The sequence below is a fragment of the Bradyrhizobium sp. AUGA SZCCT0431 genome, assembly GCF_018131065.1.
Lineage (GTDB): Bacteria > Pseudomonadota > Alphaproteobacteria > Rhizobiales > Xanthobacteraceae > Bradyrhizobium.
Genome location: NZ_JAFCLR010000049.1, coordinates 1 through 56,532 on the forward strand (window position 1 = coordinate 1; position 56,532 = coordinate 56,532).

Sequence of the window (56,532 nt, forward strand, 5' to 3'; positions counted from 1 at the left end):
AGCCACTGCGCAGGGAATGTCGGATGTTCTCCGCTGCCCTGTATGCTCGTGTGCACTTTGTTTTGTGCAAACCGCACGCGAGACCGCGGGTGCAGCGCGCATCCGGCATTCCCTGCGCCCTTTGTTTGAGGGCAGGAAGTTTCCAGCAAGACTCGGGCGCAATGCGTCGCGGGATCGCGAACACACATTCAGCTGTCATCACCCGCGCATGCGGGTGACCCAGTATCCCAGAGACGGCAATGATTCAACCGAGACGCCCCCGGCGTACTGGGTCCCCCGCTTTCGCGGAGGACGACAGCCTTGTGCGGAACGACCCTATCGACGTTCATTGCGGGCAGAACTCACTATTTCCATCATTCTAGAAATACAGTTGACATCCCTCATTTCGAATAACATGATGGCGTCATGAAACTCGACGACGCCGCCGCACACCTCGAAGCGCTGGGTAACCCGACCCGGCTCAAAATCTATCGCGCGCTGGTTCGCGCCGGCGACGCCGGAATGTCGGTCGGTCGCCTGCAGGACAAACTGAAGATCGCGCCGTCCACCCTGTCCCACCACATCAAGACGCTGATGGTGGTCGGCTTGATCAACCAGGTGCGGGACGCAACCACGCTGGTGTGCCACGCCAATTACGACGTGATGCGAGGGCTGGTCGAGTTCCTGGTTGCGGAATGCTGCACCGGCAACGCCGAAAGCAAGGATACCAAGACCGCGGCGTGAATTTGCGCCGCCATCAATTTCGATATTTCTAGTTTGATGGGAGAACAGTATGAGCGAGGCAAAGTCCGTTGCGATCATCGGCGCCGGCCCGGTTGGCCTTGCCGCCGCCGCCCACGTGCTGGAGCGCGGGCATCGGCCGATCGTGCTGGAAGCAGGCAGCAGCGTCGGGCATTCCGTTCGCCAATGGAGCCATGTCCAGCTGTTCTCGCCGTGGGAATACAACATCGACCGCGCCGCGGAGCGCCTGCTCGCGGCAACGGGGTGGAATTCGCCGGACCCGCAACACTATCCGACCGGCGCGGAATTGCTGGAAAGCTACCTTGAACCGCTCGCGGCCAAGACCGCCCTCGCCGACCACGTCCACACATCGAGCCGCGTCACCGACATCAGCCGCGCCGGTTTTGACAAGCTCAAGACCAAAGGACGCGAACTGGCGCCGTTTGAAATTCGCTATCAGAACGGGCAAGGCCCGAAGGTCGTGAAGGCAGACGCCGTGATCGACGCGTCAGGCACCTGGCATTCACCCAATCCGGCGGGCGCCAACGGCCTCCCCGCCATCGGCGAGACGCAGGCGGCGAGCAGGATCGCCTATGGCATGCCCGATGTTCTGGGACAAGATCGCGCGCGCTACGCCGGCAAGACCGTCGCCGTGCTGGGCGCCGGTCATTCGGCGATCGGCACACTGACCGATCTCGCAGCCGAGGTGCCGGAAACACAGCCTGTCTGGCTGTTGCGCGGCAATGATCCCGCCAAGGCCTTTGGCGGCGGCGCCAACGACAAGCTGGTTGCGCGCGGCGAGCTTGGCGCCGCTTTTGCCTCGCTGGTCGCCGCTGGCCGCATCAGGGTCGAGAGCGAGTTTCGCGTATCGCACATCACGGCGGACGGCCCTCGCCTCACCGTCGCGACTGGTGCGGGCAGTTGCTGCCGCCAGATCGTCGTCGACGAACTGATCGTTGCCACGGGCTTCCGGCCGGACCTGAATTTCGTGCGCGAGCTTCGCATCCAGCTGGATCCGGCGATCGAATGCCCGGTGGCGCTGGCACCGCTGATCGATCCGAACGAGCATAGCTGCGGCACGGTGCGGCCCCACGGCGCGCGCGAACTGGCGCAGGCCGAACCCAGCTTCTATTTCGCCGGCATCAAGTCCTACGGCCGTGCACCCACGTTCCTGATGCTGACGGGCTATGAACAGGTCCGTTCAATTGCCGCCGACATCGCCGGCGATCACGAAGCCGCGGAGCGTGTCGAACTGGTGCTGCCTGAAACCGGCGTTTGTAGCCGCGCGGCCGCGCCAGATGCCAGCAACTGCTGCGGTGGACCCGCGCCATCAACCGTTGACGCCTGTTGCGTAGAGGATGCAAATGCCAAGCAACAAGGCAAAACAGGATGCGGCTGCGCATCTTGAACGAACCGGGGTGAAACGCATTTCCTTGAACGGCCGATCCGTCATCGTCGCGATGTGTGTGGGGCAGCTCGGCAGCCTGCTCCCCCATGTCGTGGTGCCGTCCATTCTCGCCGCGTTCCTGATTCCGGAATGGCAGCTGAGCGGCGCGCAGGCGGGGCTGCTGGCGGGCTCGGGCGCTGCCGGTTACATGCTGACCGTGCCGGTGCTGGCGACGCTGACCGACCGGATCGACGCGCGGAAGATCCTGATCGCGGGCTCGGCGGTCAGTGCACTCGGTACATTGCTGTTCGGCCTGTTTGCCACCGGCCTCTGGTCCGGGGCGTTGTTCAACGCCATCGCAGGCATCGGATTTGCGGGCGCTTACATGCCCGGCCTCAAGGCATTGACCGACCGCCTTGCACCGGGCGATTCATCGCGCGCGGTCACGTTCTACACGTCAAGCTTCTCGTTCGGCGTCGGACTGTCGTTCCTCGTCTCGCAGCTCGTCGCGGACGCCTGGGGCTGGCGCGCCGCCTTCCTGGTGACGGCGCTGGGTCCATTGGTGATGCTTTCGGTCTGTTTCCTGCTGCAACCGGTGACGCCGAAGCCCGCGCAAGGCCGTTTGCTGGATTTTGCGCCGGTGTTCCGCAACACCAGCGCGATGGGTTTCGTTCTCGGCTATGGCGCGCACTGCTTTGAACTTTACGGCATCCGAACCTGGCTGGTGGCGTTCTGGACGTTCGTGGCGGCGAGGAGCTCGGACGGCTCGATCCTGACCCCCGTCGTGGTCAGCGTGCTGTTCTCCGTGCTCGCAATGCCCGCTAGCATTCTCGGCAACGAATGCGCGATCCGGTTCGGCCGCCATCGTGCCATCACCGCCGTGATGTTGAGTTCTGCCGTCGTGGCGCTCTTGATCGGCGCGTTCGCCGACAAATCGCCATGGCTGTTGCTGCCGCTGATCCTGGCCTACGCCATCACCGTGCCCGCCGATTCCGGCGCGCTGACATCGGGGATGACGATGGCGGCGGACCCGAAATACCGCGGGGCGACGATGGCCGTGCATTCGACCGTCGGCTTCAGCCTCTCGGCTTTGGGCGCCTGGGCCCTTGGCGTCGCGCTGGATGCGGCCGGAGGACCGTCGAGCGCCTCGGCCTGGACGGCGGCGTTTACCGTGCTGGCGGTGGGCATTCTGCTTGGGCCACTGGCACTCTACTGGTCGCGACGGACGACAGTCCAGGCATGAGCGCGCGACGACCTCATCCCAAAAAAGCAAGGCTGCTGCCACCAACGCTCATGGCGTTTAGTTTCTAAGTTGTCTATTATCATAGACAACTTGATTCCAGCACGGTGGATATGACGGCAACGAGAACGACAAGCAGGCGCAACGAAAAAGACGGATTCGGGAGCGGATGACGCCGGCACGACATCAAGCGGCAGACGGGCCATGAGCACGCGCCCCCTTCCCATCATCATCGCGCTCGGCACCACGCAGACGCTGGCCTGGGCGTCGAGTTATTATTTGCCGGCCATTCTGGCCGACCCGATCTCACGCGATCTCGGCGTCTCCTCGAACTGGATATTTGCCGCCTTCTCCGCAGCATTAGTGCTCTCGGCTTTGCTCGGCCCGCGTGTCGGCCGGCAGATCGACCTGGTCGGCGGCCGGCCGGTCCTGTCGATGTCCAACGTGGTATTCGCGGCAGGACTGACGCTGCTTGGGTTCAGCACTTCCGTTCCGGTGATGGCCATCGCATGGCTCCTGCTCGGTATCGGCATGGGCGCGGGCCTCTACGATGCGGCGTTCGCCGCGCTCGGGCGCATCTACGGCAATGAAGCGCGGCGCTCGATCACCGGCATCACGTTGCTCGCGGGTTTTGCGTCGACGGTTGGATGGCCGCTGTCGGCCTGGGGGCTGGAGACCATCGGCTGGCGCAACACCTGCTTTGCCTGGGCGGCCGCGCATATCCTGATTGGGCTGCCCATCAACTTGCTGATGCTGCCCTCGGTCCAGGGCGCCAAGGCGGCGGTGGCTAACGCCGTCAAGCCGCACATCGCGATCGACCGCACCATGATCCTGCTGGCCTTCGTGTTCGCCGCCGCCTGGACCGTCACCGGTGCGATGGCCGCGCATTTGCCGCGCATCATGGAAGCGGCCGGCGCCACCACCGCGCAGGCCGTGTTCGCCGGCGCCCTGCTCGGCCCGGCGCAGGTGGCGGCGCGTATTTTCGAGGCTAGCTTCCTCAGCCGCTTTCATCCGCTGGTCTCGACCAAGCTCGCATGTGTCACCAATCCGATCGGCGCGGCGATACTCGGATTGGTCGGTGGCGGCACGGCCAGCGTGTTCGCGATCTTCTACGGCGCCGGCAACGGCATCCTCACCATCGCGCGCGGCACGCTGCCGCTGGCGATCTTCGGCCCCCAGAATTACGGCTATCGCCTCGGCATCATCGGCGCGCCGGCGCGGATGGCGCAGGCTGCCGCTCCATTGCTGTTCAGCCTCCTGATCGACATCATGGGCAGCCGCGTTCTCATCGTCTCCTCCGCGCTCAGCCTCGCGGCGCTTCTCGCGCTGTTTTTGGTACGCAGCCATCCGCCCATCAAGACGCCATCATGAGGACTCCCAATGGTAGATGACCCGACGCCGTCGATCCGGCACATCAACCCGCCCGAACTCGGCACCCCACCCGGCTATTCGCAGATCGTTGACGTCAGCCCCGGACGTCTTGTTTTCATCGCGGGCCAGACCGCGCTCGATCGCGACGGCAATGTGGTCGGGAAGAATGATTTTGCCGCACAAGCGGACCAGGTGTTCGAGAACCTCACCATCGCGCTGCGGGCAAGCGGATGCACGGCCGCCAACCTGGTCAAGCTCACGGTGTTCCTCACCGCCATGGACAATCTCGGCCGCTACCGGGAAGCCAGAAACCGCTTCTTCGCCTCCGTCACGCCGCCGGCGGCGCCCGCGGTGACGCTGGTCGAGGTGTCGAAACTATATGGACCCGATTTCCTGATCGAGATCGAGGCCATCGCCGCGGCGTGAACGTCACGCCTTCAACGGCTTGTTGGCCGCCGACGTCGCGATCCAGATACCGGCGAACACAGCGACCAGCCCGAGCACGAGGTTCGGCGTGATCGGCTCGCCGACCAGCTGCGTGGCGAGCAATCCTGCCGCCAGCGGGTTGACGGTCATGGTGTTGGCCACCCTTGTCGGCGACGCCCGCTCCAGCGCCAGCACCCACAGGATGAACGCCAGCGCGCCGCCGGCGATCCCGAGATAGAGGCCTGCGATCCATTGCGCCGTTCCGAACTGGCTCAAGATCGCGACGCTCCCGGTGAGGGAGCCCACCAGGATCAGCGCGGCGGCACCCGTGCCCATGCCGACGGTGAGGAAGCCTAGCGCGCTCGACCGCTGGATGAACGGACGGGACCACACATTGTAGAACGCCATGCACAAGACGGCAGCCGTCATGATCAGCTCGCCACGCCACGCGCCCGCCGGCGCGCTCGAAAGTCCCGATGCCAGGGCTGCGAAGACGCCGAGCACGGCAATGCCGACGCCGATCGACTTCCGTTTCGTCAGCGGCTCGATGCCGAGCAAGGCGCCGACCACCATGGTGTGCAGCGGCAGTGTCGCGAGCGCGAGGCTGGCGCGCGCCGCGGTCGTATAGGACATTGCGATGTTGTAGAGGACGAAGAACACGCCGAAGAAGCAAAAGCCCAGTGCCGCGACGGCAGGCCAATCCCGGCGCTGCGGCCAGCGCGCCTTCAGCAACAGCGCGACCGGCAACACGCAGCAAAAGCCGATGCCCCAGCGCAGGATCGCCATCGTGATCGGATCGGTATTGCCGGCGAGATAGCGCGTGATCGCCGCCGCGGTCCCGCCGAGAGAGCTCGAGACCAATGCGATTGCAACTCCGACCCATTCGCCCACGCGGCCCCCCAACCTTGATGTAAATGCCTTGATGTACCAGCCTTGATTTGCTGGTCTTGATTTGCTGGTCTTGATTTGCTGGCTTGTGCCATCTTGCCGGTCGGCAAGGTTTCGGCAACTACCTGGCAGGTACTCATGGCGCTCCAGCAGGATTTCGCGGCAAACCTCCGCTGGTGGCGGCGGAAGCGAGGCCTGTCGCAACTCGAACTCGCCGGGCGCACCGAGATTTCGCAGCGGCATCTGAGTTTCCTTGAACTGGGCCGCGCAGCGCCGAGCCGGGACATGGTGATACGGCTTGCGATCGCCCTCGACGTGCCGCTGCGCCAGCATAATTCGCTGCTGATCGCGGCGGGCTTTGCGCCGGTGTGGCGGCAGACCAACCTCGCCGCGCCCGAACTCGGCCAAATCCGCACTGCGCTCGATTTCATGTTGGCCCAGCAGGAGCCGTTTCCTGCCGTTGCGGTCGATCGGCACTGGAATCTGCTGCAAAGCAATTCCGGCACCGTTCGGCTGGTCGAATTCCTGGTCGGGCCATTGGCGCCGGACACGCCGATCAATCTCGCCGACGCGCTGGTTGCTCCGGACGTGCTGCGGCCGCATTTGGTGAACTGGGTCGAGGTCGTCGGCTATTTCATCCGGAGCGTGGAAGCCGACGCTGCCGCTGACGGATCAACCGAAACCGCAGCGCTTCTCAAACGATTGCTCGCTTATGACGGCGTGCAGGCGGCGGTCCATGCGCCCCCTGCCGAACTGGCTATTTCGCCAGTGCTTCCCATGCATTTCCGCAAAGACGGGATCGATCTGCGGCTGTTTACGACCATCGCCACGCTGGGCATTCCGCAGGATATTACGCTGCAGGAACTTCGCATCGAAAATTTCTTCCCCCTGGATGACACCACCGCCCGCATCCTGCGTGGCTGGACCGAAGACGCATCGCGCACAACGCTTCGCAGGGACTGAACGAGAGTGAACCATGTCTGCTGATCTGCTCATTCGTTCCATTGAGCAAGCCGATCTTCCGGCGCTGCTGGAATTGTACCGCGACCTGAATCCCTCCGATCCGCGCCTCGCGCCGGAGGATGCGACATCGGTCTGGCGCCAGCTCTCAGCTTACCCGGGAAGCGCCGTTTTCGTCGGGGTCCGGCAGGGCGTGCTCGTCACTTCCTGCACGCTGGTCGTTGTGCCGAACCTGACCCGCGGCGGCCTGCCCTATGCGCTGATCGAGAACGTGGTCACCGGCGCAAACCATCGCAAGCAGGGACACGGCGGCGCCGTTCTCAAACACGCGATCGCCGAGGCCTGGAAACACAACTGTTACAAAGTCATGCTGTTGACGGGATCGAAAAGCCCGGTGACGTTGAAATTCTACTCTGGCGTCGGCTTTGAACAGAACAAGACCGGATTCCAGATCCGGCGGTTGCCGGTGCGCGAAGACTGATCGGTGCACCTCCCCGCCGCATCAGGACGACTCCTCGGGCGGCTTGATGTGGCGGAACGAAAACAGCAGTGCGAGGTCGTAGCCGATCTTCAGCGCGCCGCAGACCACCAGCGGCAGGCCGGAAAACGCCGTCATCAGCAGCGCGCCTGAGATCGCCGGGCTGATCGCGGACGCAAGGCTGCGCGGCACCGCGGTGACGCTGGCGGCGGCGGGCCGCTCCGCGGGTGTCACGACTGCCATCACATAGGAAGTGCGGGTCGGCACGTCCATTTGCGAAAGCGCCGAGCGCAGCAACAACAGCCCCAGCGCCAGATAGAGATTGGGCGAGAACGCCGCCAGGATCAGGAACACGCTGGAGGGGATGTGCGTGAACACCATGGTGTTGACGAGGCCGATGCGCCTGGCGAGCCAGGCGGCGACCGGATAGGAGAAGGCGCTCAGCGTGCTCGACCAGAAGAAGAACAATCCCGCCGCAGACAACGAAAGATCGAAGCGCTCGAACAGCCACAGCACCAGCAACGACTGCGCGACGAAACCGCCCGCGAAAGCATCGATGCTGAACAGCGCGGCGAGCTTGTAGACGGTGCCGCGCGACGGCCCGAGCGGCGTCTGCGGCGCCCGCTCCTCGCCGCGCGTGTGCGGGACGCGACGATAGAGCGCGGCGCAGAGAATACCGAGCGCGGCGTAGGCATAGAACATCAGGCGGAACGCACCGAGCTGGGTGCTGCCGCTGGCAACGAGAAAATCAGGCAGCGACGCCGCCAACGATCCCGCCGCGGTGGCCAGCGCGCCGATCAGGCTGTAGCGGGCAAATATCTGCGTGCGGCGCTCGTCGGTCGTGCTGTGCGCGAGCACCGCATGTTCGAGCGGCACCAGCACGCCGAGGTCGCCGCCGGACGGATTGATGGTGCCGATAAAGGCGACCAGCACGATCAGGACGAAGTGCTCGACGCCCGGGAACGCAATCCCGGTGGCCGCCATCAGGCCGGCGCCGAAGATCAATAACGGGCGCAGATCATGGCGGGGCGCGATCCAGCCGACAATCAAGGTCAGCAGCGCGGTTCCCAGCAGCGACGCAGTAGCGACGATGCCGACCGCGATGGCGTCATAACCCAGCAAAGTCATGTAGGCCGGCAGGATAATGATCGCAAAACCGTCGCCGAATCCACGCAAGCCCCGCGCGACATAGAGCAGCCTTATCAGCGAATTTGCCGACGAGACGTTCGATTCCGAGGGGATGCTGGCCATCGATCCATGCTTTCATGCGCAACTCGACACGTCGAGCGGTGCGCAGAGCTTGGACGGCGGACCGTCTGACGGGGAGCCTGCTTTGTCCCCGATAGGATGGAGGCTAGGCCGGAATTTGTGCCGCCGCAAGATTGCGAGGTTGACAGCCATAGCTCCAAGCGGCTATTTCGGACGCATGGGGACCTTGCGATCTCCCCACGAGGCGTCAAGCCCAAGTATCGCGTCCCGTTTTCTCTTACGAGGGCGCAATCATGTCATCCTACACCACGATATCTCCAGATAAACTTGCACGGTTGATCGGCACGGCGAATACGCCTGTCCTGATCGACGTCCGTACCGAGGCGGATTTCGCCGCCGACCCGCGGCTGATTCCCGGCGCCGTCAGGCGCAGCCACGAGGACGCCGCCCAATGGGGCGAGGAGTTCGCCGGCCATTCCGCCATTGTGGTCTGCCTGCGCGGCGCGAAACTCGCGCAAGGCACCGCCGCATGGCTGCGGCATCTCGACATTTCGGCCGAGACACTTGAAGGCGGCTTTGAAGGCTGGAAGGAGGCAAAACTCCCGCTCACGCCCACCGCAAAGGTTCCCGCGCGCGATGCCAAGGGTCGCACCGTCTGGGTGACCCGGGCGCGGCCGAAGATCGACCGCATCGCCTGCCCCTGGCTGATACGAAGGTTCATCGATCCGAACGCGGTGTTCCTGTTCGTCGCGCCGTCCGAAGTGCTTGCTGTCGGCGAGCGTTTCAGCGCGACCCCGTTCGATGTCGAGAACGTGTTCTGGAGCCATCGCGGCGAACTCTGCACCTTCGACGTGATGATTGAAGAATTTGGTCTGGCGACGCCACCGCTGTTGCGGCTGGCGATGATGGTTCGCGCCGCCGATACCGGCCGGCTCGACCTTTCGCCGGAGGCACCGGGGCTGCTCGCGGCTTCGCTCGGCCTGTCGCGGATGTTCGACGACGATCTCGAACAGCTGGAGGCCGGCCTGTTGCTGTACGACGCCTTCTATCGCTGGTGCCGCGATGCCACCGGCGAAACCCATAATTGGCCGACCAACAAGGCGAAACCGTAATGGACGCCACGATCGACAAATCAGCCGAAGCCGGCGCCAACAGCGAATACGCTCACGGCATCAGCTTCGGCGAGGCATTCCGGGTCTGGCTGCGGGTGGCGTGCTTAAGTTTCGGCGGGCCCGCAGGCCAGATCGCGGTGATGCATCGCATCCTGGTCGAGGAAAAGAACTGGATCTCCGAGAGCCGGTTCCTGCATGCGCTGAATTACTGCATGCTGCTGCCGGGGCCGGAGGCGCAACAGCTCGCCACCTATATCGGCTGGCTGCTGCACCGGACCGCCGGCGGCATCATGGCCGGCGGCCTGTTCATCCTGCCCGGCATCATCGCCATCATGGGGCTGAGCTATATCTACGCGGCCTATGGCAATGTCGGCTTCGTCGAGGCGGTGTTCTTCGGGCTGAAAGCCGCAGTGCTTGCCATCGTCGTGCAGGCGGTGGTGCGGGTCGGCAAACGCGCGTTGCGCAACCGGGTCATGATCGCGCTGGCGGGCATCGCCTTTGTCGCGATCTTTTTCTTCAACGTCCCCTTCCCGGTCATCATCATCGCCGCCGGCGTGATCGGCTATCTCGGCGCGCGGAGCGGCCGGCCGGAATTTGCCGCGGTCGAACATGGCGGCGGCGGCAAGAAACCAGCCGTCGTCGACAGCCTGCTCGGTGAGGAGTTGCCCGAGCATGTCCGCCCGAGTGTCGCCAAGGCGCTGAAAGTCAGTTCGGTCTGGCTGCTGCTATGGCTGGTGCCGGTGGCCGCGCTGCTGATCGCATTCGGCCAGGACAATGTGTTCAGCCAGATCGCGCTGTTCTTCTCGAAGATGGCGATGGTGACGTTCGGCGGCGCCTATGCCGTGCTGGCCTATGTCGCCCAGCAGGCAGTCGAGCACTATCACTGGGTGCAGCCGCGCGAGATGCTGGACGGTCTCGGCATGGCCGAGACCACGCCGGGCCCATTGATTATGGTATTGCAGTTCGTCGGCTTCATGGCCGCCTTTCGCGATCCGGGCACGCTGTCGCCGATGATGGCGGCAACCCTCGGCGGATTGCTGGCGACCTGGGTCACCTTCATGCCCTGCTTCCTCTGGATCTTCCTCGGCGCGCCCTTCATCGAGACCCTGCGCGGCAACAAGGGGCTTGCAGGCGCGCTAACCGCAATCACCGCTGCCGTAGTCGGCGTGATCCTCAATCTGTCGATCTGGTTCGCGCTGCATACGCTGTTCCGGCAGACCACGCCGGTCCGATCGTTCGGACTGTCGTTCGACATGCCCGTGCTGTCGAGCATCGATATCGCCGCGTTCGTGTTGGCGGCGGCCGCCGCCACCGCGATCTTCCGCCTCAATATCGGCATGCTCTGGGTGCTGGCGGGGTCCTGCGTAGCAGGCGTGGCGTTGCGTCTGACGGGGATGATTTGAGCGGCGGCGGCGCCGTCGCCTACACCCGTCTTAACCACGAAACAGGCCTTCGATCCCGTCGCGCGACGTCTGAAGTTAGCCTGACTCCCGACCGATTCTGTTTTGCAGTTCCGCAATGTCGATGAATCCGTCGGCCTGACGACGCAATTCTTCGGCGACGATCGGCGGCTGGCTCGAAATCGTCGAGGCTACGGTGACGCGGACGCCCCGGCGCTGCAGCGATTCAACCAGCGGGCGGAAAGCGCCATTGCCAGAGAACAGCACGATTTCGTCAAGATGCACGGCGAGCTGCATCGCATCGACCGCGAGTTCGATATCAATGCTGCTCTTGAACTTGCGGCGACCGCCGGCGTCGGAAAACTCCTTCGATGCCTTGGTAATGACGGTGTAGCCGTTGTAACCAAGCCAGTCGATCAAGGGACGGATCGAGGAGAATTCCTGATCCTCGCTGACAGGCGTGTAGTACAACGCCCGCAACAACGAACCGCGGTTCTCAAATTCCATGAGCAGACGCTTGAAGTCGATGTCAAAGCCGAGCGCCCTGCCGGTTGCGTGAAGATTGGGGCCATCGATGAAGATCGCCATTCTGCCGGGCTCTGATCGCAACATATGACCGTCCTTGAACCGAGAAAAAAATGAGCGTCGTTCAGGCCGGTGCGTCACCGGCTTCCGGCTCACCAGCTTCATTCAAACGTTCCGCTTGCGAAACCATGTCGTCGAATGCAGCGATCGCCGCGTCGATCTCGCGGAAGCTGCAACAATCGACCGACACCTTTGTGTCGTGGTCGAACAACTCGATCCACAACGGCGGCTCGTCGCCCACGGGCGATGAAACATTGAACATTCGGATTTCGTGTATTCCGATCCTCACGATCGAGATAACGCTCGGCACAGAGGCACTCTCCGGAATGCCGGACAGCGCTATGAACGCCTGCGTTACTCGCAATCTGCCGGACGTATGGCCGGATTTCGTGCACATCTTGCAATCCCTGAATGGCGGTAGCGTTCGGCGCCCTACACACCTTCATCCGCTCGCTGTGAAACCTGGGAGATACCGCCGCAAAAATCGCGCAACCGAAACCGGCCGGCTCGAAGCGGTAATTCATATCTAGCAGACACCCCGCATCCGGCTTGCTATCCTGCGCCAATTATTTGATCTTCTGCGCCAAGATGCCCCCTCGCGGCGAACAGACCGCAAACGGATGTCGCATTAGAGGATGATGTCTCGTGCCTGCTACCAAACCGGGGCGCATCGATTCGATTCCGAGTGCCTCAGGCGGTATCGCCCGGATGGTTTGCGCTGAGCTGCGCGAACGAGGTATTCCGCTGGCGCCACTTTTGTCGAAGGCCGGATTGAGCGTTGAGCAGATTGATGATCGCGCCGCCCGCGTCGAGGTCCAGAGCCAAATCAAGATTCTGAAACTCGCTGCCGACGTGCTGCAGGATGGCCTTTTGGGCTTTCATCTGTCGCGGGAGTACGATCTTCGCGAGATCGGCCTGTTTTATTACGTCCTGGCATCCTCCGAAGTCTTGAGTGACGCCTTGCAAAAGGCAGCACGCTACAGCCGGATCACCAACGAGGGCGTTTCACTGACATATCGCGCCAACAAGGAAGTCGCGATCTCCTTGGATTACGTCGGCGTCGAACGACGCTCGGACTACCATCAAATCGAATTCTGGCTGGTTTCCCTCGTTCGCCTGTGCCGGCAACTCACCAACCGCCGGTTGATACCGAGCAGGATCAGGCTGGTTCACCACCGCAAGAACACGCCAGCCGAATTTCGGTCGCTGTTGGGATGCGAAATCGAATTTGGGGCCGGAGCGGATGAATTGATTTTTCCAAGTGCGATCGCACACCTGCCCATCGTCAGTGCCGACAGCCACCTCAATCAGCTCCTGATGCAATACTGCGAAGATGCTCTCGCCCACCGGTTGCCGGCCCGCACCAGCCTGCGCGCAAGCGTGGAAAATGTAATGGCTCCGTTGCTCCCGCATGGAACGGCGAACGCCGTCGAAATCGCCCGCCACCTCGGCATGAGCCATCGGACTCTGGCGCGCAAGCTCTCGGCGGAGGGACTGACATTCTCGGACATCGCAGAGGAGCTGAGGGGCGACCTCGCGGGTCATTACCTGGGCGATACCGACCTGCCGATTTCGCAGATTGCCTGGCTGCTCGGTTACCGCGAAGTCAGCGCCTTTACGCACGCATTCAAGCGCTGGACCGGGCTTACACCAAGACAGTCGCGGGCACAGCATCCGCCTGCGGCTGTCGGCGGGGCTTCAAAAATCCGGCAGCGCCTCCGGAAACCATCCGGCCGATAGGTAACCGGCCTCTCGTCCCGGCGTAATCGCCTTACACCCGCTCCGCCGGCGCCAGCTTGCAGACCGCGCCGCTCGACTCGATCTGCAGCGTGGCGTGATGAATGTTGAAACGGTGCGACAGCTCCTCGCAGACCCGATGCAGGAATGCGTCGTCGCTGCCGTCAGGCCGCACCAGATGCGCCGTCAGCGCGGTCTCGTTGGTGCTCATGGCCCAGATGTGGAGGTCATGCACTTCAGAGACGCCGTCGAGGGCGCCGAGATAGTCCCTGACCTTTGCCAGCTCGATGCCGCGCGGCACGCCGTCGAGCGCGAGATTGACGCTGTCGCGCGCCAGCCCCCACCCGCTCACGAGCACCACGGCGGCGATCACGAGGCTGATCGCAGGGTCGACCCACAGCCATCCCGTGAACATGATCACCAGGGCCGCGACGACCACGCCAAATGACACGCCGGCATCGGCGGCCATGTGCAAATAGGCGCCGCGAACATTGAGGTCGCCATGGCGGCCGCGCATGAACAACAAAGCCGTGCCGCCGTTGATGGCGATGCCGAGCGCAGCGACCGCCACGACGGTCCAGCCGGCCACCGGCGCGGGTTCCTGCAGGCGATTGATCGCCTCGACGATGATGCCGCCGACCGCGACCAGCAGAAGGCCGGCGTTGAACAGCGCCGCGAGGATCGAGGCCCGGCGGTAGCCATAGGTATGCCGCTGGGTCGGTTGCTTTTGCGCGAGCCACACCCCGCCCCAGGCCAGCAGCAGCGCGATCACGTCGGAGAGATTGTGAACGGCGTCCGAAATCAGCGCCAGCGAATTGGCGGCATAGCCGAAGATCAGCTCGGCGGCGACAAACGCCGCATTGAGCGACGCCCCGACGGCAAATGCCCATCCGAAATTGTCGGGCGCATGGCTGTGCCCGGCGTGGTCATGTACGTGAGAGTGGTCGTGGTGGTGGTGTGAGTCGTGGTGATCGTGCGCCATACCGCCGTTATATAGCGCACGGAAACGCGAATACTATCACAGCGAAACCGCGATCAGTTCCTCGACCAGTTTTGCGCCGCCGACCGGAAATACGATGAACTGCTTGCCGCCGGCCATATACGTCATCGGCGCGCCCGTGGCATTGGCCGGCAGATCGATCTCCGCCAGCATCTCGCCGGTTGTCTTGTCGTAGACCCACAAATGCGGATCACGATTGAAGAGATCCCGGATCGGCATATTGAGGCCCGGCACGAAGCGCATCGGGCCGAGATATCCCATCTGCACGACGATCATCACCGTCTTGGTCAGGAGCGCCCAACTGCGGCTTGGCAATCCCAGTTGCTCGCGGATGCCGAGCTTCTGGATTGGCGGCAACGCCACGCTGCGCCCGACCGGAATCCGCCAGCGGTGCTCGCCAGAGTTCATGTCGATCGCGACCATGCTGCCGAATGGCGGCTTGAGCAACGGCAGGCCGCGCGGGCCCGGCACATAACTGGGCAAGCCGATGAAGTCATAGGGGGACTCCCACGGCTCCGGCTTGCGGATCATGATGAGGGTCGGCAGCCGTTGGGTGCCGACATAGAGCGTGCCGGTTTCCGGATCGATCGCAGCCCCGGCCCAGCTTCCGCCGCCGGCATTGCCGGGCACTTGGATCATCCCGCGCTCGGTCGGCGGTGTGTATAGACCGCCGCGATCATAGGCGGCGGCGATGTCGATGGCTTCCTTGTGAATTTCCGGAGTCAGGGCAATCAGATTCTCATTGGTTGCTCCCTGGATATCGAACGGTGCCGGCTTGGAAGGAATCGGCTGGGTCTTCGAGGCACGCTCGCCGGGCACGCTGGAGGCTGGGACCGGTTGCTCCTCGATCGGCCACACCGGCCGGCCGGTGACGCGATCGAATACATAGATCAAGCCCTGCTTGGTCACCTGCGCGACCGCCTTGATTGGCTTTCCCGCGACCGTGATATCGATCAGGTTTGGTGCTGCCGGCAGGTCGTAATCCCACAGGCCGTGATGGACAATCTGGTAGTGCCAGACCTTCTTGCCGGTCGTCACGTCGAGACAAACGAGGCTCTCGCCATAGAGCCCGTCACCCAAACGGTGGCCGCCGTAATAGTCGTTGGTCGGCGTCGAAACCGGCAGATAGACGTAGCCGAGTTCCTCGTCCGCGCTCATCGGCGCCCAGACATTGGCGTTGCCGGCTTCCTTCCAGGATTCCTTCTCCCAGGTCTCCGCGCCCGGCTCCTCGCCCTGCGCCACCGTGTGGAATGTCCAGAGCAGACGGCCTGTGGCACCATCGAACCCTCTGACATCGCCGGGCGGTGACGGCCGGCTTCCCCACCAGTCGAACACGGACGAGCCGACCACGATGACGCCGCGCACGATCACCGGCGGCGACGTCATGGTGTAATAATTGCGGTCGATCGGGCGGCGCAGGCTTTCGACCAGATCGATCCGGCCGTCCTTGCCGAATGTCGGCACCGGTTTGCCGGTTCTAGCATCGAGCGCGATCAGCTGCGCGAACGCGGTGAGAATCACGATGCGTTCGTCGTCGCCATTGCGCCAATAGGCGACGCCGCGGTGCAGCCATCCGAGGTTGGCGGGAATACCGAGGCCGTTTTCGTAGATCTTTGGGTCATACACCCATTTGGTCACGCCGGTAGCCGCGTCGATCGCTGCGACCTGCGACAGCGATGTACTGGTGTAGAGCGTCCCGCCCACCATCAGCGGCGTCGATTCATTGACAGCGCTGGGGCCAACGGTCGGATTGGCTTCCTTGATCGCCATGTCCGGCGACTTCCAGCGCCAGGCGACATGCAGGTTCTTGGCGTTAGTCCGATCGATCTGCGTGAGCGGCGAATAGCGCGACGCGGCGTAGGTCCCGGCATAGGCCGGCCATTCTCCTTGCGACAATGCCTTGGCAGATTCAGGCAGCGCACCGGGGATGGGCTGAGCGTTGAGCAAAGACGGCATGGCGAGCATCAGGAGTGCTCCGCCGATCGTTGCGATGAGTCGTTGCCATTCCGCTTTGCGCAATGCCGCCTCCCCTTTTTTGGAGAGCATCGGCGAGAACTCTGATGCAGTCAAAGGGCATCCAGCAGAATCCCAAGCGGATTACGAAACCGTAATCCGCCGATGGACCAGCGAAACGGCGGGTCGCAAGCCGCCCTTTGCCGTGATCCCCGGTTCGCCTTTCTCTGTGATACAATGAAGCGATCGATGGAAGGTCTCTGCAAGCGGGTGCAAGTGTCGTTAGCTCGTTCTGATCTCAATCTGAACGCCTGGATCGATGCGCTGCGTGCGCTTCCGATCGCGCCGGTAGCCGAATCCGATGTCCTGGCGTGGGTCGAAGGGCCGCTGCGGGCATTCTTTCCGTTTGAAAGATTCCTTGCCGCCTACGGAAACCTGTCGGGCGGCCGCATCCAGATGCGTCAACTGATTTCAAGCGGGCATTCAACGGAGTTTCTCGCAGGCCTCGAGAGCCGGTTCGACCTCAAGGCGCGTGGCTACTTTGCGTGGTGGGTGGCAAACCGCAAGGCATTCGTCCTGGACAGAAAAGCGCCCGATGACGCGGACATGCCAAAGATCGCTACAAGGCGCGAATTGGACGAGATCGAGCGATTTTCGCTTGGTGTCGTCGCCGCCCATGGCGTGATCGACCCGTACTCTAATGCCGGGACTTATCTGAGCTTTTCCGGCGTCGCGGGATCGGATCACAAGCGAACCATCGCAGAGCTCGATCTGATTGCCCCCGTGCTGCACACGCTTTTTCTTCTCACCAGACCGCCTGCACGCGCGGCAGCTGATTTAACGGTCCTGACGAACCGCCAGCGTGAACTGGTCGATCTTGCGTTGACCGGATTGCCCGACAAGGCCATCGCGCGGCAATTGAAGATTTCCGAAGACACCGTTGGAAACCATTTCCGCGCGATCTATGAAAAGCTCGCCATCAGGAAGCGCAGCCAGCTCATTGCGCTGCTGCGGTAGCCGGGAGCCGCGCCCAATACATGGCCGGGCATAGCCATCTGTAGGACGGCGTCGCTTCCGCTCGCCTATGCCCGGCCATCCACGTCTTTCCTGCTTAATGAAACCAAGACGTGGATGCCCGGCACCCGTCTCCGCCAAGGCTTCGACGAGGCCACGAGTCGCTGGCCCGCCGGAGCTTTAGCGAAGGCGGCAAGGCCGGGCATGACGAAAAGGGCCCCTACTCCACGCCCCGCAGGAACTTGTTCGACTTCGGCAGCCCGTGCGCGAGGCGGCCGGCGTCGGCGCGGTTGCCGCGCCAATCGGCCAGTTCCTTCCAGCTCATGCTTTGGTCGCGACCGGCGGAATCCTTCCAGCCGAGCCCCGCCTTGGAATCGAATACCGCGACATCCGACAATTTGGCGCTGGTGTATTTCTGCAGCCGCACGCCGCGGCCGCGCGCCATCTCCGGCACCTGGTCGAGCGGAAACAGCACCATCTTGTGGTTGGTGCCGATGACAGCGACGGTGTCGCCGGCCACGGTCGTGATCGCGCAGGCCTCGTTCGGCATTTCGACGTTGAGCACCTGCTTGCCCTTGCGGGTGTTGCCGACGCAATCGTCCTCGTTGACGATGAAGCCCTGCCCTTCGTGGCTCGCGATCAGGAATTTGCGGCCGCCCTTGTTGACGAACAGCGACACGATCGCGGTTTCCGGCTCCATGTCGATGAACATGCGGATCGCCTCTCCATGGCCGCGGCCGCCCGGCAGCTTTGCGACGTCGAGCGAATAAAACTTGCCGTTGGTCGCGAACACCAGCAGCTTCGAGGTGGTCTCGGCGAAGAATGCATGGTCGAGCTTGTCGTCGGTCTTGAACGCAAGCCCGGAAATATCCTCGACATGCCCCTTGAGCGTCCGCACCCAGCCCTTTTCGGAGATCACGACCGTGCACGGTTCGCGCTCGACGAAGGCCTCCTCGATCGCGGCCAGATCGTGCTCGGGCGCGTCCGCGAAGGTGGTGCGGCGCTTGCCGAGCGGCGTCTTCGGACCAAACATGTCACGGACCTTGCGGACCTGGTCGCCGACCTTGGCCCATTGCTCGGCCTCGGAGCCGAGCAGCGCCTTGATGCCCTTTAATTCGGCCCGAAGGTTCTTGTCCTCGGTGCGGATCTCGAATTCCTCGAGCTTGCGCAAACGGCGCAGCCGCATGTCGAGGATGGCGTCGGCCTGGACCTCGGTCAGCTTGAACGCTTTCATCAACTCCGGCTTCGGTTCATCCTCGGTGCGGATGATCTTGATCACCTTGTCGATGTTCAGATAGGCGATCAGGTAGCCGCCGAGCACTTCCAGCCGGTTCTCGATCTGGGTCTTGCGGTAGTTTGAGCGGCGCAGCAGCACGTCGCGGAGATGGTCGAGCCATTCGCGCAGGCATTCGGCAAGGCCCACCACTTTCGGGATCTTGCCCTTGATCAGCACGTTGAGGTTCAGCGAAATCTTGCTTTCTAGCTCGGTCAGCCGGAACAGCGATTCCATCATCAGCGCGGGATCAACGGCGCGAGATTTCGGCTCGATCACGAGACGGACGTCTTCGGCGGACTCGTCCCTGACGTCGCCGACCAGCGGCAGCTTCTTCTCGTTGAGCAGTTCGGCGATCTTCTCCACCAGCCTGGATTTCTGCACCAGCCACGGGATCTCAGTGATCACAACGACCCAGGTGCCGCGCGCGCCCTCTTCCTGGGTCCATCGCGCGCGGGTGCGGAACGAGCCCCGCCCGGTCATGTAGGCTTCGGCGATCGCTTCCTTGGAGTCGACGACGATGCCGCCGGTCGGGAAATCCGGCCCCTTGACCCATTTCAGCAGCGACTTCGATTTGGCATCGGGCTTGTCGATCAGATGCAGCGCGGCGTCGCACAGCTCGGCGGCGTTGTGCGGCGGGATCGACGTCGCCATGCCGACTGCGATGCCCTGGGAGCCGTTGGCGAGCAGGTTCGGGAAGCCGCCCGGCATCACCACCGGCTCTTTGGTCTGGCCGTCGTAATTGGGACGGAACTCGACGCCGTCCTCGTCAATGCCCTCCAGCAGCAGCTGCGCCACCGCGGTCATGCGCGCTTCGGTGTAACGATAGGCCGCCGGGTTATCGCCGTCGATATTGCCGAAATTGCCCTGGCCGTCGACCAGCGGGTAGCGCGAGGAGAAATCCTGCGCCAGCCGCACCATGGCGTCATAGATCGCCTGGTCGCCATGCGGATGGAACGAGCCCATCACGTCGCCGACGATTTTGGCGGATTTCTTGAAAGCCGTGCCGGGGTCGAGCCGCAGCAGCCGCATGCCGTAAAGGATGCGCCGATGCACCGGCTTCAGGCCGTCGCGGCCGTCCGGCAGCGCGCGGTGCATGATGGTCGAAAGCGCATAGGTGAGATAGCGCTCTTCCAGCGCATCCCGCAGCATGACTTCATGGATTTCGGCCGGCTCTTCCGGCGGTAACGTTCGTTTTCCCATGGGGACGAGTTAAACTTTTGGGCTGACTCGGGCAAGCCGCGAATCGGGGCAACACCATCCTGGCGTCGTCCCGGCGAAGGCCGGGACCCATAACCACGGGTGTTTTTGAAAGAAACGGCTGTGGCCGCAGCTCCTGTCGATAGGCCGCGGCGTATGGGTCCCGGCCTTCGCCGGGACGACATGCTGGAACAATCCCCGTCAGACCGCGGAACTGATTCGCGCCCGGTATTTGGTCACCGCGTTGATGAATCCATCGCGGGCGTCGGAATGGCCCTGCCCGCGCGGCTCCAGCACGTGGCGGAGCAGGAACATGCCGGTCAACCGAAAGCCGTCCTGCAGGTCCTGGTCCGACCAGCCATTCGTCCCGCCCTCGCCTTCTCGCAAAAATGCCGGCAGCGGCAGCAGCCGGTCGCGGTAGGGCTCGCCGGCGCGCCGCGACACCGCGCCGCCGGATTTCGGCGACACGTAAATCAATTCCGTTGTCTCGCCGGTCGCGGCGCAGTTTTCCAGGTCGAGGCCGAAGCCGAGTTCGGCCAGCATCGCGAGCTCAAACCGGATCAGATGCGCCGCGGCGCCGCCGACATCGTCGAAATCGTCCAGCGTGCGCTCGAACATCTCGTAGATGTCCTCGTGCGGGTCGCGCTCCGGCAACAGCCGCACCAGCGAGGCCAGATGGGTGACGCCATAGGTGGCATGCGCCGACGCCAGTAACGTCGCCGCGCGCAGCCGCGTGCCCTCGATGGCGTAATATCCGAGATGCTCGTCGAGCCGCGCCCGCCACACCGTGGTGACGCTGTTGCCGGGCTGCAGCAACGGCCGCATCCTTTTGCTCGCGCCGCCGCGCACCAGGCCAAGGTGCCGGCCATGGCTGCGCGTCAAGAGCTCGACGATGGCGGAAGATTCGCCATGCCGCCGCACCCCCAGCACGATGCCTTCGTCGGTCCATTCCATGGGCGGAAGTTTATCACGTAGGGTGGGCAAAGCGTAGCGTGCCCACCAGCGATCAACAAACAGTGTCGCACCGTATCGGTGGGCACGGCGCGAAGAGCGCGCCTTTGCCCACCCTACGCAGCCGATCGCTAAGCGTTGAACCAGCCCACCGCATCGCCGGTGAAGGAAAAATACAGCCCCACCGCCGTCAGCGCGCAGGACACCACCTCGATGGCGCTGTCGAGTTGCAGGCCGTTGACGCCGATCACCTGCACCAGCGAGATCACCGACAGCACCAGCGCCGCGGCCAGCACCCAGCGCGGCCAGTTCTTGCGGTCCCGCGCCGCGAGCCGGACGAAATAGACCAGCAGCAGGATCAGGCCGGCCGCCATCAGGGTCGCGACCATGATCATCTGCTCGGTCATGTCGGCTTTCGGCGTGCGGTCCTGGAACGCGACCGACACCGCATCCAGCGTCAGCGACAGATAGAGCAGCACTTCAAACCAAACTACGTTTTTGGGCAAGGTCATCGAAGACGCCGATCATCGCTGATGTTTCTTGATTATTCTTTCGGGAATTCCAGTCCCATCTCACGATAGCGATCCGGGTCGTCGCCCCAGTTCTCGCGCACTTTGACGAACAGGAACAGATGCACGGGCTGCCCCAGTATCTCGGCGATCTCCTTGCGGGAATCCGCGCCGATCGACTTGATGGTGCCGCCGCCCTTGCCGAGGACGATCTTGCGCTGGCTCTCACGCTCGACAAAGATGGTCTGCTCGATGCGGACCGATTTGTCCTTGCGTTCGGTCCAGCTGTCGGTCTCGACGGTGGATTGATACGGCAGCTCCTGGTGAAGCTGGCGGTAGATCTTCTCCCGCGTGATCTCGGCCGCCAGATGCCGCATCGGCGCATCCGACATCTGGTCTTCGGGATAGTGAAACGGGCCTGCCGGCACCATTTTGGCGAGTTCGGCGCGCAGATCGTCGACGCCGTCGCCCGACAGCGCCGAGATCATGAAGGTGTGTTCAAACTTCATGCGGTCATTGGCGGCCTGCGCCAGCGCCAGCAATTTCTCGCGCGGGATCAAATCGATCTTGTTCAGCACCAGGATTTTCGGATGCTGCACACTCGCAAGCCTGCTCAGGATCGCGTCCGCCTCCTCGTCGAGGCCGGCTTTGGCATCGAGCAGCACGCAGACCAGATCGGCGTCATGCGCCCCGCTCCAGGCGGTCGAAACCATGGCGCGGTCGAGCCGCCGTTTCGGCGCGAAGATGCCGGGCGTATCGACCAGGATGATCTGCGCGTTGTTCTCGATCACGATGCCGCGGATCAGCGCCCGCGTGGTCTGCACCTTGCGCGACACGATCGTGACCTTGGAGCCGACCAAAGCGTTGACCAGGGTCGACTTGCCGACATTGGGCGCGCCGATCAGCGCGACGAAGCCGCAAGCGGTCTGGGCCGGAGATTCAGCTGTCATTGCCACCACCGCCGACGCCTTCGCGCTCGATCATCACGGACGCCGCAACCTTCTCGGCCGCACGCTTGCTGCCGCCGACGCCTTCGGCCGGCTCGAGGCCCGGCAGTTCCACGGAAACGCGGAACTGCGGATCGTGATGCGGCCCGGTGCGCTCGACCTCGCGATAAACCGGCGTCGGCATCCCCTTGCTCTGCGCCCATTCCTGCAACACCGTCTTGGGATCGCGCAGCGGCCGGCGCGGCTTGCGCATCCGTTCGGTCCAGTTGCGCTCGACGAATTGGGCGGCGGCGCCGTAGCCGCCGTCGAGAAAGATCGCCCCGATCACGGCTTCGCAGATGTCGCCGAGCACGGATTTGCGCAACCGGGCGCTGGCGCTGGCGCCGACCTGGCCGAGCTTGATGTCGTCGACCAGACCGAGCGACTTGGCGACGTCGGCGCAGCTTTCCTTGCGCACGAGATCGGCAAGACGTTTTGACAGCTCGCCCTCGTCGGCGTTCGGAAAGGCGCGATACAGCATGTCGGATACGATCAGCCCGAGCACATGATCGCCGAGAAATTCGAGGCGCTGATAGCTTTCGGCGCGATTGCGCGCGGGTTTTAGCGCGGACACATGCGTGAACGCGGTGGTCAGGAGGTTGGGATCGCCGAACTTGTGGCCGATGCGCGCTTCGATCGCAGCGGCCGCGGCCTTCGCCGATTCCTTGGCCGAGCCCTTGCCGCGCTTCTTCTTGGCCGCAGGTTCGCCACCGGCATCAGGCTGCGGGCTCTCGCCCTGTGTCGGGGTATCCCTGATGACGGGCGTTTCGTCGTTCATCGCACGATTGAAAAAATGCGATTCCAGCGCACCGCGGTCGGCCAGCGCCAGAACATCCAGGCATGTTCGCCCTCGGCAATGGAGAAGAAGATCATTTGCGCCCGGCCGACGATGTTTTCGAACGGCACATAGCCCACCGCCGACAGCACGCGGCTGTCGGTCGAATTGTCCCGGTTGTCGCCCATCATGAAGAAATGGCCGGCCGGCACGGTATAGATGGTGGTGTTGTCGTAGAAGCCGTTGTCGACGCAATCGAGCGACTCATAGGAGACGCCGTTCGGCAATGTTTCCTTCCAGCGCTTGACGCGCGCGGTGGCGTCGGAGCCGCACGGGTCCTCACCGATGAAATCGCTCAGGCGCTCGCGCTTGATCGGGGCGTCGTTGATGTAGAGCAGTCCTTCGCGCATCTGGATGCGGTCGCCCGGCAGGCCGATCACGCGCTTGATGTAATCGGTGGAATCGTCCTTCGGCAGGCGGAACACGACGATATCGCCGCGCGACGGCTCCGAGCCGAAGATACGGCCCGAGAACAGCGGCGGCGACAGCGGGATCGAGTAGTGGCTATAGCCGTACGAATATTTCGAGACGAACAAATAGTCGCCGACCAAGAGCGTCGCCTTCATCGATCCCGAGGGAATGTTGAAGGGCTGGAACAGGAAGGTGCGGATCACGAGCGCGATCAGGAGGGCGTGGATGACGACACGGATGGTTTCGCCCAAGCCGCTTTCAGTTTTTGTCCCGGATGTCACGCTCATCGCTTTCCCAATTCCCGCAAGGCTGCTTCAAGCAAGGCTAGTCTTAAACAGAGGCTTGGCCTGCACGGTGGCAGAACGTTTTCCTCACGCGAATCGAGAGTTCCGTTCGCGTCAAGAAAATGGTCTTCGATACTGATGTTGAAGGCAAATTCCGGCGCAAAACCCGAATTCGCCCTGGTTCGGTAGTGTCGCTGCGGCGTTTTAGACGGTTGTTCGCGGCCGTGCAATCAAGCGCCTCGATAAAACTTCGTAATCCATTGATAAATCAATGTTTTTTAGTTTTACGTCGGTCCCCGGGCGCGAACGGCCGCCTGCCCTATGATTTGCCCGGAACGACCGCCGAAATTATGACGAAGGCCTGCGCCAGCGGCCAGTCGTCGGTGATGGAAAGGTCGATCCGGGCCTCGAACCCCTCCGGCGTCAGCTTCTCGAGGCGGGCCAGCGCCCCGCCGGTCAGCTTCATGGTGGGACGGCCGCTCGGCAGGTTCACCACCCCCATATCCCGCCACCAGACGCCCTGGCGGATGCCGGTGCCGAGCGCCTTGGAACAGGCCTCCTTGGCCGCGAACCTTTTGGCATAGGTCGCGACCACCATCTTCTCGTTGTTGGCGCGGCGCGCGGCCTTGGCGCGCTCGGCGTCGGTGAAGATGCGCTCGAGGAAGCGCTCGCCATGGCGTTCGATCACCTTGGCAACCCGCGTGATGTCGATCAGGTCGGAGCCGATGCCGATGATCATGTCGGAGCCACGCTGCGCTGGCGCCCGCGGTCCATCGCCGCGCGCATGGCGCGGACGGTTTCGCCGAGGCCGACGAACAGCGCCTCCCCCATCATGAAGTAGCCGATGTTGAGTTCGGCGATCTCGGGCAGAGCGGCGATGGTCTCGGCCGTGTCATAGTCGAGGCCGTGGCCGGCATGAACCTCAAGCCCCGCGGCGCGCGCCAGCCGCGCGCCCGCGACAATGCGCTGCCATTCCGCCTCGGCCTTGGCGGCATGGCCATCCACCACGGCGTCGCACCAGCCGCCGGTATGGATTTCGATCACCGGCGCCCGGAGGCGCGCGGCCATCTCGATCTGGGCGGGATCGGCGGCGATGAACAGCGACACCCGGATGCCGGCATCGTTCAGGCGCGCGATGAACGGCGCCAGCGCATTGTGCTGGCCGACCACGTCGAGCCCGCCTTCGGTGGTGAGCTCCTCGCGGCGCTCGGGAACCAGGCAGACCGCGTGCGGCCTGGTCGCCAGCGAAATCCGCAGCATGTCCTCGGTCGCCGCCATCTCGAAATTCAGCGGTTTTGAGATTTCGGCCTTGAGGCGCGCCATGTCGGTGTCGCGGATATGGCGGCGGTCTTCGCGCAGATGCGCGGTGATGCCGTCGGCCCCCGCCTCGATCGCGGTCAGCGCGGCGCGCACCGGATCCGGCCGCGCGCCGCCCCGTGCATTACGCAAGGTAGCGACGTGATCGACATTGACCCCGAGGCGCAGCGGAAGAGCTTTCGGCATTTCACTCTCTTGGAATCCTGGCGGGCGAAGTTACCCATTAACACGCTCGACCCGTGCGACGACGGCCTTGGCGCGCAACTGGGCGATAATAGCGCTGAGATGCTTCAGGTCATAGACCTCGAGATCGATGGTCAGCTCGGTGAAATCGGGGGAGCGGCGCGACATGCTGATATTGTCGATATTGCCGTCATGCTCGGCGATCACGGTGGCGACCTGGGCAAGGCTGCCGGGCTCGTTGACGTTGTGCACGAGAATCCGCGCCGGAAAACGTTGCGGCATGGTCTCGTCGACGTCCCAGCGCACGTCGAGCCAGCGCTCCGGCTCTTCCTCGAAATCCTTCAGCGCCGGCGACTGGATCGGATAGATCGTGATCCCCTCACCCGGTGAAACGATGCCGACAATGCGGTCGCCCGGCACCGCGCCGCCGTTCGGGGCAAACTTGACCGGCAGGTCGGAATTGAGGCCGCGCACCGGGATCACCGACGCGCTGCGCGCCGGATGCGGCGGCGATTTCAGCTTCAGCTTGTCCGCGAGGCTTCTCTTGGCCCCGTAGCGCACCATCCGCTCTTCCTTGTAGTCCGGATACATCGCCCGCGCGACGTCGGACGCCTTCAGTTCGCCGCGCCCGACGGAGGCCATCACGTCTTCGATCGAGGCGCGCGCCAGCCGGGGCAGCGCGCCCTTCAGCTTGTCATCGGCGTATTCGATCTTGGCGCGGGCAAACAGGCGGTCGACGATACGGCGGCCAAGTCCGGCATATTGATCGCGCACGGCGGTGCGGGTGGCGCGGCGGATCGCCGCCCGCGCCTTGCCGGTGACCGCAAGCGACTCCCAGGCCGACGGCGGCGCCGACTGGGCCTGTGAGGTCAGAACCTCGACCTCGTCGCCGTTCTGCAATTCCGACGATAGTGGCGCGAATTTGCCGTTAATCTTGCAGCCGACCGCGCTGTTGCCGACGTCGGTATGCACGGCATAGGCGAAGTCGATCACGTTGGCCTGACGCGGCAGCGCGATCAGCTTGCCCTTCGGGGTGAAGCAGAACACCTGGTCGTGGAACAGTTCGAGCTTGGTGTGCTCCAGGAACTCTTCCGGATTGGCGCTTTCGGACAGAATGCCGACGGTGTGGCGCAGCCAGGCAAAGGCGTTGGACTCGTGCTTGAGCCGCTCGGTCGGCGAGCCCTCCCCCTCCTTGTAGAAAGCATGCGCAGCGATGCCGAATTCGGCGATCTGGTTCATCTCCTCGGTGCGGATCTGCAGCTCGACGCGCTGCTGGCCGGGACCGATCACGGTGGTGTGGAGCGAACGATAGTCGTTCTGCTTCGGCGTCGAGATGTAGTCCTTGAAGCGCCCCGGCACCACCGGCCAGGTGGTATGGACGACGCCGAGCGCGCGATAGCAGGATTCGACGTCCCCCATCACGACGCGGAAACCGTAGATGTCGGACAATTGTTCGAAGCCGACCGACTTGCGCTCCATCTTGGTCCAGATCGAAAACGGCTGCTTGCGGCGGCCATAGACCCGCGCGGTGATGCCGTTCTTCTGCAAATTCTTCGACAGCTGGCTTTCGATCTCGCCGATCAGATTGCGGTTGCGCTCGGCCAGTGCGTCGAGCCGCTGCATCACCACCGCATAGGCTTCGGGATCGAGCGTGTGGAACGACAGGTCCTCGAGCTCTTCGCGCATTTCCTGCATGCCCATGCGGCCGGCGAGCGGTGCATAGATGTCGAGCGTCTCCTCGGCGATCCTGCGGCGCGAGGCGTGCGGCACGAATTCCAGGGTCCGCATGTTGTGCAGGCGGTCGGCGAGCTTGATCAGCAGCACGCGGACGTCGTCGGCGATCGCCAGCAGCAGCTTGCGCAGGTTCTCGGCCTGCTTGGCCTCGCGCGAAACCAGTTCCAGCCGCTTCAGTTTGGTGAGGCCCTCCACCAGCGCGCCGATCTCGTGGCCGAACACGTTGTCGATCTCGGCGCGCGTCGCCTCGGTGTCCTCGATGGTGTCGTGCAGCAGCGCCGCGACGATGGTGGCATCATCGAGCTTGAGGCCGGTGAGGATCGCCGCGACCTCGAGCGGATGCGAGAAATAGGGATCGCCCGATGCGCGGGTCTGGGTGCCGTGCGCCTTCATGGCGTAGACATAGGCGCGATTGAGCAGGTCTTCGTCGGTGTCCGGATTGTACGAGCGGACACGCTCGACCAGATCGTATTGCCGCATCATGCGCGAGCGGGGGGATTTGGGCCGCTCCACCACGGGCAAGGCCGGCGCCACCGCGACCGAATCGGTCGCAGCCTGCATTTGCCGGGATATGCGGCGCCAGAACGCCATCGAATCACTGCCTCATCCGCGCGCCGAACTCGGCCCGCTGCAAGAATGCCTCAAGAACACTAATGCGATTTCGAGCGAAGCTGCACCCCGTTGGGGGTCAGCAAACGATCAATTTCGCATGGGGTCGATGGAAATGCCGAACCCGGCCAAGCTGCGGCCAAACCGGTTCAGGGGATTTCGCACCCATCCGCCAGCACGCATCGTAACCGAAAAAATGTCAACAAAAGCAAAGGCCCGGACGAATGTCCGGGCCTTTGGCAGATCAGGGGTGTTCGGGACTTCCCGTTGCCGGGTCTATTCGTCCTCTTCGGGCTGCTCTTCCGGGGGCGCCAGGCCCTCGAGGCCCTTCAGGAGCTCTTCCTCGGTCATGCGCTCGACCGCGACCTCGGTGTCGTCGGCATCGACGCTGGCGCCAGCCGAGCCGATCAAAGGCACGGTATCGGGCTCAGGCTCATCGACTTCGACGAATTTCTGCAGGGAATGAACCAGTTCCTCGCGCAGATCTTCCGGGGAGATCGAGGAGTCGGCGATTTCCCGCAGCGAAACGACCGGGTTCTTGTCGTTGTCGCGATCAACTGTGAGTTGTGATCCGGACGAGATCATACGGGCGCGATGTGCTGCCAGCAGGACCAGGTCGAACCGGTTGTCGACCTTATCAATGCAATCTTCCACGGTGACGCGCGCCATAGACTGTCGCTCCGTTAAATGGGGCCCAATATGTTGGTTATGGGGGCTAGTTATAGGGGCGGATGGCGTTTCGCAAGACTAAATTTGTGATTTGCCTTCTTAATGGGCTCTGGTAACCCAATCCCCGGGGCCAGAAGGCCGGAGCGTCCGAAGACGGCGGGACACCGTTCGGGACAAGTATTCTCTCCTTACAACGTCAAAAGACTAGGTATTTCGCCCTCGCCTCACCATAATTGCAGTGGTGATTGTCGTGGGGAAAGATTCACCGAACTTTAGGCAGCTGAACTGGAAAGTGCGCGCGGTCGATTCCCGCTGCGCTAAAAACGTTAACAACAACGCGAGAACCCTTTGATGTCACCCGTTTCCAACAAGATCGCGCTCTTCATCGATGGCGCCAATCTCTATGCAACCGCAAAGACACTCGGCTTCGACATCGACTACAAGCGCCTTCTCAAGGAATTCCAGAGTCGCGGTACGCTGGTGCGGGCGTTCTACTACACGGCGATTATCGAGGATCAGGAATATTCATCGATCCGTCCTTTGATCGACTGGCTCGACTATAACGGCTACACCGTCGTCACCAAGGCGACCAAGGAATTCATAGACGCCAGCGGCCGCCGCAAGGTGAAGGGCAATATGGACATCGAACTCGCCGTCGATGCCATGGAGCTCGCCGAGCACGTCGATCAGATCGTGCTGTTCTCCGGCGACGGTGATTTTCGCTCCCTGGTTGAAGCGGTGCAGCGGCGCGGCGTTCGCGTCACGGTAGTGTCGACGATTTCGAGCCAGCCGCCGATGATCGCCGACGAATTGCGCCGCCAGGCCGACGTCTTCACCGATCTGGTCGAGCTGCAATCGAAGCTCGGCCGCGATCCCTCCGAGCGCCCGGCTCCGCGCGAGCCGCGTCATCACGCACCGCAATTCCTGCAGCGCGCCACCACCATGGCGCCGCGGGCCGCCGGCGACGACGATTTCGAAGATTGAGAATGATCCGCTGCACTGCTAGAGCCCGGTTCTGGAATCAGAACCGGGCTTTGGCTTTTGTCGTGACGCGTTTTCCTGACACCAACCGGTATCCGCTGCGCTCGAAAACGCTATGGTCGTAGATGGCTAGCGTCGCCGCCCTTCCCGCAACCGAACCCGACCGCAACTGCCCGCTCTGCCCGCGGCTCGCCGAATTTCGCGGGCAGGCGCGCCTGCGCGAGCCGGGCTGGCACAATGCACCGGTGGCCTCGTTCGGCGATCCGAAGGCCCGGCTATTGATCGTGGGGCTGGCACCGGGCCTGCAGGGCGCCAATCGCACCGGACGCCCCTTCACCGGCGACTACGCGGGCGACCTGCTCTACGCAACCTTGCTGGAATATGGCTTTGCCAAAGGCAGCTATCAGGCACGGCCCGACGACGGGTTGCGGCTGGCCGACTGCCGGATCAGCAACGCGGTGCGTTGCGTGCCGCCGCAGAACAAGCCGCTGCCGGTCGAGATCAACACCTGCCGGCAATTCCTGATCACGACCATCGCCGGCATGCCCAGACTTCGCGCGATCGTGGCGCTCGGCAGGATCGCCCACGAATCGACGCTGAAAGCGCTTGGCCTGCGCAGCGCCGCGGCGTCCTTTGCGCACGGCGCCATGCATAGTGCCGGCCCGATCAAGCTTTACGACAGCTATCACTGCTCCCGCTACAACACCAACACGCGGGTGCTGACGCCGGAAATGTTTCGCAATGTGTTTGCGAAAGTGCGCGCCGATTTAGACGCCTGATCCGTAGGGTGGGCAAAGGCGCGCTTGCGCCGTGCCCACCATGCTTTCGACGAGCAAGATGGTGGGCACGCTTGCGCTTTGCCCACCCTACAAGATCAAACCCGGTTCGCCTTCAGCCACGCCAGAACGTCGCCGGCATTCCGGTCCGGCGGAAACACCGGATAGAACACGTGGCTGATGCGCCCGCCATCGATGATCAGCGCCAGCCGCTTGATCAGCGTCAGCCCCGCCACCTCCATGGTCGGCAATTTCAAGGCGCGGGTCAGCGCCAGCTTCTCATCCGACAGCACCGGGAACGGCAGATGCAGCCGCGACGCCATTTCGGTTTGGTAGATGTTGCTTTGCGTCGACAGGCCGAAGACGTGCCTGGCGCCGGCGGCCTTCAGATCGGCGAACAGATCGCGGAACGAGCAGGTCTGCGGCGTGCAGCCGCGCGCGCCCGGGATCATGTCCCAATCATCGACCAGGCTGATCTTGCCGGGCTCGCCGGTGCGGGGATAGGCGAATACGACGACCCGGCCCGGCAGCGCCGACAGCGTGACCGACATGTCGTCGGTCGCCATCAGGCTGAGCGGCGGGATCGCCAAGCCTACCAGATGGGCGGCTGCGCCATCATCCGACGGCGCCGGGATCTTGCTCCAGTCGACTTCGAGCAGATTTTTTTGATTCATTTTGCGCAATTCTCCATCGGGCGTCGTTGCCTGCGACAAACGCGAAGCGTTTGCGCACGAGGAGCGAAGCGACGAAGCAATCCATCTTCCTTTGCCGCACGATGGATTGCTTCGCTTCGCTCGCAATGACGGAAAGACATTGGGTAGCCCTACCCCCGCGCCCGCAGCAGGCGGCCCTTTTCCCGGCCCCAGTCGCGTTTCTTCTCGCTCTCGCGCTTGTCGTGCAGCTTCTTGCCCTTGGCCACCGCCAGCAGCAGCTTGGCGCGGCCGCGCTCGTTGAAATAGAGTTTTAGCGGAATCAGCGTCATGCCGTCGCGATCGACCGCGCCCATCAGCTTGTTGATTTGTTTGCGGTGCAGCAGCAGTTTGCGCGGCCGCTTGGGCTCGTGGTTGAAGCGGTTGGCCTGCAGATATTCGGGGATATTGGCGTTGATCAGCCAGATCTCGCCGTCCTTGGTGTCCGCATAGGACTCCGCAATGGTGGTCTTGCCGTTGCGAATTGATTTCACCTCGGTGCCGGTCAGCGCGATGCCGGTCTCGATGGTGTCCTCGATCGCATAGTTGAACCGGGCCTTGCGGTTCTCGGCGACGACCTTGATGGGGCGCTCGTTCTTCTCGGCCACGTTAGCTCTTCTTGAGGAGATCGCGGATCTCGGTCAGCAACTCTTCCTGGCGCGTCGGCTTCGGCGGTGCCGCCGGCGCGGCTTCATCCTTGCGCTTCAGCGTGTTCATGGCGCGAATGACGATGAACAGCACGAATGCGATGATGACGAAATTCAGCGTCAGCGTCAGGAAGCTGCCCCAGGCCAGTACGGCGCCCTGCTTCTTGGCATCGGCCAGATTGGTCGCGGTCACCTTGCTCGACAATCCGGTGAAGTAATTGGAGAAGTCGAGACCGCCGGTGATCGCACCGATGATCGGCATGATGACGTCGCCGACCAGCGAGGTCACGATGGCGCCGAAGGCCGCACCGATGATGACGCCGACGGCGAGGTCAACGACGTTGCCCTTCATGGCAAATTCGCGGAATTCCTTCAGCATGGTCGGTTTCTTTCGTGCATCAGGCGAAGTGAGAGGCCGGCTTCAGTTGATCAGGCCGGCATGGACCATGGCGTCGCGGATCACCTTGCCGGTTGGCGGCGTCACATTCATCAGCGGCAGGCGCACTTCTTCTTCCAGCCGTCCCAACAGCTTGAGGCCATGCTTGGCTCCCGCGAGGCCCGGCTCCTTGAAGACGGCGTCATGCAGCGGCGTCAACCGGTCTTGAAGCTTCAGTCCGGTGGCGAAATCGCCCTTCAGGACGGCCGTCATCAGCTCGGCGCACAGTTTCGGCGCCACGTTGGCGACCACCGAAATGCAACCATGTCCGCCCGCCGCCATGTAGGCCAGCGCCGTCATGTCCTCACCGGACAGCTGGATAAAATCCGGTCCCATCGCATGGCGCTGTTGCGACACCCGCGCGAGATTGGCGGTGGCGTCCTTGACGCCGGCGATGTTCTTCAACTCGAACAACCGGGTCATGGTCTCGACGGACATGTCGACGACGGAGCGCGGCGGAATGTTGTAGATGATGATCGGGATGCCGATCGCGTCATTCACCGCCTTGAAGTGCTGATACATCCCTTCCTGGGTCGGCTTGTTGTAATACGGCGTTACCACCAGCACGGCATCGGCGCCGGCCTTCTCGGCGTGGACAGCCAGATCGACGGCCTCGCGCGTGGAGTTCGAGCCCGCGCCGGCGATGACAGGCACGCGCCCCTTTGCCTCCTCGATGCAGATCTCGACCACCCGGTGATGCTCAGCATGGCTCAGCGTCGGGCTTTCGCCGGTGGTACCGACGGGAACGAGACCGTGCGAACCCTGCTCGATTTGCCAGCTGACGAGACCGCGGAACGCCGCCTCGTCGAGCGAACCGTTCTTGAATGGCGTGACCAAGGCGGTGAAGGATCCCTGGAATTTTGTCTTGGCTGCCATGGATTTCCTCCCAACGCGCTCGTGACGGCACTGCTAAAAAATGACCAGCCAATTCATATCGGGTCTGGCGATCTGGCGAAAGGGCCGAAGGATATGACCACAGGCCTTTGTTTTTGACGCGTTTTCCGGCCGCAAGGTGCAAGCGTTCCCGGATCGAATCCGGGAGGCTCGAAAACGCCGCAGCCGCGATTTTGCCGTGGTGTTGGCGCAAACACCCCGGGCCGCGACGTTTTTAGCATTTTGTCCACATATTCAATCAAATAGACCTAAGGCTTGAGCGATTGAGTGATTCGCCGCCGCAGAGGAAATTTGTGACCCGCTCCGCCCGCGCAGCCGCATTGCGATCGACCGCACTGGCGACAGGTCTGGTGCTGGCGGTCGGGCTATCCGCAATGTCGGTGGAGGCCTCGGCCCAGCCGAAAGTTCCATTGCCGAAGCCGCGGCCGATCGCCCGCAACGTGGTCCCCAAGACCACTCCTGCAAGCGCCACACCTGCAAGCCCGACGGCTGCGATCCCGACGCAGCATTCTGCGCCCGCAACGACAGCTCCCGCCGCGCCAATTCCAGCACCGGTGCTGGCGCCTGCGACGCGCCAGCACGCCGCCGTGCCCGCGGCGCGTAAGCACGTGACCGCTGCCGCGGTTGCCGCGACGTCGTCGACCCCGCAGTCCGACAAGGATGCGCTGGAGAACGTCATCGAGCTCGTTCGAAAGCGCAAGCCGGCGGATGCGACGCAGGTGCAGGCCGCGATATCCGATCCGGTCGCCCGCAAGCTTGCGGAATGGGTGATCCTGCGCAGCGACGACAATGGCGCTTCGGTCGAGCGCTATCGCGCTTTCGTTTCGGCCAATCCAAGCTGGCCCTCGCAGACCTTCCTGCGCCGGCGCATCGAGGCCGCGCTGTGGGACGACCGCCGCGACGACGCCACGGTCTGGTCGTGGTTCGAAAACGAATCGCCGATCTCGGCCAAGGGCAAGTTCGCGCTGGCGCGGGTGATGATCGGGCGCGGCGATCGCACCAACGCCGAACGCCTGGTCCGCGATGCCTGGCGGCACGACGGCATGTCGGAGGACACCGAAACCGCCGCACTCGATCTGTTCGGCGCCCTGCTGACGGCCGGCGATCACAAGGCGCGGATGGACTTGATGCTCTACGGCACCGAACAGGAAGCCGCCGGGCTGCGCGCCGCGAAGCGGCTGGGTTCGGGCCATCTGGCACTGGCCAAGGCGCGCATCGCCGCCAACAAGAAGGCCTCCAACAGCAGGGCGCTGCTCGATGCGGTGCCGCGCGAGCTGCACGGCGATCCCGGCTATCTGTTCAGCAGGATCCAGCTGCTGCGCCGCGATGAGAAATTCAATGAGGCCGCCCAGCTGATGCTGAGCGCGCCGAAGGATCCGGGCCGCCTGCACAATCTCAACGAATGGTGGATCGAGCGGCGGCTCTTGGCGCGCAAGATGATGGACGTCGGCGAACATCGCAACGCTTACCTGATTGCGCGGGATGCCGCCCTGCCCTCGCGCGACATCTACAAGACCGAGCAGGAATTCACCGCCGGCTGGATCGCGCTGCGCTTCCTCAAAGACCCTGCGGTAGCCGCCCAGCATTTCGCGCGGATCGGCGTCGGCAGCGTGAACCCGACCGCGCTGGCCCGCGCCGGCTATTGGCAAGGCCGCGCGGCGGAAGCTGCCGGCCGCGCCCAGGAGGCCCGCGCCGCCTATACAAGGGCCGCCGAACAGTCGACCAGCTATTACGGCCAGCTGGCGCGCGCGAAACTTGGATTGCCGCAGATCGAACTGAACGGCGTTCCCCGCGGGCGCGGTGCGGACCGGCTCGAGATCGTGCGCGCGGTGCAATTGCTCTATGAACTCCAGGAGCGCGAGATCGCAATCCCGATTTTCGGCGACATGGGCGAGAATGGCGATCCCGACGCGCTGGCCGGGCTCGGCGAACTGACCGCGCGCTACACCGACGCCCGCGGCATGCTGCTGCTCGGCAAGGCCGCCCTCAATCGCGGCCTGCCGTTCGATCACTACGCCTATCCCGTCAACGGCATCCCGCCGTTCAAGTCGATCGGGCCCGAGGTCGAGCAGAGCATCGTCTACGCCATCTGCCGGCAGGAAAGCGCCTTCAACCAGGCCGTGGTCTCCCCGGCGCAGGCGTACGGACTGATGCAGGTGACCCCGGATGCCGGACGCTATGTCGCCAAACGGGCCGGCGTCAGCTTCGACCTCAACCGGATGAAGACCGATCCGGTCTACAACGCCGCGATGGGCGCCGCCGAACTCGGCGGGCTGCTCGAGGACTATCGCGGCTCCTACATCCTGACCTTCGCGGCCTACAATGCCGGCCGCGGCAGCGTCAAAAAATGGATCGAGCGCTACGGCGATCCGCGCGATCCCAAGGTCGATGCGGTCGACTGGGTCGAACAGATCCCGTTCTCGGAAACGCGAAACTACGTGCAGCGGATCATGGAGAACCTGCAGGTCTACCGCGCGCGGTTCGGCGGCGGGACCAGGCTTCAGATCGAAGCCGATTTGCGGCGCGGCTCCAGCGTCGAGTAAAGCGCCGTCGCACACAGGCCCCGGGGATTGTCAGGGTTCCCTTGGATCTGTGGCCCTCACGAGACTGTTGTTCGACGCTCGGCGGAAGGCGGTTTAAAGTCGCCGTCGTGACCAGTAAGCAGAACAATTCCCGTGATCAGACGCTTCACCAAGCCTCGTTGGCGCTGCAGATGCAGCAATTCGATCGGGCCAAGCTGCTTGCAACCGACATCCTGAAATCGAACCGCACCGACAGGAGCGCGGTGCTCGTTCTGGCGCATGCCTTGATGGCGCAAAACCGTCACGTTGAGGCGATCGGGCCACTCGAAAGGGTGATGCGCCGTAACAGCGACGCGGAAATCGAAACCGTGCTTGGCGCCGTATTGTGCGGTTCACGGCGCCCGGCGGATGGGATCGAACAATTGCGGCGTACCGCTGCGCGGCGCCCGCCGTATTTGCCTGCATTTCAGGAACTCGCGGGCCAGCTTTCGAAAGCCGGACAACTCAACGAAGCGATCAGGACCATCGAGGATGCCCTTGCGTTGGCTCCTGACAGCATCGGCTTGAAAGTCGATCTGGGGCGCCTGCTGCTTGAGAACAATGACCGCGCAGCGGCTCGCGACATCCTGATTGTCGCTCGCGATGCAGCGCCGGGACGCCCGGACATCCTGACAGAACTCGGACGGGCACTGCTCCTTGACGGCGACTACGCGGCAGCTGCCGACGCCTTCCGCCACGCGCTCGGCCTGCGCCCCCAGGATCCGTTGGCGCGCGCCAACCTTGCCGCGTGCCTGCTGGAAATGGGGGAGCGCGATGGTGGCGAGACCGCCCTGCGTGCCGCAATACGCGGACGGCCTCAGATGCTCGGCCGTGCTGCCTACGCGCTTTCCGCTTCCTCGCATGGCCGCTTCTTTTTCCGGCCGAGTGCGGTGGCGAAATTTCTGGGCCAGAACCGGCCTGAGTAGCTACGTCCTGAAATTCCGCCTGTACAATCCGGGCTCTCGTCCTATCTTTTTTTGCAATGCGCTCACCCGCTGCGTCTCTTCTTCCGTGAAGGAGGAAATTTGCGCGATCCAGTTTTCTCGTTTGACGGGGATGCACTGCGCGATCGGCGTGCCTTTTGGGATGACACCCTCGAAGTCGCGGTTATGCCAATACGCCGGAAAGTGCACCCAGGTATCGTGATAGCGGTCGCAATCGACCAGTCCGCTTAGGGTGGTGAAAGGCAGATCAAAGCGATTGACGGGATGCGTGAAGAACACGCCGTATCCTTCCGGGGCTTCGATGGTCCACAGATTGTGGAATTTGATAACGAAGCGGTCGGCTTCAAACAGTGGCGTACCGGTGACCTGACCTTCATCGTGAAACCCGATGGGCGAACGGGGAAAATCGAGTGCTCCACCCGGTGGGATTTCGTTGTCCCATGTAATTTCTCCGTCCGCGACCCTTAAGTCGCAGACCAGCGGTATCAAGAAACCGTGGGTCATCGCATCGATGAACGGTGGGCACCGCTTTACCGTCTCCTCCTCGCGAATGTTGATTGAACTGAAGGCTGTGGCCGGCATCGTTTTGAGCCAGTCGGGAACGCCTTGGGTCGCTGGCACCGGCGAGGGCAGATGGCCTTCAAGCTCTGGAGGGCAGCGGAATTTGAGGTGGAGCGTATTATTATCGTTATTATTCATCTCAATATCGATGTAGGCGGCTTCGTTGCGCCACATCACTATAGCGCCGGAAATGGAGTCAGGCCAACCCTCGGAGCCATGCCGGCCAGAACTCGGATCGCACCCAGGTTCCCCTCGGGAGCTCGCATTCGGCCTTTCTCTGCCGAGAGATCCTCGTTCCTGTGACTGAGAAGCGGGTGACCCGCGTGCAAAGAACGAAGTCAGTGAACGCAGCCACACAAAGCAAAGCCCCCGGCAGTTTCCCGCCGGGGGCTCGCTTAGACCTTGATCAGACGAACTGGATTACCAGTTGCGCTGAGCGCGGATCAGCATGCTGACGGTGTTCTGATCCTTCAGCTCGTACACAGCTGCCGGCTTCGCGATACCAGCCTGGGCTGCGGGAGCAATCAAGCCAACAAACTTCTGGTCGAGATGGGTATAGATAACATCCGCCGAGAAGGTCAGGCCCTTCACAGGCGTCCAGCGGGTGATGACACCGATCTGGGCGACGTTGAAGTCCGGGTTACAGGTGGTGATACCCGCAGCGCCTACGAGGCCTGTGAGAGCGCCGCCGGGGCCGCAGAGCAGAGCAGCTCCGCCGTTACCATACTTCAGCTGGGCGTAAGCTCCGTAGAGCGCCGAGCTCCAGTAGGGATCCCAGTTGTGGTTGAAGGCACCGCGCATACCCCAGGTCTGAACCTTGGAAATGCCAGTTCCCAAACCGAAGATCCCGTCTGCTACCGCAGCGAGGCCAACGCTCTGGTAGGCGCCCGGCACGCCGGTGCCGCCGTACATCGCGAAGCCCTGCGGAGCAAGGTTGTCGAAGTTATAGCGGGTTGCACCGTCGGTGTAGACCGCCTGGATGTTGATCGTGTCACCAGCGCCGGTCGGGATGTTCTTGATCTGCAAGGCACCCTGGACAGCCCAGCCCCACGTGTCGCTGGGATGGCCGGTGGGTTCAGTGCCACCGTAGTAACCAGCATGAATGTTATGCCCCACAGCCGACAACTGGACCATACCCCAAGCCTGGTCGGCCTTGAGCACGCCGATGATGTCGGGAACCCTTGAGCCGCCAATATCGCTGGCGCCGTAGCCGCCACCGGCGAAAGCAGCGGGAGCGACGAGGCCTGCACTCGTGTTGATCAGATTGCCCTGAGAGTACTGGGTCTGATCCTGGAGCGACACGGTGCCCGAAATGCCGTTGCCGAACTGAGCGGTGTAGGTGAACTGGTTCACACCAGTGACCATGCCGCTGCCGCCGACGAGACCGTCGAAGTTGTTGCCCGGGTAGTTGGTCCAGGGAGCGTCGAACTGGGAGATCGTCTTACCCATCGTGAACCCAGCGAACTGGATGAACGCATGGTAGACGCCGAGCGAACCGCCCGAGAGACCGCCGTCAGACGGGTTGCCAACACCACCGAAGCCACCGGCTTGGGCAGCACCAGAGTAGAACGTGCCGCCGAGGCCGTTACCGGCGTAGGAGCCCGAGGTCCAGGAGAACGTCGCATCGAAGTAGGTGCGGACGACGCCGTATTCGGTCGCGGTGCGCGTATCGATGTTCAGGTCCTGACGGGAACGAGCGGTGTAGTAGTTCGACAGGCGATTACGAGCGCCGGCCTGGGTCTGATAGGCGCCGCCGAAAACCGAGTTGCTGTTAAGCACGGTTTCAACGCGCAGATAACCGCCCAGCTTGATGCAGGTGTCCGTGCCGGGGATGTAGTAGAAACCAGCACCGTACAGGGAGCAGATCCTCACGTACTCGACCGCTTTGGCCTTGACGGGAAGATCGGCAGCCTGTGCTCCACTCATGGCGAGGAGACCCGCCGCTGAGCCGAGAATAAGGCTCTTAACCATCTTCATGATAACCTCCAAGTTGCTCTGTAGGGAAGGTTCCGGATCCGCCGGGTGCAAACACCCTAAGGTTGGTTCCCTTAATCCCATGAAACCCGCTTAGTCGCTTCGCGCCTTCGGACCACTCCCGCTTAACGCGAGGGACTTAAGCGAACCACCTAACGGGACGACCTCGGGATGCCCCCCTCCGTCGCGTGATCACAATTACCGAGGACTTCTGCACACGCAACAAAGGAACCGCTTCCAGACGCATGACTCAGCGCCTTTTCCAAAGGGTGTTGCACAAATAACACGCGGACGTGATCGGGCTTTCTCCGTAACTAATTGTTTCAAATAGACATTTTTTAAAAGTTCCATTTGCCTCCCGAATTGTTGCTGGCGGCCGGCCAGCGGGCGGTTTTCCCTCCTCGGGCATGTTGCAGCGTCGAATCGAGCGTCCGAAATCACCGAATCCCCGTCAGACCGTCACACTCTTGGTGAAATGAGGATCGCCGAGGACGATCGCCGTAATGCCCGTTCGCCGCCATATATCTATCGCAGCCATATAAAGGCTCATGGGCCGCGGGTGTCGCTTTACCGGAACGGGTGCGGCCACGAACAGCTCGGCGGAATCGCCCCCCAGGATTGTAAAAGTCTCTATTTCTGGCGGCCGAAACACGCCTTTGCCGTTGCGGGCAACCCGCCTCATCCGAATCCGCGGTGGGTGGCGCCGAATCGCTGACAGCGTGTCGCAACGAATCCCGCATCTCAAAGCCAGCACGCGCGCGAAATGATCCCAAAGCCGGCTTTATTAGACGGACGCCGCCTGACCGCCTGGCCGCACGGGGGCTTCCGAAGCCCGCAAGGAAGCCTCTCAAACCGGCGCCGCCAGATGCGAATTGGCGCACCAGCGGCGCCGGGAGGCGGCAGCGCCGCTAAATGGCCCCGGCGTAACCTGAATCTGCCGCTTGCGGCCCGCCCCCGCGTCGGGCATATCCGCCCTTACGGAGCTGTGGCCGAGAGGCTGAAGGCGGCGGTTTGCTAAACCGTTATAGGGTTGTAAAGCCCTATCGAGGGTTCGAATCCCTCCGGCTCCGCCACCCTTCGCCCTGACGGGCTTCGGGTGGCAGGCCACCCGCCTTCGCTTACGCTTCGGCGCGGCGTGCCGCGGTGAAGCCCAAGCGAAGGCGGGTGCCGCCCCATAGCTGCGAAACAGCAACGGCAGGCTGGTTCGAACGTTCTCCCCCTCGCCGCCTTGCTCTTGTTTCGACAACTTGCATCCGTAAAAAACGATCATGCGCCCGTCTTAGACCGGCACTGGTTGAACGGATATCATCGCCCGGATGAACGCGAACGACGAGCCTCGCAAATCCGCCCTCTATCTGCTGCTGCTTGCCATCCAGATATTGGGGACGATTACTTTCATCTGGCAGGCACTGCCTGAGTTCAGGCAGGTCGCAATCAATCCCGGCGAGCAGCTGCCGCGTGACGGCTGGTCCGATCTCATCTCCTTCAGCCTTCTATGCGTGATGCAAATCGCGTTCTGGTGCCGTGTGCGCTGGGTTCCGATTCCGTTTCGGCGTCCGAACCTGATTCTCAATCACGTCTTCCTGTTTCTGGGTAAGCTCGGTTTCATCTTCGGCAGCGCGCTGTTCGGCATCGCCGTCTTCAGGCACCTCCCCGAGCTTGATCGCGGCATCGACATTCTGCTCGCCGTCCCAGGCGCGGCGTGATTTTGGCGGGATGTCTGTTCGCGCTGTTTTGCGCCAGCCTCGAAGTGGAGCGGCTCGGGCAGGCCTTTGAGCCGCATCGACACTGAGCCGGCAATTGCACGTCGTCGGAAGCCGCCAACGAAAAAAACCGCCGGATGAGATCTCCGGCAGGCTCAAGTTTCGCGCGGGAAGAGCTGCACACTGCGGTCACGGCCACCGATTGAGCGGAACCTTACCGTAGGCGCTTGATCTCGAAAACCAACCTGGCCCGCATCGCGGGGCCGCCTTCGTCGCGCGCTTCGATTGCCAGATGGGGCGTAGGCGATCGTCTTGGGCGACTTCGCCGGTCAGGCTAGCCAGTCTTATTTTTTGTGCCGGGCGCGAAACTTTACAGGAATGGCTCGAGCGGCTGAAAGTGCTGCTTCGGCTCACCGGGATGCTGCAAATTTTTCCGGCCATGTTCGGGAACAAGTGGCAATGTTTGGCGTTATCCCGCGTCTGTTGGACACGGACATAGGACCCCTAAACGGCTTCAGCGCACTTCCCCCGTGCGCTGAGGCCGTTCTTTTTTGAGGCGTCGCTGCGGCAGCGACCCGCGTTGTCGTCAGCTCGCCGCCCTTGACGACCTCGATCCCGCCCGGCCAGCGGACGTCTCATAAGTTAAACAGTTGCGGATTGCTCGTGACGTATTCAGCCCAAAGCTCGCGCATCATCCGCCTGACGTCCTCAGCCCTGAAGCCACTTCCATTCGGATGTTGGTTTGCGAGTTGACCTGAGCGTTCGATTCCCGAAAAGGGATCGCCCGGATATGGCGTGAAGGCTGCGTCGGTCGGCTTATGGACGATGCCTTGCGGAGTGATATTGAACTGGTCGCGCCTGACTAAAGTGCTCTCCATCGCCGACGTCCTGCGGCCAACAGGTCAAAGGCCTGAACGATACCGTGCAGGGAAAAGCGAGGAAGTGAGGATAAGTTCCTGGCATTCGGATCAGACGAAAGCCGCACGCCGGGTGCTGCCATTCCATCGGTTGATAACGAACGCAAACGAGTGCGAGTACCAATCGTTCCGCGGCCACTGATTTTGAATGAGCCGCCACAAAACAAAAACGCCGAGCAAAGAAAAAACCTGCCGACCACAGGGACTAACTTTCCCAATTGCCACGTGTTCCCGGTCCAGTGATCAAGCGGCTGCGCGGCGACCGCTCCGCCACGTCGTGTGCGGCGGGCTGTCGGCTTGCTCTGGCCCGCTGGAACATTTGATCTTCTGTTCTGTTCTCCGAGAACTGTTTAAACCCTGGAGGATGAAATGAAGACTCTCGTCACTGCCGCTCTTTTGAGTGTTGCCGTAATCAGCACCCCGGCCTATGCCCAGACCGCCCAGCCCGCTGATCGCGCTGCCCCGGCCGCGACCACCAGCCCGGCAACTTCCAACACCAAGATGATGCTCAAGGGAAACTGGCGCGCATCGAAGCTCATGGGCCTCGACGTCTACAATGAAGCCAATGAAAAGTTGGGTGATGTCAACGAAATCATCCTGGACAAAAACGGCAAGGTTAGTGCTGTCGTTATCGGCGTCGGCGGCTTCCTGGGAATGGGCGAGCACGACATCGCCGTTTCCATGGACAAGTTGAAGTTCATGGAAGAGCCTGCCCGGACCGCCTCAACCGCTCCGGCGACGACGCGTGATAGCACTACCGGCGCGGCCACAGCCCCGGCCCCTGCGCGCACGGCCGGCGCCAATGATTGGGTACCCGATCATGCCGTGATGAGCGGCACCAAGGAGCAGCTCAAGGCGATGCCGCAGTTCAAATATTCGGATTACAACTAAGCTCGAAAGTGAGGGGGCCCATCCTGGGCCCCCTTTTTCTTAAAGGATGATCACTGCCGGGGGACTTCCGCCGCGGCGCGGCGACGTCATTTTCTCCGGATTCATCATCCGCGCGCACGCTGTTGCCCTGCACACAACAGCGAGAACCTAAGTTCCAGCATTCGGGAACAAGTGGCAATGAGCGGCGTTGAACGTTCCGTCTGGAGGATACCGGACATATGGAAACGGCCTCAGCGTCCTAACCCCGAGGCTGGGGCCGTTTCTGCTCGGTTGGTGGCGTGGACTAGCCTTGCGTGAGTCCAGATGGGCGCCGTCCTGCCTGTCCCCTGACGGCGTCTCCCGAGGCTACGAAACCCAGTAGAGCGGTGGGTTCTGATCCCCAAGTCGTCGACGAGCACCCGGACAGTGGCTCACTTTTGAACCATACAAACCTCAACCGTCACTCATCCCGGAGGTTTCGTTGCCAAAGGGAGAGCAAACTTGCCAAATTCGCCGTTCGAGACGATTGCAATCGCGGATGTGGTTGACCGGTTGGGACTGGAAAACCATTTTTCGTTCCACGACTATGACGACGACGGCCGCATTGTCCGTCACTATGCCGAGGACGCCACCATTGAGGGTGACCTCGACCTTGATGCGATTTTTTGGAATGGCGTGGCGGGCATCTGGGCCGAGAAGGATCTAATCGTTAACGGCACCATCTTCAATTGGGAGATGGATACGCCGGCCTGCTTCCTTGCCGTCGGTCGCGACCTGCGTTGCAAGAACCTGGTCGCGAGCAGCGCCGACATCAGGATTGTCCGGGACGCGCGGATCGACGGTGTACTGAGTTCGACCTACAATCACGGCTTTATCGAAGTCGGCCGGAACGTCCACGCAAGATACTTCATCATTGATGATCACACGACCATCGTGCGCGGGAAGGCCGACGCACGCGGCTGGAAAGACGCCGAGCACGTCGAGGTCGCGCTGCCGGTCAGTTCCTGGATCGCGGAAGTTCGGCCCGAGTTCAAGGCGGAATTCTTCGACGCCGACGGCAACATGACTTGCCCCAACGGTGATGTCGAACTGGTGCAAGCGCTGCTCGGGGGACGAGAGATCCTGCGCAACCTCGTAGCTGACGTTATGCCCTGGTAGATCCGGCCCATGATGCTTGAAGCGCGCAGAGTGGCGACCTTCGCGCCCAGGCATTGAGGCTTGCATCAGATGGAAGAAGACAAGACCTGCTACGGCCTTTCTTTCGGCGTGGTCGGGCTGTTCGGATCGTTTGTCGCTGCAATCGCCATGCTGGTTTGGTGGGCGATCGGCGGTATTTGACCGCCTCACTTCTCCCGCCGCACGCCCTTGAACTTTCTCACGGCCTTGGTCTCGTTCGCCGGCTTCTTGACGGCCATGAACTCGCCGCTCTTCTTGTTGCGCTTGGTCCAGGCGCTGGCGCCGCCGAGCTTCGTGTTCTGCTGGGTGCGCTTCTTCATCGCGCCCTTGCTTGCATTGTCGCCCTTCGGTTTGTTGACCGCCATCCTTTAGCTCCCTTGGCCCGTTGCCGGGAGGAAAAGCCCTTAACCGGACAGATGGTTCGCCGAACTAAATGAGCCGACCATGCTCGCGGTTGTCGCAACACTCTTCGGCTTGGTGACCCTTGCCGCAATTGTGGGGTTGATGCACCTCGCCGACCGTACAGGGGGCATCGATAAACTGGTCTGTCGATCTAGCCTCAGGTCGACGCGCAAGGCGAAGCGCGGGAGCGCAAGTCGCCATTCGGGACGCAAAGCGGCGATCGACCGCGCGTTAGAACCCAAGAAGGAGCGGTTAGACCCGCCGCAAAGCTTGCGCGCTCGCTCGGGTTGCCGGATTCATGAATGTCCGGGGATTACCCCAAAAGGCCCACACACGGGATCGAATATTTTTGTTAACGAATAGACCCGATGGGTTTGCTTTCGAGTGACGGCTTCGGTGCCTCCTTCTGGAGGCTGACATTGTCTTCTGGACCGGGAGTTCCGTTATGCGTCGCTCACCGTCGATCGTGCCGCGAGAAGCGGACCGGGACGTTTACCTGGTGCTGGACGATTTCGGCACCCGTTTAGGCCGAGCATGGCGCGAGACCAACGAAGCAGGTACCGATCGCGAGACGCTGATCCGCGACCTTATGAACGACCAATGTGGACATCCGGCGCGCATCGTAGCCTTCAATACCGCCGACGGCTGGTCGCGGGACGTGACCATGGATATCGCCGACGAGTTGCGCCGGCGATTTGTCGAGTACGATCAAGTGCCGCGCTCCGTGCAGGAGTTCTTGGAGACGGCTGTCCGGCGCTAATTTGGATCCGCAATCGCGACAAATTCGGCCCGTCCGGGGGGTGAAGGCCCAAAAAATGAGTACGGATAAACTTCAGGAGATGGACAAAGTTCTTGCGGAGATATTCCGCGAGCCTCCGCTAATTTCGACCCAGATTGAGCCCCCGCCGGCAACTTCTTTTGAGCAACCAAACGAAGAGGAGCCTTCTGTTCAAGCCCCTGCAGTTGACGCTCCACCCGATGCTGAAGATGCGGTGAGACGGGCAGGACAAGCAAAGTCATTGCTGGAAGGACTTGGCCTTGACACCGCGATCCGCCTCCGCTGGGCGATGCGCGATATCAGAGCCAAACGAACGAAATTGACGCCCGTCAGCGAAAATGACCTAGCGGCGCTGATGGATTTGGGCTTCGTCGAGATGCGAGAAGGTATACCGAATCTCACCGGTTTAGGTGTCCTCGTGCTCGATTGAGCCCTGCCGGTCGAGATCGGCCACAGCATGTGAAGTTTACTACGGCCGGCGCGGATCTGTTTGCTTGAGCAGGCCCGGCGGCTTCAGTTCGCCATTAATCCAGAGATCGGCCTGGTCCATCGGGTCGCCCCGGTCACATCTCTCGCAGGTGTAGATGGCGCCTAGCAAGGCCGGCTCCCGCTGGCGCGGACCTGCGCACTTCGGACAGGCCTTCGATGGCAAAATTCGCGGCATCGGATCGGACCAGTGAGGCAGACACCTTAGGAGCCCCGGCGGAGGCCCGCAAGAACTTCATTTTGCCGAAGCAGCTCACCCAAAAGGGTGATGGAAAGCTTGGCTTGAGAGGTTTAATCTTTGTCAGCTTGCACGCATTAATTGTCCGCTGATTCTTATTGTTGCGCTTTAGCGAAATTCATTTTTTTTAGATTTGAGATGGCTCGGGAAAACGACAGGATAGTTGTCGGGACTCGCTTCAAGATGAGTAGGCTAGGTGCTGCTCGATGCCCCGAGCTGGCAAACCTGACCGGCATCGTTGTCGAGGTGAGCAATAGCAATACGGGCGTTACCGTGTTGTTCGATGGCGCCAAAAGATCGACTTGCCTGCACAGAGACTTCATATCCTCCGTCTCGGGTATCAGATCGTGGAGCTATTCGGCTGGCTCTGAAAAAACGCGTCCCTGACCTCGACCGCGGCAAATTTGCTTTCAATCCCGGAGTCTCTTGCGTGCGGTTGTTAGATGCGTCCTAGCCGGCTCCGAGATGGTCGCATAGCAGTGGCGTTTCAACGGAAAAAGCCGGAAGCGATTGACGTGAAGACGCCTTTCCCCGGATTCGTCGAGCCCGCTCTTGCCACCGCCATCGGCAACGTCCCAAATGGCGAACGCTGGATTCACGAAATCAAGTTCGACGGCTACCGCGTTCAGGTCCACCTCGCTAACGAAGCGATCAAGGTCTACACCCGGCGCGGCAGCACGCTTGCAAGGTGGGGCTCGAGGGCCTTGTTTCAAAAGTTCGCGACAGCATCTATGCGTCCGGCAGTGGCAAGAACTGGGTCAAGAAGACCTGCGCCCAGCGCGAGACGATCTACGCCGGCAAGGTCGATCATGGTTTTGACAAGACGTCGGTCGCCGAGCTGCGCAAACGACTGACGCCACTGATCCGCAAAACCCAGCCCTATGCAAAGCGGATCTCTCACAAGGCGATATGGGTCGAACCGGAACTGCTCGCCGAGATCGAGTACCGGGCAAAGTCCGCGGAAGGGAAGGTCCGGCATCCGCTCTTCAAGGGCATCAGAGACGGTCTATAAGCCGCAGACCGCAGGGAAACGGGCGGGGCCGACGTTGAACGGCCAGTGAGCCCTCACTTGCATTATTGCGGCCGGTAATGGGCCCAGTCGAAGGTGCGAACGCCTTCCAGCTTGTCGGGTTGCTGCAATACTTCCGGATGGGAGATGGCGCGAACGACATCCTCATAACCGGCGGCCCAGTGCTCCTCCATGGTCCGGCGGGAAAATTCGAAGTCCTTGGCAATGCCCTCGTAGTTCTGGGCGTTGTAGATCAGTTGCACGATATTGCAGACCTTTTCGTCAGCCTCCGCTGCAAGCATTTTCACCTCCGGACGATCCAGCAGTTCGGCGGGAAGGTCCTTCAGCAGGCTGGCGAAGGCGATGCGGAGCTTCTGCGCCCGCTTGTACTGATCGGTCGCCGCACGCGTGCGGCTGGAGAACTGGATTTCCTTCTGCCGCACGTCGGCTTCGCCGAGATTGCGCGGCAACTTGCCGTGCGCACTCCACAGATCGATCTGGAAGGCCAGCGTGTCCAGCCGCGGCCGACTGTCGAGAACCCACTGCAGCGGCGTGTTGGAAACCAGCCCACCGTCCCAATAATACTCGCCGTCGATCTCGGTGGCCGGGAAGCCGGGCGGCAGCGAACCGCTGGCGATGATGTGCGCGGGGCCGATACGATGGGTCGTGGTGTCGAAATAGGCGAAATTCGCGGTCTTGACGTTCACCGCGCCGACGCTGAAGCGCATGGCGCCGGCGTTGAGCCGGTCGAAGTCCACCAGGCGCTCGAGCGTCGCCTTCAGCGGAGCGACGTCATAGAAGCTGAGTTGGTCGGCATCTGGCGACGGCCAGAACACCGGCGAGAGCGGACGGGGCGTGAAGAAGTGCGGCGCGCCGAACATCATGATGCCGAGCGCCCGCGTTTGATTGACCAGGCGATGGGTGAAATCGTCTTTGATGTCGACCGATTTGAGATAAGGCACGCCCAGCGGCGGCGTGCTCACGGCCTCCCAGAACTCCCGCAGTCTTTCGACGCGTTTCTCTGCCGGATTACCCGCAATCAACGCTGCATTCACCGCACCAATCGAAATACCGGCAACCCAGTCCGGATGTAAATTGGCCTCAGCGAGCGCCTGGTAGACGCCGGCCTGATACGAGCCGAGTGCACCACCGCCCTGCAGCAACAGAACGGTCTGCTCAAAGCGCGAACGTTCGACCCGAAATTGTTTGGCTTCCGGACTCGGCTCGGTACCCATGATCGGACCTCCCCTGCAGTGGCAGGTCTGTGCTCCCTGCGCGATCGGTGCCCGCCTGCCCTCGGGAACCTTGATGGACAAATAAGCTAGCTGACTTGGCTAGGTTGACTTGGCATCGCCATCTCGGACGAACGCGACCAGCAGATCCCAGACGACGGCCAGCACGATCGGACCAACGAAAAGACCGATGATGCCATTCGACAGAGTGCCTCCAATGACGCCGACAATGATTACCAGCATCGGCGTCTTCAGACCGCGGGCGAATATGATCGGCCTGAGTACATTATCGATCAGATTTACGGGCACGATATAGGCCGTAAAGATCAGCGCCGTGGTTGTCTCCTTTGTCATCCACGCCCAGATCACGACCGGAACTAAAATCACGGTTGGGCCAATTTGAATGATCCCCAGGATGAGAACGGCGAACGCAATCAGGCTTGCGCCGGGCGCCCCTACCGCCATGAGTCCGATGCCCGCGAGCAGCGCCTGCAGCAGCGAAACACCGATGACCCCCTGGGACACGTTCCGAATGGTTGCGCCGGCCAGTTGCATGAATTCGTGGCCGCGTTGCGAGACACGCCGATGCAAAAAAACGGCAACGGCTTCCACCAGCATCGGACCCGGTGAAAGCAGAAATCCGGCGACAATTACGGCGGCCAGGAATTGAAGGATGGCGGCTCCAACGCTCCCGGCTGCACCAAGCAGGGTGCCCCCGATCGGCTTGAGATGAGGCGCGATTTTAGCAAGCGCGCCGGTCAGATTGGTCGATGCCAGCTCCCAAAATTGAAACACCGGCTCACCGATCAAGGGCCATTTTTTGACGGTCTCATCCGGTGGAGGAACGGATATCGCTCCGGAGTCGAGGCGCGCGTAAATCATGCGCGGAACTTCGACCAAATCCAGACCAAGCCAGGTTACAGGCCCGAATACGATCAAGAGAAGCAGGATCGTGATGAGTGCCGCCGCCAATTTCCGGCGTCCACCGAGGCCATTCGCCATCCAATCGAAAATCGGATACAGCGCCACCGCCAACACGACGCTCCAGGCGATGGTCTCCAGGAACGGACGAACGATCGATAACGCCAAAAATAGAATGGCACCCAAAAACGCCAGTCGAATTGCCAATCGAATGACGGTCGAATTGAGCCGTTCAAAATCAATCTTGTGGTCTTCGTTCAAACGGACATCCATGGGGTTTGCTGCATTGCTTGTGACAGCTTCCTAGAACTCATCCTTCATCGCAACGGGCTTTCGGTGGGTGTCCACCTGGTAGAATTTGGCCCAGCTATTCGCGAGCGAGAAAAGCACCGGCTTGCCGACGATCTTCGCCAATCCGCTCGGCAGTGTCCGGTCCATACCTGCGGACCAGCTGATGCAATTCCAGTTCGCTGTCGGGGGTCAAAAATCCGGCGCTGCGGCCTGAAGAGCTTCCGCCGACAATGTTCCTGTCGATCAGGACCACCTTGAATCCCTTTAGGAGGAATTCCGCCGCGGCACTCATCCCGCTGAAACCTCCCCCAACGATCAAGACGTCGCACTTGATCTCCTTGTCGAGCGGAGGACAGTATTTGAACTGCTTTCTCAGCAGGGTCGAAAACCACCAATTCTGGTTGATCATGAAGCGGCCTCCGGCTCTAACAGACAAAACTGCTTTTTCGCGAAGATGTCTCGATACGTCAGGCGGCCTACCCCATCTGGGTTATTTCGCAGATATCAAAATATCCGGATCATCGGCGGCTTGGCGTAGTCCTTATTGAGCCGCCAGCCGCCAAGGACCTTTTGAATATCGTCCACACAATCCTTCGAGGCTGATTTGCTTGCAATCAAGCACGCCGCAATTCGGCCCTGCCCGGGACGATCCTGCCGCGTACGCCGCTGTTGCCACCAACACTGCCACTCCGGGAGTCTGTTGTCATCATTGCCCTGCAGTATCGGCGACGACGCCGTGCAAACGAAGCCACCACTCGTCGCCTTGACTGAGAAGTAGGGCAAGCTGGCATTCTAAACCTCGAATCCTAACGGCGTAGTTCGAGCTTGCAAGCGGCCTCTGTGCTCAAATGCGCCCACGTGCTACGCAAAAAAAGCGGTCGTGCGCTCGATCACCCAATAGGCCGCCATGATGCCTATGGCGTAGGCGACGCTCACATCGAGACGGTCAAGTGCCGGCTGTATCCGCGTGGGCTCCACGAGCATTGAGGCCAGATGGCGCAGCAATGCTATCAGCGACAAAACTGCGGCAACGAAGATGAGCTGCCCAATCTCTACCCCGATATTGAAAAACAGCAGCGCAACGGCGATCGAATGTTGAGGTAATCCCACCTCAGCCAGCGCGCCAGCAAATCCAAAGCCATGCAGGAGGCCGAAGGAGAAGGCAACGAGCCATGGCAGGCGCGCGGTCAAACTCGGCTTCCCACGACGGGCGTTCAGAATCTCGATCGCAACCAGCATGATGCTGAGTGCTATGGTTGCCTCCAGGGGCGGTCCCGGCACATTCACGAAGCCCAGCGCCGCCGCAGCGAGGGTAATGCTGTGCGCGATCGTGAATGCCGTCACCGTAATGGCCACGCGGCCCCAGCCTCGTACGAGAATCACCAGCGCCAGCACAAACAGCAAATGGTCGAAGCCGAAAAGAATGTGTTCGACACCCAGGTGCAGATAGGTCGCTGCAATTTCCCAAGCGCCAGGCACAGCTTGAATGATGAATGCCGTGTTCGTTGGAGAAAGCCGTTCGGTCTGTACTGCGCCGCCAAGGCTTTCGATCCGAACCAGTACATCAGTCGATGTGGCCGATAGTCCGTTGATGGATACCGGCTGCCCTATAAATCCTCCGTCCCGCCGAATGGTGCGGCGTTCAACATAGACTCCGTCGCTGAGCGATGCACGGGGCGGCCCTACATCTTGAGTGCCCTCGGGCAGCTTGACGTAGATCGCGAGCCGCAAGTCCTCCCCGCGCGCAGGGATTTTGAAAAGCAAATTGTACTCGCCGGGGCTGGTCTGGCGCATTTCCAGATAGCCAGGCCGAAGTTCATCCGAGATCGCGGATTGCGCCAGCAGCACCGCCAGAACAGCAATGAACCAACGAAAACGGGTCATCGACCGACGTCGGCTGACGCCGCCTCGGAACGAGGCGCTTCCACCACGATTTCGTAGCGCTCCCGTAGCGAGGCATACAGCTTCTGTTCTGCCTCAAGGCGACGCGCGTTCGCCCACTCTCGGCGGACGGCCGGCCGGACATCATCGAGTGGCGGCAAGCTGCCGGAAACTCGTTCGCTGATAAAGACGAAATGCTGTCCAAAGCCCGAAGAAACCGGTCCCTGCCAGCGACCCTTTTCCATCGCGAGTACCCGTTTGGCGAAGCTTTCGCCAAACTGGTTCGTTACCTTTGTTGCCGAGAAGCCACGAAACTCCTCGCCAAGCAGAAAGGGATCGCCGAGTGCCGTCGTATCTACAGCCGCGTCGGCGCCAGCCAGGACGCTCGCAACCTGCTTGCTGTCGCTCTCGATGGTATTCGGGCGCCGCCTGGCGCTCAGGAAGACGTGACGGAATGTGATTTGATCGTCGGATTTGAAGCGCTCCGGATTGGACGCGAGGTAAGCGGCAAGCTGCTCGTCGCTCGGTTCCGGCATGTCCGCGGCGAGAAATTCCATCTTCTGCCGCACGCGACGACGAATGATGACGTCGTCTCGGTCGAGCCCGGCCGCTTTGCCCTCGCGGTAGAAGACTTCGTCGCGGATGTAGTCTTCGATAAGCCCCTGCAGTTCCTGCTCGCTTGGTGGCCGCCGCCACGTTCGCACAAATCCGTCGCCGAGATTGGCTATCCGCGAGGCGGAAACGACGATTTTCTCAGGCGTCTCCGTGCTTCGCTTGCCGACCAGGCCGTAGAGCGCGAACAGCATTGCGCCAAGAGCGAGGAACTGGAGTAATGGCTCTCTCAGCAGCCGAGCGATCAAGGCGTGTACCAGATCGGTGAGGTATAAGCGCGTTCGGTGGTCGTCATTCTGACTTCCGCCGGCATTTTGACACTGAAGTATTTTGCGTCATAGGCCGTCCAGCGCGGCGTCGGAATTTCGATCACCCGCACATAGTAGAACGCGCGCAATGCAGGGTCGAAATCGGGATCTTTCCATACCGTGATCATCTCGCCCGCGCCGATCGTGTTCGTCCATGTCGCATTGGCGACATCGACCGTGCTGCCGACGGATGTTCTGCTACGGCCCTCGGCGTCGATCGTGCGGCCTCCAGACACTGCGACATCATAAATGCGTTCCTGCGCCTGCCCGTCCTTGCCAACCCAGCCCTTGATGACCTGGATGCGATCCAGATTTGCGCCGATCGGATCCTTCAATGCGGCGACAAGGAACGAAGGCGATTTTCCCTTTGGCGCATCGCTCAAATCGCCACCCATCGGTACACCCTTGGTGTAGCCAATTCGCGCCGGCGTGCGGTTGTTGGCGTCAGCAGCCTCAAAATCCCAGCCGCCGAAGAAGCGAACGGCCATGCGCGGACCCGTAGTGGCGTAGGTCTCGCGCCGCTTCATGGCGTCGAAAATCGCTTCACGGGTATTTTCAGTTGCCCATACCGCAGCGTAGCCGGACGCCGTGGTCTCCCAGCCCATGATAACGGCTTTATCGGTCTTGACGAATGGGTGCATCGCGCGGCCGGCACTCGGTTCGGCAGAAGAAGTCTTGCCGAAGAAATTGTCCTCCTCGACCGCCGCGAGCGCGGTATGCGTATCGGTACTCCCGACCAGGCCGAACTTGTAGGGATTCAGGCCGAGTTCGGCTTCCATCTTGAGGCCGTTCTTGAGTGCCGAACGGACATACTCGAACTCGAGCATCTCCGGCTTTTTCGCTTCGGTCAGATCGAGGTTGCCCTTGTCCCATCGTTCGTAGTTTGCAAATTCATCATTAGGTGAAAGAAATGGATGGGTCTCGCCATCGCCCTTCATTTGGGTGGCTTCGTAGAGCGGCTCCCAGCGCATGCGGTTCTCCGCATATTCACGGTCGATCCGCTTGCCGTTGAAGGATTCGATGATCGGAAACATCCGGCCGTTGCTCAGGTTTCCGTTGTGCGCCAGCGCCAGAATTTCGGCGCCGGTCTTCTCCTCAACCATCGCCATCCATTTCCAGAGATCGCGGGGATTTGGACTGCCGAGCGGCGGTTGCGTGGTGTAGGGTTCTACGAGGCTCGCCTTGGCTCCGTTGTCGCGCCAAATGACGTTGCGATGAAGGTTGTTGCCGCCGGCATTCGAAGTCCACTCATAGCCGATGAAAGCCGTGAAACGGCCCGGCTCATTGGCTTCTTCGGCGGCTTTGATGGTTTCGCGCCAGGCGCTGCGATAGGCCGGCGTCCCCGGCGTCGGGAAGCCCTTCGGCAGTTGTCCTTTGCCGAAGCTGACGATGATATCGATGGCGGCCTGCGCCCCCTTGCCGGAACTGATCTCGTCGTACCACTTCCGCCCCTGCGGGGTCGCCAGCAGGCCAGGATCGCCCCCGATCAGTTGCGGGAAGAAGCCCATCCCATCCGAGTGGTCCGTTACCACCATGAAGTCCAGCGGGCGTGAAAGCTTCGCACGTTGTCCGCTGGAAGCGATAACTTCCTCGCCCTTGGCAAAGCGATAGGCGTCCTTTGGACCGAGCCGGGCGCCGAACGCGCCGGCGTCCATCGAGTATGAGGTGTGCGTGTGGGTGTCGCCGAAATACGGCCGTGTCGGGAAGTTGCGCCCCGCATATGGCGAGTAAGGTGGCTTGGACGGGAACACCTTATCGGCGGTCTCCTTGTCCAGTGTCCCGATGTCCGTGGTTGAATCTTCTGCGGCGGCCATCGTGACAAGCAGGCTTGCGGCACATACGCCTGCAAATGCTGCTGCGGACATAGAAGACAAGCGGATCATTTCGGCGCCCCCTATGACTTCAAGTGATGGCTTTAATAAATCTCGAGCTATCGCGATGTTAGGCCTTCCCAAAACCGCTTGGAAGCCCGCAGTGCTCTATTTGGTCAGGCATACTACCGTTTCCGGACGTTGCCGTAACCGGCCTCTGTCCGAGAACGCCACGTGATCGCATTACTTGGTAACGATCCGGCGCGTGGGCGCCACAGTGCTGGTGGGCGCCATCGGCGATATCGAGAATGTCAGCCAGGTATTCCAGCCCGATGGCCGATGGGCAGCTTCAAATTCGCCGTAACCCTTCAAGTTCAGATATCCCTGCATGTCACCTACAGGAAACAGGAAGCCAATCTGCGGTCCGATTCCCAGAACGCGCGATCGGAATCCACCTAGGATCGGGTGTGCACCGAAGTCATCCGTGATCTGCTGGTATCCATATCCCACAAGACCGACAAACACCTGCTTCGACAGAAACTTGGATGCACCCCAGTCGACATGGAAATCGACCCCGCTCCGATAATTCGTGTCCGGATTCTTGAAGTTGTAGGTAAAGCCCGCGACCGCCGAAAATTCGTGCCCGGTTGCCGGATTGAAGTAGGTGTAGCCGCCGCCGCCGTCGATGGCGGCGTGGCCGATGCCGAGATTGGCGAGACGCGTGGAATCGTACGCCCCGACGGGAATGTCACCCGTCACATAGGTCATGAAGTTGTGCACGCCAGCGTTCCATTTCAGCGTTGCCTGCGGGTACAAATCCCCCACGGAAGTAATGGAATCACCAAGGAAGCCGGTCCGAGTCCCGAACAGGGGTCCGATCGCTACCGTCAGCGTCCCGTCGACGCTGGCGCTCGACCGCCCGAACAAGCCAGTTACGCCAATGGCCAGCTGTCCGCCCAAAACAGGGGTTGCGAAGGTATAGGTCGGATTGAGCAGAATAAGGTCGGCCTGCGCATTCAGATTGACGTTCAGGTTGACGTTGACTGTCGCCGGGATCCTGCCGATCTGGATTTCCCTTGCCGCCGCCACAGCGCCCGACCCCCCGACAGTAGTGTGATAATACACCTCGGCCATGGACCACCCCGCCACGGTGGGTACTGCTGCGAGGCTGCCGAAGCGGCCGGGGACCCAGTACGATACTCCGACTTCGTCGGCGTGTACCGGCTCGGGCAGCGCCCCGAACATCAACGCAGCGACGCCAAGGCCGGCATGCATGAGCCAGCGACCTGTCCCTCGCTTGGATTTCGCATGTGCCATGTCTCATCTCCGGAGAGAACTGTGTCCGCACACCGAGTGAATGCCTCACCGCGTCTCGGTGCAACGCAAAAACCGATTGGCGGGACACGCCAGCCGCGGCTGTTGCTCGAAAACCACTACAGCCACGCCAGGCCGTAAGCATTCCCGCCGTGCTTAGCAACCCAGATCAAGCAGCTGTTTGCTTTTGGGGTTCGTTCGAAGCCAACTTCGGCTTAGTGTAGGCAGACCAAGAAGGGCTCCAGCTCAATCAATCGTCGAAACAAAGGAGGCCAAAATGAAGACTCCGCTCGCGTTATCGGCGCTACTGATCACTGGGTTCATGGCCGCAAGCAGCGAACCGGCCAGTGCCGTAGTGTACTGCCAATACGTTTCGTATCCGGCTGGATGTGTCGTAAGGCCCGGCGTCGTGCTGCGGCCGCGACCAGTCGCGCGAGCCGTGGTGACCCCCGGCGTCGGTGCGGCTGGAGTTGGCGTGCGGCCAGGAACGCCGATGAATCGCGGCGGTCCGGTTAATCGCGTCGGCAGGCGCTGATATCCCGAAGCATCCGGGCGGAGGCCTGCAAAAAACTGGCATGGTCGTCGTTGGCAGAAGCTGAGACGTATTGGCCCGCCTTTGTCCATGTTGCGTAAGGGAACAGGGCTGATTGTGAGGAGCAGAGCGTATTTTTTCTGATCTTGCGGACCTACATGCCTGGTGCCGTGCCGAGATGACCGAGCAGAAGTGGGCGCCTCCTCCTGTCGTTGCGACGGACGAATTAGTTTTCGATGGAAGCGGTCGACTTAGTCCGCAGCACTCTCCGTGGCTTCTTCCGTTTTCTGACTGAGTGCCATCACGCAAGGGAGAGAAAAGATGAGAATCCCGGCGCGGATAATTCTGATTGTCCTGGCGATGATCAGTCTACAATCAGTGTCTGCCGCACAGATGCCCAGCCTCTCGATCACTCCAGAGCAGTTGCAGGAGCTTGAGAAGAAGGGGTTTCAGGCAGACCCGAAGATCTTGCAGGATATCGCCACAGCCGGCCGACCACTCGGACGCTGGAAGGAAGGGCTCATGTTTGACGGCATCGCACCGATGCCGTGGCTGAAGAGCGCAGCCAACTGGACCCCGGGTACGGAAGAGGTGCAGCCGGAAGAAATCCGCGTGACCTTCATGGGGAGTTCGCCTTTGCCACGACCGGGCCAAATGGGCACGTCGATCTATGTCGAGGTTGGCAACGGCGACCGCTTCATCTTCGATTTCGGCCCCGGCTCCATCGCCAACTATTTGGCCTCCCGAGTACCGCTGAACCAGATCAACGACATCTTCATCACCCACCTGCATTGGGATCATTTCGCTTCCGTGCCGTATGCCTTCGTGTTTGGCGCCTGGGGTGGCCGCTGGCACGAAACCTTCCGGATTAATGGCCCCTCCGGACGGACTCCGAAACACGGTATCAGTCATATGGTGTATCATATGAAGGAGATGTTGTTTTGGCACATGGAGAACTTCAGTGCCGGTAGCCCGATTGGCAAAGGCTATGACATCGAAGTCAACGAGTTTGACTACAAGAATGACGGCGGCGTGGCCTACGAAAAGAACGGTGTCAGGATCACCCACTGGCAACAATCCCATGGGAGCGATGGCGCCTCGGCGTATCGTCTTGATTGGAACGGCATGTGTGTCGCGTTCACCGGAG

Annotated in this window: 52 protein-coding genes, 1 tRNA gene and 2 pseudogenes (1 of these 55 only partly in view); 24 read left to right on the top strand and 31 right to left on the bottom strand. The window is 61.9% G+C overall.

Features of this window, described 5'->3' with window-relative positions:
* The first annotated feature begins 405 nt into the window (after positions 1-405).
* From JQ567_RS32725 to JQ567_RS32745, 5 genes are all read left to right on the top strand, one after another.
* Positions 406-723, top strand: coding sequence for a helix-turn-helix transcriptional regulator (locus JQ567_RS32725; protein WP_212442643.1), 318 nt, complete (start codon positions 406-408; stop codon positions 721-723).
* A gap of 49 nt (positions 724-772) precedes the next feature.
* Positions 773-2,128: an NAD(P)-binding domain-containing protein gene (locus JQ567_RS32730; protein ID WP_212442644.1), complete on the top strand. Its 1,356-nt coding sequence runs from the start codon at positions 773-775 to the stop codon at positions 2,126-2,128.
* Between the two features lie 52 nt (positions 2,129-2,180).
* Positions 2,181-3,350: an MFS transporter gene (locus JQ567_RS32735; protein WP_212442681.1), complete on the top strand. Its 1,170-nt coding sequence runs from the start codon at positions 2,181-2,183 to the stop codon at positions 3,348-3,350.
* Between the two features lie 201 nt (positions 3,351-3,551).
* Positions 3,552-4,718, top strand: a complete 1,167-nt coding sequence (locus JQ567_RS32740) for an MFS transporter (protein ID WP_212442645.1) — start codon at positions 3,552-3,554, stop codon at positions 4,716-4,718.
* A gap of 9 nt (positions 4,719-4,727) precedes the next feature.
* Positions 4,728-5,144, top strand: a complete 417-nt coding sequence (locus JQ567_RS32745; protein WP_212442646.1) for a RidA family protein — start codon at positions 4,728-4,730, stop codon at positions 5,142-5,144.
* Between the two features lie 3 nt (positions 5,145-5,147).
* Here the strand turns inward: JQ567_RS32745 and JQ567_RS32750 are convergent, their stop codons facing one another.
* The gene (locus JQ567_RS32750; RefSeq protein ID WP_212442647.1) at positions 5,148-6,035 is read right to left on the bottom strand and encodes a DMT family transporter; all 888 of its coding nucleotides are present in this window, start codon (positions 6,033-6,035) and stop codon (positions 5,148-5,150) included.
* Between the two features lie 135 nt (positions 6,036-6,170).
* Here JQ567_RS32750 and JQ567_RS32755 point away from each other — a divergent pair, with 135 nt between their 5' ends.
* Together JQ567_RS32755 and JQ567_RS32760 are read left to right on the top strand one after the other, a co-directional pair.
* Positions 6,171-6,995, top strand: a complete 825-nt coding sequence (locus JQ567_RS32755; RefSeq protein ID WP_212442648.1) for a helix-turn-helix domain-containing protein — start codon at positions 6,171-6,173, stop codon at positions 6,993-6,995.
* Between the two features lie 13 nt (positions 6,996-7,008).
* Positions 7,009-7,473 (top strand): GNAT family N-acetyltransferase, encoded by a 465-nt coding sequence (locus tag JQ567_RS32760; protein WP_212442649.1) that lies wholly within the window; start codon positions 7,009-7,011, stop codon positions 7,471-7,473.
* A 21-nt stretch (positions 7,474-7,494) separates the two neighbouring features.
* Here the strand turns inward: JQ567_RS32760 and JQ567_RS32765 are convergent, their stop codons facing one another.
* The gene (locus tag JQ567_RS32765) at positions 7,495-8,721 is read right to left on the bottom strand and encodes an MFS transporter (protein WP_212442650.1); all 1,227 of its coding nucleotides are present in this window, start codon (positions 8,719-8,721) and stop codon (positions 7,495-7,497) included.
* Positions 8,722-8,972: 251 nt separating this feature from the next.
* Between JQ567_RS32765 and JQ567_RS32770 the strand changes: the two genes are divergently transcribed.
* Both JQ567_RS32770 and chrA read left to right on the top strand, forming a co-directional pair.
* On the top strand, positions 8,973-9,791 hold the full coding sequence (locus tag JQ567_RS32770; RefSeq protein ID WP_212442651.1) for a chromate resistance protein ChrB domain-containing protein: 819 nt from the start codon (positions 8,973-8,975) through the stop codon (positions 9,789-9,791).
* Positions 9,791-11,194, top strand: coding sequence for a chromate efflux transporter (gene chrA, locus JQ567_RS32775; protein ID WP_212442652.1), 1,404 nt, complete (start codon positions 9,791-9,793; stop codon positions 11,192-11,194). The genes JQ567_RS32770 and chrA overlap by 1 nt, the downstream gene beginning before the upstream one ends.
* Positions 11,195-11,278: 84 nt before the next feature.
* Here the strand turns inward: chrA and JQ567_RS32780 are convergent.
* Together JQ567_RS32780 and JQ567_RS32785 are read right to left on the bottom strand one after the other, a co-directional pair.
* A pseudogene (locus JQ567_RS32780) lies at positions 11,279-11,803 on the bottom strand (NYN domain-containing protein); the annotation flags it as partial.
* A gap of 37 nt (positions 11,804-11,840) precedes the next feature.
* Complete coding sequence (locus JQ567_RS32785) at positions 11,841-12,173, bottom strand: hypothetical protein (protein WP_212442653.1); 333 nt, start codon at positions 12,171-12,173, stop codon at positions 11,841-11,843.
* A 248-nt stretch (positions 12,174-12,421) separates the two neighbouring features.
* Between JQ567_RS32785 and JQ567_RS32790 the strand changes: the two genes are divergently transcribed.
* Complete coding sequence (locus tag JQ567_RS32790) at positions 12,422-13,516, top strand: AraC family transcriptional regulator ligand-binding domain-containing protein (protein ID WP_312017507.1); 1,095 nt, start codon at positions 12,422-12,424, stop codon at positions 13,514-13,516.
* 31 nt (positions 13,517-13,547) lie between these two features.
* Here the strand turns inward: JQ567_RS32790 and JQ567_RS32795 are convergent, their stop codons facing one another.
* Positions 13,548-14,495: a cation diffusion facilitator family transporter gene (locus JQ567_RS32795; protein WP_212442654.1), complete on the bottom strand. Its 948-nt coding sequence runs from the start codon at positions 14,493-14,495 to the stop codon at positions 13,548-13,550.
* A gap of 36 nt (positions 14,496-14,531) precedes the next feature.
* Positions 14,532-16,532 carry a PQQ-binding-like beta-propeller repeat protein gene (locus tag JQ567_RS32800; protein WP_212442655.1) on the bottom strand — a complete coding sequence of 667 codons (2,001 nt, stop codon included), beginning with the start codon at positions 16,530-16,532 and terminating at the stop codon, positions 14,532-14,534.
* Between the two features lie 183 nt (positions 16,533-16,715).
* On the opposite strand from JQ567_RS32800, the gene JQ567_RS32805 reads away from it, so the two are divergent.
* A complete protein-coding gene (locus JQ567_RS32805) occupies positions 16,716-17,483 on the top strand; it encodes a LuxR C-terminal-related transcriptional regulator (RefSeq protein ID WP_249165878.1) in 768 nt (255 codons plus the stop codon).
* Positions 17,484-17,700: 217 nt separating this feature from the next.
* Here the strand turns inward: JQ567_RS32805 and parC are convergent, their stop codons facing one another.
* The 10 genes from parC to rpoZ all read right to left on the bottom strand — a co-directional run bounded on the left by parC (position 17,701) and on the right by rpoZ (position 28,441).
* Positions 17,701-19,956 carry a DNA topoisomerase IV subunit A gene (gene parC / locus JQ567_RS32810; RefSeq protein ID WP_212442657.1) on the bottom strand — a complete coding sequence of 752 codons (2,256 nt, stop codon included), beginning with the start codon at positions 19,954-19,956 and terminating at the stop codon, positions 17,701-17,703.
* Positions 19,957-20,154: 198 nt separating this feature from the next.
* Positions 20,155-20,907, bottom strand: a complete 753-nt coding sequence (gene recO, locus JQ567_RS32815; RefSeq protein ID WP_212442658.1) for a DNA repair protein RecO — start codon at positions 20,905-20,907, stop codon at positions 20,155-20,157.
* A 128-nt stretch (positions 20,908-21,035) separates the two neighbouring features.
* Entirely contained in the window at positions 21,036-21,416 is a 381-nt protein-coding gene (locus JQ567_RS32820) for a hypothetical protein (protein ID WP_212442659.1), read from the bottom strand.
* Positions 21,417-21,448: 32 nt separating this feature from the next.
* Positions 21,449-22,363, bottom strand: a complete 915-nt coding sequence (gene era, locus JQ567_RS32825; protein ID WP_212442660.1) for a GTPase Era — start codon at positions 22,361-22,363, stop codon at positions 21,449-21,451.
* Entirely contained in the window at positions 22,353-23,177 is an 825-nt protein-coding gene (gene rnc, locus JQ567_RS32830; RefSeq protein WP_212442661.1) for a ribonuclease III, read from the bottom strand. Before rnc ends, era begins: the two co-directional genes overlap by 11 nt.
* Positions 23,174-23,932 (bottom strand): signal peptidase I, encoded by a 759-nt coding sequence (lepB, locus tag JQ567_RS32835; RefSeq protein ID WP_212038338.1) that lies wholly within the window; start codon positions 23,930-23,932, stop codon positions 23,174-23,176. The genes rnc and lepB overlap by 4 nt, the downstream gene beginning before the upstream one ends.
* Positions 23,933-24,248: 316 nt before the next feature.
* Positions 24,249-24,668 carry a holo-ACP synthase gene (gene acpS, locus JQ567_RS32840; RefSeq protein ID WP_212442662.1) on the bottom strand — a complete coding sequence of 140 codons (420 nt, stop codon included), beginning with the start codon at positions 24,666-24,668 and terminating at the stop codon, positions 24,249-24,251.
* Complete coding sequence (locus tag JQ567_RS32845; RefSeq protein ID WP_212442663.1) at positions 24,665-25,432, bottom strand: pyridoxine 5'-phosphate synthase; 768 nt, start codon at positions 25,430-25,432, stop codon at positions 24,665-24,667. The genes acpS and JQ567_RS32845 overlap by 4 nt, the downstream gene beginning before the upstream one ends.
* Positions 25,433-25,462: 30 nt before the next feature.
* Positions 25,463-27,724, bottom strand: a complete 2,262-nt coding sequence (locus JQ567_RS32850) for a bifunctional (p)ppGpp synthetase/guanosine-3',5'-bis(diphosphate) 3'-pyrophosphohydrolase (RefSeq protein ID WP_249165879.1) — start codon at positions 27,722-27,724, stop codon at positions 25,463-25,465.
* A 324-nt stretch (positions 27,725-28,048) separates the two neighbouring features.
* Positions 28,049-28,441 carry a DNA-directed RNA polymerase subunit omega gene (gene rpoZ, locus JQ567_RS32855; RefSeq protein ID WP_074276225.1) on the bottom strand — a complete coding sequence of 131 codons (393 nt, stop codon included), beginning with the start codon at positions 28,439-28,441 and terminating at the stop codon, positions 28,049-28,051.
* Between the two features lie 351 nt (positions 28,442-28,792).
* Here rpoZ and JQ567_RS32860 point away from each other — a divergent pair, with 351 nt between their 5' ends.
* Positions 28,793-29,425, top strand: a complete 633-nt coding sequence (locus JQ567_RS32860) for an NYN domain-containing protein (RefSeq protein WP_192733620.1) — start codon at positions 28,793-28,795, stop codon at positions 29,423-29,425.
* Between the two features lie 122 nt (positions 29,426-29,547).
* A complete protein-coding gene (locus JQ567_RS32865) occupies positions 29,548-30,201 on the top strand; it encodes a uracil-DNA glycosylase (RefSeq protein WP_212442664.1) in 654 nt (217 codons plus the stop codon).
* A 95-nt stretch (positions 30,202-30,296) separates the two neighbouring features.
* Here JQ567_RS32865 and JQ567_RS32870 read toward each other — a convergent pair whose 3' ends face one another.
* From JQ567_RS32870 to dapA, 4 genes are all read right to left on the bottom strand, one after another.
* A complete protein-coding gene (locus JQ567_RS32870; protein ID WP_212442665.1) occupies positions 30,297-30,872 on the bottom strand; it encodes a peroxiredoxin in 576 nt (191 codons plus the stop codon).
* A 149-nt stretch (positions 30,873-31,021) separates the two neighbouring features.
* Positions 31,022-31,495: an SsrA-binding protein SmpB gene (gene smpB / locus JQ567_RS32875; RefSeq protein WP_027537130.1), complete on the bottom strand. Its 474-nt coding sequence runs from the start codon at positions 31,493-31,495 to the stop codon at positions 31,022-31,024.
* A gap of 1 nt (position 31,496) precedes the next feature.
* A complete protein-coding gene (mscL, locus tag JQ567_RS32880; protein WP_212442666.1) occupies positions 31,497-31,913 on the bottom strand; it encodes a large conductance mechanosensitive channel protein MscL in 417 nt (138 codons plus the stop codon).
* 42 nt (positions 31,914-31,955) lie between these two features.
* Complete coding sequence (gene dapA, locus JQ567_RS32885; protein ID WP_212038330.1) at positions 31,956-32,846, bottom strand: 4-hydroxy-tetrahydrodipicolinate synthase; 891 nt, start codon at positions 32,844-32,846, stop codon at positions 31,956-31,958.
* A gap of 311 nt (positions 32,847-33,157) precedes the next feature.
* On the opposite strand from dapA, the gene JQ567_RS32890 reads away from it, so the two are divergent.
* Together JQ567_RS32890 and JQ567_RS32895 are read left to right on the top strand one after the other, a co-directional pair.
* Positions 33,158-35,407: a lytic transglycosylase domain-containing protein gene (locus JQ567_RS32890; protein WP_212442667.1), complete on the top strand. Its 2,250-nt coding sequence runs from the start codon at positions 33,158-33,160 to the stop codon at positions 35,405-35,407.
* A 158-nt stretch (positions 35,408-35,565) separates the two neighbouring features.
* Positions 35,566-36,351, top strand: coding sequence for a tetratricopeptide repeat protein (locus JQ567_RS32895; RefSeq protein WP_283816601.1), 786 nt, complete (start codon positions 35,566-35,568; stop codon positions 36,349-36,351).
* Here the strand turns inward: JQ567_RS32895 and JQ567_RS32900 are convergent, their stop codons facing one another.
* A complete protein-coding gene (locus JQ567_RS32900) occupies positions 36,352-37,068 on the bottom strand; it encodes a hypothetical protein (protein WP_212442685.1) in 717 nt (238 codons plus the stop codon).
* A gap of 282 nt (positions 37,069-37,350) precedes the next feature.
* The gene (locus JQ567_RS32905) at positions 37,351-38,907 is read right to left on the bottom strand and encodes a porin (RefSeq protein ID WP_212442668.1); all 1,557 of its coding nucleotides are present in this window, start codon (positions 38,905-38,907) and stop codon (positions 37,351-37,353) included.
* 976 nt (positions 38,908-39,883) lie between these two features.
* On the opposite strand from JQ567_RS32905, the gene JQ567_RS32910 reads away from it, so the two are divergent.
* Both JQ567_RS32910 and JQ567_RS32915 read left to right on the top strand, forming a co-directional pair.
* Positions 39,884-39,977, top strand: a tRNA-Ser gene (locus tag JQ567_RS32910).
* 243 nt (positions 39,978-40,220) lie between these two features.
* Positions 40,221-40,610 carry a hypothetical protein gene (locus tag JQ567_RS32915; protein WP_249165880.1) on the top strand — a complete coding sequence of 130 codons (390 nt, stop codon included), beginning with the start codon at positions 40,221-40,223 and terminating at the stop codon, positions 40,608-40,610.
* Positions 40,611-41,242: 632 nt separating this feature from the next.
* On the opposite strand, the gene JQ567_RS32920 is transcribed toward JQ567_RS32915, so the two are convergent.
* Positions 41,243-41,485, bottom strand: coding sequence for a hypothetical protein (locus JQ567_RS32920; protein ID WP_212442669.1), 243 nt, complete (start codon positions 41,483-41,485; stop codon positions 41,243-41,245).
* A 408-nt stretch (positions 41,486-41,893) separates the two neighbouring features.
* Here JQ567_RS32920 and JQ567_RS32925 point away from each other — a divergent pair, with 408 nt between their 5' ends.
* A complete protein-coding gene (locus tag JQ567_RS32925) occupies positions 41,894-42,415 on the top strand; it encodes a PRC-barrel domain-containing protein (protein ID WP_212442670.1) in 522 nt (173 codons plus the stop codon).
* Positions 42,416-42,895: 480 nt separating this feature from the next.
* Positions 42,896-43,552, top strand: coding sequence for a hypothetical protein (locus tag JQ567_RS32930; protein ID WP_212442671.1), 657 nt, complete (start codon positions 42,896-42,898; stop codon positions 43,550-43,552).
* Positions 43,553-43,737: 185 nt separating this feature from the next.
* Here the strand turns inward: JQ567_RS32930 and JQ567_RS32935 are convergent, their stop codons facing one another.
* Complete coding sequence (locus JQ567_RS32935; RefSeq protein WP_212442672.1) at positions 43,738-43,935, bottom strand: hypothetical protein; 198 nt, start codon at positions 43,933-43,935, stop codon at positions 43,738-43,740.
* A gap of 482 nt (positions 43,936-44,417) precedes the next feature.
* On the opposite strand from JQ567_RS32935, the gene JQ567_RS32940 reads away from it, so the two are divergent.
* From JQ567_RS32940 to JQ567_RS32950, 3 genes and pseudogenes are all read left to right on the top strand, one after another.
* Complete coding sequence (locus JQ567_RS32940; protein ID WP_212442673.1) at positions 44,418-44,732, top strand: hypothetical protein; 315 nt, start codon at positions 44,418-44,420, stop codon at positions 44,730-44,732.
* A gap of 55 nt (positions 44,733-44,787) precedes the next feature.
* Entirely contained in the window at positions 44,788-45,180 is a 393-nt protein-coding gene (locus tag JQ567_RS38435; protein ID WP_249165888.1) for a hypothetical protein, read from the top strand.
* Between the two features lie 773 nt (positions 45,181-45,953).
* Positions 45,954-46,486, top strand: a pseudogene (locus tag JQ567_RS32950) (hypothetical protein).
* A 62-nt stretch (positions 46,487-46,548) separates the two neighbouring features.
* On the opposite strand, the gene JQ567_RS32955 reads toward JQ567_RS32950, so the two are convergent.
* The 7 genes from JQ567_RS32955 to JQ567_RS32985 all read right to left on the bottom strand — a co-directional run bounded on the left by JQ567_RS32955 (position 46,549) and on the right by JQ567_RS32985 (position 54,814).
* Positions 46,549-47,718 carry a patatin-like phospholipase family protein gene (locus JQ567_RS32955; RefSeq protein WP_212442674.1) on the bottom strand — a complete coding sequence of 390 codons (1,170 nt, stop codon included), beginning with the start codon at positions 47,716-47,718 and terminating at the stop codon, positions 46,549-46,551.
* A gap of 99 nt (positions 47,719-47,817) precedes the next feature.
* The gene (locus JQ567_RS32960) at positions 47,818-48,897 is read right to left on the bottom strand and encodes an AI-2E family transporter (protein WP_249165881.1); all 1,080 of its coding nucleotides are present in this window, start codon (positions 48,895-48,897) and stop codon (positions 47,818-47,820) included.
* Positions 48,898-49,003: 106 nt separating this feature from the next.
* Positions 49,004-49,336 (bottom strand): FAD-dependent oxidoreductase, encoded by a 333-nt coding sequence (locus tag JQ567_RS32965; RefSeq protein WP_212442676.1) that lies wholly within the window; start codon positions 49,334-49,336, stop codon positions 49,004-49,006.
* Positions 49,337-49,788: 452 nt separating this feature from the next.
* Positions 49,789-50,811, bottom strand: coding sequence for a HupE/UreJ family protein (locus tag JQ567_RS32970; protein ID WP_212442677.1), 1,023 nt, complete (start codon positions 50,809-50,811; stop codon positions 49,789-49,791).
* A complete protein-coding gene (locus JQ567_RS32975; protein ID WP_249165882.1) occupies positions 50,808-51,668 on the bottom strand; it encodes a peptidyl-prolyl cis-trans isomerase in 861 nt (286 codons plus the stop codon). Before JQ567_RS32975 ends, JQ567_RS32970 begins: the two co-directional genes overlap by 4 nt.
* Positions 51,665-53,593 (bottom strand): DUF3604 domain-containing protein, encoded by a 1,929-nt coding sequence (locus JQ567_RS32980; RefSeq protein ID WP_212442678.1) that lies wholly within the window; start codon positions 53,591-53,593, stop codon positions 51,665-51,667. Before JQ567_RS32980 ends, JQ567_RS32975 begins: the two co-directional genes overlap by 4 nt.
* A gap of 189 nt (positions 53,594-53,782) precedes the next feature.
* Positions 53,783-54,814 (bottom strand): transporter, encoded by a 1,032-nt coding sequence (locus JQ567_RS32985; protein ID WP_249165887.1) that lies wholly within the window; start codon positions 54,812-54,814, stop codon positions 53,783-53,785.
* 361 nt (positions 54,815-55,175) lie between these two features.
* On the opposite strand from JQ567_RS32985, the gene JQ567_RS38440 reads away from it, so the two are divergent.
* Complete coding sequence (locus tag JQ567_RS38440; protein ID WP_409363649.1) at positions 55,176-55,388, top strand: hypothetical protein; 213 nt, start codon at positions 55,176-55,178, stop codon at positions 55,386-55,388.
* 318 nt (positions 55,389-55,706) lie between these two features.
* A protein-coding gene (gntH, locus tag JQ567_RS32990; protein WP_212442680.1) for a guanitoxin biosynthesis MBL fold metallo-hydrolase GntH crosses the window boundary here: on the top strand, positions 55,707-56,532 show its 5' portion. Its footprint extends 599 nt past the window's final position; only the first 826 of its 1,425 coding nucleotides appear in the window; its start codon is at positions 55,707-55,709; its stop codon lies off the right edge, out of view.

What these genes read in the sequence shown, in the direction of transcription:
- JQ567_RS32925 (WP_212442670.1), top strand. Translation starts at nt 41,894, where the DNA reads ATGAAGACTCTCGTCACTGCCGCTCTTTTGAGTGTTGCCGTAATCAGC.
- JQ567_RS32935 (WP_212442672.1), bottom strand. Translation starts at nt 43,935, where the DNA reads ATGGCGGTCAACAAACCGAAGGGCGACAATGCAAGCAAGGGCGCGATG.
- JQ567_RS32730 (WP_212442644.1), top strand. Translation starts at nt 773, where the DNA reads ATGAGCGAGGCAAAGTCCGTTGCGATCATCGGCGCCGGCCCGGTTGGC.
- JQ567_RS32985 (WP_249165887.1), bottom strand. Translation starts at nt 54,814, where the DNA reads ATGCATGCCGGCCTTGGCGTCGCTGCGTTGATGTTCGGGGCGCTGCCC.
- JQ567_RS32900 (WP_212442685.1), bottom strand. Translation starts at nt 37,068, where the DNA reads ATGAATAATAACGATAATAATACGCTCCACCTCAAATTCCGCTGCCCT.
- JQ567_RS32850 (WP_249165879.1), bottom strand. Translation starts at nt 27,724, where the DNA reads ATGCAGGCTGCGACCGATTCGGTCGCGGTGGCGCCGGCCTTGCCCGTG.
- JQ567_RS32865 (WP_212442664.1), top strand. Translation starts at nt 29,548, where the DNA reads ATGGCTAGCGTCGCCGCCCTTCCCGCAACCGAACCCGACCGCAACTGC.
- JQ567_RS32765 (WP_212442650.1), bottom strand. Translation starts at nt 8,721, where the DNA reads ATGGCCAGCATCCCCTCGGAATCGAACGTCTCGTCGGCAAATTCGCTG.
- JQ567_RS32770 (WP_212442651.1), top strand. Translation starts at nt 8,973, where the DNA reads ATGTCATCCTACACCACGATATCTCCAGATAAACTTGCACGGTTGATC.
- JQ567_RS32905 (WP_212442668.1), bottom strand. Translation starts at nt 38,907, where the DNA reads ATGAAGATGGTTAAGAGCCTTATTCTCGGCTCAGCGGCGGGTCTCCTC.
- JQ567_RS32970 (WP_212442677.1), bottom strand. Translation starts at nt 50,811, where the DNA reads ATGACCCGTTTTCGTTGGTTCATTGCTGTTCTGGCGGTGCTGCTGGCG.
- JQ567_RS32860 (WP_192733620.1), top strand. Translation starts at nt 28,793, where the DNA reads ATGTCACCCGTTTCCAACAAGATCGCGCTCTTCATCGATGGCGCCAAT.
- JQ567_RS32805 (WP_249165878.1), top strand. Translation starts at nt 16,716, where the DNA reads ATGGAAGGTCTCTGCAAGCGGGTGCAAGTGTCGTTAGCTCGTTCTGAT.
- JQ567_RS32755 (WP_212442648.1), top strand. Translation starts at nt 6,171, where the DNA reads ATGGCGCTCCAGCAGGATTTCGCGGCAAACCTCCGCTGGTGGCGGCGG.
- JQ567_RS32965 (WP_212442676.1), bottom strand. Translation starts at nt 49,336, where the DNA reads ATGATCAACCAGAATTGGTGGTTTTCGACCCTGCTGAGAAAGCAGTTC.
- JQ567_RS32980 (WP_212442678.1), bottom strand. Translation starts at nt 53,593, where the DNA reads ATGTCCGCAGCAGCATTTGCAGGCGTATGTGCCGCAAGCCTGCTTGTC.
- recO (WP_212442658.1), bottom strand. Translation starts at nt 20,907, where the DNA reads ATGGAATGGACCGACGAAGGCATCGTGCTGGGGGTGCGGCGGCATGGC.
- JQ567_RS32820 (WP_212442659.1), bottom strand. Translation starts at nt 21,416, where the DNA reads ATGACCTTGCCCAAAAACGTAGTTTGGTTTGAAGTGCTGCTCTATCTG.
- JQ567_RS32940 (WP_212442673.1), top strand. Translation starts at nt 44,418, where the DNA reads ATGCGTCGCTCACCGTCGATCGTGCCGCGAGAAGCGGACCGGGACGTT.
- dapA (WP_212038330.1), bottom strand. Translation starts at nt 32,846, where the DNA reads ATGGCAGCCAAGACAAAATTCCAGGGATCCTTCACCGCCTTGGTCACG.
- JQ567_RS32740 (WP_212442645.1), top strand. Translation starts at nt 3,552, where the DNA reads ATGAGCACGCGCCCCCTTCCCATCATCATCGCGCTCGGCACCACGCAG.
- parC (WP_212442657.1), bottom strand. Translation starts at nt 19,956, where the DNA reads ATGGGAAAACGAACGTTACCGCCGGAAGAGCCGGCCGAAATCCATGAA.
- JQ567_RS32745 (WP_212442646.1), top strand. Translation starts at nt 4,728, where the DNA reads ATGGTAGATGACCCGACGCCGTCGATCCGGCACATCAACCCGCCCGAA.
- lepB (WP_212038338.1), bottom strand. Translation starts at nt 23,932, where the DNA reads ATGAGCGTGACATCCGGGACAAAAACTGAAAGCGGCTTGGGCGAAACC.
- JQ567_RS32735 (WP_212442681.1), top strand. Translation starts at nt 2,181, where the DNA reads ATGTGTGTGGGGCAGCTCGGCAGCCTGCTCCCCCATGTCGTGGTGCCG.
- rnc (WP_212442661.1), bottom strand. Translation starts at nt 23,177, where the DNA reads ATGAACGACGAAACGCCCGTCATCAGGGATACCCCGACACAGGGCGAG.
- JQ567_RS32795 (WP_212442654.1), bottom strand. Translation starts at nt 14,495, where the DNA reads ATGGCGCACGATCACCACGACTCACACCACCACCACGACCACTCTCAC.
- JQ567_RS32920 (WP_212442669.1), bottom strand. Translation starts at nt 41,485, where the DNA reads ATGGAGAGCACTTTAGTCAGGCGCGACCAGTTCAATATCACTCCGCAA.
- era (WP_212442660.1), bottom strand. Translation starts at nt 22,363, where the DNA reads ATGACAGCTGAATCTCCGGCCCAGACCGCTTGCGGCTTCGTCGCGCTG.
- JQ567_RS32915 (WP_249165880.1), top strand. Translation starts at nt 40,221, where the DNA reads ATGAACGCGAACGACGAGCCTCGCAAATCCGCCCTCTATCTGCTGCTG.
- JQ567_RS32870 (WP_212442665.1), bottom strand. Translation starts at nt 30,872, where the DNA reads ATGAATCAAAAAAATCTGCTCGAAGTCGACTGGAGCAAGATCCCGGCG.
- JQ567_RS32955 (WP_212442674.1), bottom strand. Translation starts at nt 47,718, where the DNA reads ATGGGTACCGAGCCGAGTCCGGAAGCCAAACAATTTCGGGTCGAACGT.
- JQ567_RS38440 (WP_409363649.1), top strand. Translation starts at nt 55,176, where the DNA reads ATGGCCGCAAGCAGCGAACCGGCCAGTGCCGTAGTGTACTGCCAATAC.
- JQ567_RS32845 (WP_212442663.1), bottom strand. Translation starts at nt 25,432, where the DNA reads ATGCCGAAAGCTCTTCCGCTGCGCCTCGGGGTCAATGTCGATCACGTC.
- JQ567_RS32785 (WP_212442653.1), bottom strand. Translation starts at nt 12,173, where the DNA reads ATGTGCACGAAATCCGGCCATACGTCCGGCAGATTGCGAGTAACGCAG.
- JQ567_RS32725 (WP_212442643.1), top strand. Translation starts at nt 406, where the DNA reads ATGAAACTCGACGACGCCGCCGCACACCTCGAAGCGCTGGGTAACCCG.
- acpS (WP_212442662.1), bottom strand. Translation starts at nt 24,668, where the DNA reads ATGATCATCGGCATCGGCTCCGACCTGATCGACATCACGCGGGTTGCC.
- rpoZ (WP_074276225.1), bottom strand. Translation starts at nt 28,441, where the DNA reads ATGGCGCGCGTCACCGTGGAAGATTGCATTGATAAGGTCGACAACCGG.
- mscL (WP_212442666.1), bottom strand. Translation starts at nt 31,913, where the DNA reads ATGCTGAAGGAATTCCGCGAATTTGCCATGAAGGGCAACGTCGTTGAC.
- chrA (WP_212442652.1), top strand. Translation starts at nt 9,791, where the DNA reads ATGGACGCCACGATCGACAAATCAGCCGAAGCCGGCGCCAACAGCGAA.
- JQ567_RS32760 (WP_212442649.1), top strand. Translation starts at nt 7,009, where the DNA reads ATGTCTGCTGATCTGCTCATTCGTTCCATTGAGCAAGCCGATCTTCCG.
- JQ567_RS38435 (WP_249165888.1), top strand. Translation starts at nt 44,788, where the DNA reads ATGAGTACGGATAAACTTCAGGAGATGGACAAAGTTCTTGCGGAGATA.